Below are 57,671 nucleotides of genomic sequence, written 5' to 3' on the forward strand. Positions count from 1 at the left end.
CATCGGCCATTGGCGCAACAAAGGGCTGCGGCAAGCCACGCGGCTCGACCACCACACCCAGATAAGGCTGCGTCGGGTCAAGCTGCGACACAAACCATAGCACCAGCCAGACCAGCCCCCACTCCATCACCCGGCCAGTGGCCAGATATTCATGCCGGAAAATCAGCCAGCGCTGCACCCAGCGGCGGCTGCGCAAAATCAGGCCAATCACAACGCCTATCGCACCACCCAGCGTATTACTCAGAATATCCAGATTGGACGCCACGCGGCCGGGCAGAAATTGCTGCAAAAACTCGACGCTCGATGAAACCAGTGCGCAGCAGAGCAAAGCCAGCAGCGAGGCCAGCATGCGCCGCCGGAACATCAGCACCAGACCAAATCCGAGCGGAATATAGGCCAGCACATTAATCGCATTGTCAAAAACGGTGGCGTAATACGGCAGCGGATAGGTGAAAAACGCCAATACCGGCTCGCCGGTAAAGCGCCAATTACTAAACGGAAACAGACTGACAATCAGCACCACCAGCAGCGACACCAGCACAAAAAACGGTGAAATGCGGGTCGGTTCGGCTTGACGTGCCAGATAGCGGATAGGAGTAAGACGGGGCATAGGGGCTGTTGCAGTTGGCTTAATGAATTCCCATGAATTCCATTCGTGCTGATGTTGATCTGAAACCTGTTTGGTCTGAAATCAGTCCCAAAGCGGATGGCACCGCGATTGATACCGCCATTCCGCCAGCAGGCATCGATAGCCCCTAGGGATTTCAGTAAAAACGGGGGCTTTCGCCCCCGCCTTTTGCCGATTACTTGGCAGTTTTAACTTGCGTCCACATCCGGTTCAAATCGCGCAGTGCCTTGCCTTCCAGCGCAGTCAACTGCTGCAATTTCTTCATTTGCTCGGCCGATGGGAAGACCGCCGAGTTTTGCTTCATTTCCGGCTTCACAAACGGCGCAGCTGCCGCATTCGGTGTACCTGTACCAATCATATTGGTCAGCTCGGACGCGTTTTTGCCGTCGAGCATAAAGTTGACAAACTTGGCAGCCAGATCAGGACGTGGCGCGGTTTTGAGCACCACCATGCTATCGAGCGACAGGGTATTGCCTTCTTTTTGCAGGCCATACGCCACGCCAAAATTACGTTTGGCCGCTTTGGCATCGATATTGGCCTGGAACATATCGCTGGAGTAACCGTGCGCCACCCAGATATTGCCTAGCGTCAGCTCTTTGATATAACTCTGGGCATTGAATGCCGCCCAGAATGGCTTGGCTTTAATAATGGTTTCCTGCGCTTTTTTCCACTCTTCCGGTTTGGTCGAATTGGCCGAGTAGCCGTTATACATCAGCGCGGCGGCAAAGACTTCACGGCTGTCGTCCAGCACAGTGACCTTGCCTTTGATTTTGGCCAGCACGGCCGGATCAAAAATAATCGCCCATGACGAAGGGTTAATCCCCAGCTCTTTGATTTTCTTGTCGTTGTAGCCAACCAGCGTGGTGCTGAATGAATAGGGCAGAGAGTATTTATTACCCTGATCAAACTGGGTATTCATAAAGGCCGGGCTAACATTTTTGGCGTTTGCCAGTTTGCTTTTGTCCAGTGGCTGCAGCAGATTCTGCTTGATCATTGGCGGAATCGCAAAGCCGGTCGGAATCACAACATCATAGCCTTTGGCGCCAGCAGCGAGCTTGGCCAGCATTTCTTCCATGGCGCCGTAATAGTCTTGTACTACGCGGCATTTGCAGCTTTTCTCGAAATTCTTGACGGTTTCCGGGGCAATATAATTATTCCAGTTGTACAGGTGCAGCACATCTTCAGCCTGGGCGGTATGAACCGTACCGGCAGCCAGCATCAAGGCCAATAATACTTTCTTCATTTGGTCACCATTAATTGGATGGGAAATTGAATCTTGGCTACCCCAAGAGCCCAGAATTATGCCATGAAAACCCGGCCGGGCTTTTCAATTGTGATCCCTTGTGTGTTTTTCCGACACCCAATAAAAAGCAGCGCCGAGGCGCTGCTTTTTATTGCCAGATCAATCACTTACTCGGCACGCAGCGCACTGGGTGCCAATTTGCTCGCCAACAGAATCAGGCACAATGTCAGCACCATTAGCAAGGTGGAAACCGCGTTCACTTCCGGCGTTACCGCGATGCGGATCATTGAATAGATCTGCAATGGCAGCGTCGATGCCCCCGCGCCTGCGGTAAAGAAGGTAATGACAAAATCGTCAATCGACAACGTAAAAGCCATCAGCGCGCCGGCAATAATCCCCGGCATAATCAGCGGCATCGTGACCAGACGGAAGGCCTGCACCGGCGTCGCCCCCAGATCACGCGCGGCCTCAACCAGCGATTCATCCATGCCTTGCAGGCGTGAGCGCACGACAATCGCGACAAAGCCGATACAAAAGGCGATATGCGCCAAGGCCACCGATACCAAGCCCAGTGTCATATTGAGCATCACGAAGAAGATCAGCAAAGAGACGCCCATCAAAATCTCGGGGATCGCAATCGGCGTCAGCACCAACAGCGGCAACAGACGCAGCTTGTATTTATGCATCGCCAAACCAGCGAGCGTACCCAATACCGTCGCGCACACACTGGTGACAATCGCAATCAGCAATGAATTGCGCGCCGCCACCAGCATCTGCTCGTTTTTGAACAGCATGTCGTACCATTTAAAGGTAAAACCCACCCACTCGGCATTGAGCTTGGAATCATTAAATGAATACACCACGACAATAATCAGCGGCACATACAGAAATGCATAGGCCAACAGCGCTGCTGCCCAGAGCCATTTGGATTGCTTAGAGTGCATTGCGCTTGCCTCCACGACCGATCAGGGCGGCAAAGCCCGCCAAAAGCAGCACTGCCAGCGTCAGCATAATCGACAGCACCGAGCCAAACGGCCAGTCGCGGCTATCGAGGAACTGCTGTTTAATTAAGTTACCAATCATAATGCCGTCGGTGCCGCCCACCAGATCGGGTACGGCAAACATGCCCAGCGCCGGAATAAAGACCAGCGCCGCACCCGCCCATACCCCCGGGAGGGATAGCGGCCAAGTGATCTTCCAGAAACGCTGCCAGCCCGATGCCCCCAGATCTTGTGCAGCATCCAGTAAGGCCATATCGTGTTTTTCCAGATTGGCGTACAGCGGCAGCACCATAAACGGCAGGTGTACATACACCAGCACAATAATCACCGCCACATGGCTAAACATCAGCTGCACCGGGCCAATACCAATCAGGCCCAGTACCTGATTAATCGCCATGCTGAAATAACCTTGCGGGCCCAAAATAATCATCCACGCATAAACACGGATCAGGAAGTTACTCCAGAACGGCAAAATCACCAGCAGGATCATCAGGTCGCGGTATTTTTTCGGGCTACGCGCAATCAGCCACGCCAGCGGATAGGCCATCGCCAGACAAATCAGCGTGGTAATTCCGGCATACCAGAATGATTTGGCAAACAGCTCGACATAAATCGAGTCGGTAAAAAACAGGCCGAAATTTTCAAACGTCAGGTAATCGCGCCAGTTTTCCGCCGTCACCAGCAATTCATTCGCGCCGGTGTCTGGGTTTGGCCCAATCAATGGCAACAAACCGCCGTAGTCGCCGGGGAAACGAAAGGCCGCGAAGGCCATGATCAGCGATGGGATCGCAAAGAAAATGATCAGATACAGCAGCGGCGGCCCGGAAATGAGCCACTTGTTAATTCGATTGCTTTTCGCCATGACCGCCCGTCCTTAGGCCAAGATGAAGTGGCCAGCGTCAAAGCGCCATGCCAACTCAACCAAATCATTGTCATCGAAGAATTTCGCCCGCCCTGGCGCGGAATTGGGCAGCATGGTTTCCACCAGCATGCCGTTATCAAGCTCGATGATATAAATCGTCACATCACCCAGATACAGGCAATCGTGCACCTTGCCTTTGAAATGCACTTCGTCAGCGTCATCACTTGGCAGCGTTGCGCCCAGTTTGATTTTCTCTGGCCGCACGGTCAGGCAACCACTCTGCCCCACTTGCGCACCCGCCACCGGCAGCGTTTCGGCAATACCGACACCGGCAATTTCAATCTGCATCCGGTCGCTACCGATGGATTTCACCGTGGCATCGAGCAGATTACACTGGCCGATAAAATCGGCGACAAAACGGCTTTTCGGGTAGCTATAAATCGTTTCCGGCGCGTCCAGCTGCGCCACTTCGCCTTTATTCATCACGGCAATCCGGTGCGAGAGCGCCAAGGCCTCGCCCTGATCGTGCGTGACATAGACAAAGGTAATGCCGACTTCTTTTTGCAGATTGATCAATTCGATCTGCATTTCTTCGCGCAATTTAGCGTCCAGCGCCGATAGCGGCTCGTCGAGCAACAGCAGCCGTGGGCGATTCACTAGCGCGCGGGCAATGGCGACGCGCTGGCGCTGACCACCGGAGAGTTCATTCGGGTAACGCGTGGCAAACTGGCTAAGACGAACGTCTTCCAGCACTTCGGCGACACGGGTTTTGATTTCATCGGCGGCCACATTGGCCATTTTCAGCGGGAAGGCAATATTCTGCGCCACCGTCATATGCGGAAACAGCGCGTAATTCTGAAATACGGTGTGTACCGGGCGCTTTTCCGGTGGCACGGCGGCGACATTGACGCTATCGAGAACAATCTCGCCCGAATCGGGCTGCTCGAAACCGGCCAGCATGCGCAGCAATGTGGTTTTGCCGCAACCGGATGGCCCCAATAATGTAAAAAATTCGCCCGCCTCAACCGAGAGGCTAACGTGGTTAACCGCAGTAAAATCACCAAAGCGTTTTACGACGTCCCGAATTTCAAGCAGCGCCATGATTATCCTCACGAAAAAGCCGCGCCATTTTAGCAAACTACCACGCGCCAAGGGGGGGAAAATTTGCTGGCCATGCCTGCACCAAACACGGCAACGCACGGATTTACCGCAAAAATAGATTTGGGTCATCGCCACTCAAGCCCGAGTTGGCCTAAAATAAGGCTTTGCTTGGGTGGCGTATCTACAGGCGTCACGTTAGTGGCAATATTTTTCTTCATTATTGGCGCCCATCTTGGAAACTCGTGTTCACGTTCTTGATTTAAAAGCGGGGCTTTACGTCACCGAGCTGGACAGACCCTGGCTGGATACCCCTTTTCTGCTGCAAGGCTTTCTGATCGAAACCCAGCAGCAGCTAGAACAATTGCGCGAGCATTGCGAGTATGTCACGGTTGATTTGAATCGATCCTCAGGGGGTATGTCCAACTGGATCTACTTATCCAACAGCCACAGCCAGATACCCACCGGATTTGATACACCAGCGCTAAGCGCACTGATTCAGTCTCCGGTCGAAGAAAAAGAGCGCCGCGAGCGCATCAATGTCCTAAAAGAGCTGCGGCGGCTTTTTTCCGCCCTGTTCACCTCGGGCGATAAACCCAGCCCAAGCTCACGCCGGGTAGAAATACCGATCATCCTGTACGAGCAGGAAGAGCAAGTCGAGATCGAGCTGCCCAAGGCGCAAGCAATCCACAAAGCCTCGCGCGATTTCATGCAGAGCATGATCGAATCGGTGCAGCAGGATTTGCACCCCAGCCTTGATGATGCCAATGTGGTGGTCGCCGATCTGGTTGACTCCATTATCCGCAACCCCAATGCCCTACTGCTGCTCACCCAGTTGAAAGATCGCGACCAGTACAGCTACTCGCACGCCATCGACAATGCCGTCTACCTGCTCGCCTTTGGCCGCCATTTGGGTTATCCGGTCGAGGAGCTGAAAAAGCTCGGGCTGGCCGGGCTGATGCTCGATATTGGCAAAGTACGGCTACCGGCCGAATTGCTCAGCCGCACCGGCCGCTATACCCAGGGCGAATTCATGCTGATGAAAACGCATGTGCAGCACAGCCTGGATATTCTGGGGCAGATGGACACCGTGCCCATCGACGTGATCGACATGGTGGCGCGCCACCACGAACGCTACGATGGCAGCGGCTATCCGAACGCCTTGAAAGCCGAAGAAATCGGCATTTTTGGCAGCATGGCCGGGATTGTCGATTGTTTTACGGCGCTGACCAGCGAGCGCAGTTATTCGGATGCCAAGCCTGCGCATGAAGCGCTGCAACTGCTCTATAAATGGAGCGAAAAATACTTTCATCCTGCGCTGGTGGAGCAGTTTGCCCAGTGCATCGGGATTTTCCATGTCGGTACGCTGGTGGAATTATCCACGGGCGAAGTCGGCATTGTGATCGGCCAAAACCGGGTACGCCGCCTCAAACCCAAGCTAATGATCATTCTGGGTAGCGATAAAAAACCCTATGCCAAACCCCACACACTGGATCTGATCACCAATCCGGCCGGGCCCAATGGCCTGCCGATCTCGCTTCGGCGCGAATTATCGCGCGGAGCCTACAACATCGATCCACGCGAATATTTCCTGGAGTAACACCATGCCGACGCGCCCTGCTCTTGCTGCGCAAATCACCACCCCCAGGCATTTACTCGACGAACTGATCGCCGAAGGGTTAAGCCAGACTGACCAGGACAAAAAAACCGCCGTAATCTATCTGGAGCTGCGCCATCTGCACCCGGGGCATTACCGAGAACGCTTGCTGGAACTGATGCTCAAGCGGCTGCACAGTATTGTCCGGACGGGCGATTATCTATTCCAGCTCGATTCGCACAGCGCGCTATTGCTACTCAATCAGCTTAGCGGCGTCAGCCACGCCATGCTGGCCGCCCACCGTGCGCAGCAGGTGCTGATGGATGCGCCCACTGACGAGCAAAGGCTGTATCCGCAAATCGGCATCGCGCTTGCTCCCGATCACGGCAGCGATGGAGAAACACTGATTGATGCGGCCAAAATTGCAGCACACCAGTTTGCCCACGAACACATCGGTATTTACGACCCGGACCGCGACTGGCTCGGGCAACAGCTGGCGCGGCTGGAAGCACCGCTGCGCGAAGCCTTGCAGCAGAACAAGTTTCATCTGGCTTTCCAGCCCAAAATCGAGCTGGCCAGCCAGCAAGTGACCGGGCTTGAAGTGCTGCTGCGCTGGGAAAACGAGCTGCTGGGCAGCATCTCGCCGTACGAAATTATCAGCGTGGCCGAACATCTGGGCCTGATGGACAGATTGTCGCAATGGGTGATTCAAACTGCGCTGCGCAATTTTGCCCAGCTACGCCAGCATGGCTACACCGGATCGCTGGGGATCAATCTGGCACCGAATAATCTGCGCGATCCGCACTTGGCGGGCTTTATTTCCAACGCGCTGGCCGTCTGGGGCGTTCCGGCCGAAAAAGTGGTTTTCGAGATCACCGAATCGGCCGTGATTGAAGAATTCGATATGGCGCTGCGGCAACTGGAACACATCAAGGAGATGGGCTGCCAGTTGGCGCTGGATGATTTTGGCACCGGCTATTCCTCGCTGTCCTACCTGAAGCGCCTGCCGATTGACGAGCTGAAAATCGACCGCAGCTTTATCATGCACCTGACAGAACAGGAAGACGACCGGGCGATTGTGGAAAGCGTGATCGAGCTGGCGCACCGGCTCAGGCTGCAAGTGACCGCCGAAGGTGTCGAGCAAGCCACCGAAAAAGCGCTACTGGAACAATACCGCTGCGATGTGATTCAGGGCTTTTTCTACAGCAAGCCGCTGATCCTGAGCGACATGATTACTTATCTGCAACAACAGCGAGCAGCCCGATGAGCATGAACTGGCTTCAATTACTCAGCGCGCAGCGTCTGGGCATCAATGACAAGGAGCCAGCCGACATGGAGGCCGGTCGCAGCAATTATCACAAAGACCACGATCGCATCGTGTTCTGCTCGCCATTTCGCCGCATGGGGCGCAAAACGCAAGTTCACCCGATGACCGAAAACGATCATGTGCATACCCGCCTGACGCACAGCATCGAAGTGGCCTGCGTGGGTCGCAGCCTGGGCGTGATGATTGGCGAGCGGCTACAGGATCTACAAAACCAGTTGCCCGCGCATATCACACCGTATGATCTGGGCGCGATTGTGCAAGCGGCGTGTCTGGCGCACGACATCGGCAACCCGCCGTTTGGCCACGCGGGCGAATACGCGATTCGCGACTGGTTTCGCCGCCCCGAGCACGCCTACCTGATGCAGAATCTCAGTCCGTCCGAGCGGCGCGATCTGGTCACTTATGAAGGCAATGCGCAGGGCTTTCGCATTATCACGCAGCTGGAAAATCACCGCTTTGAAGGCGGCCTGCGCCTGACTTACGCCACGCTGGGCACCACGCTGAAATACCCGTGGAGTAGCGAATATGCCGGTGGCAAAGGCAAATTCAGTTGCTATGAATCCGAGCGCGACATCTTGCAGCAAGTAGCGCAAACGCTGGGCCTGCCCGAGCTGGCACCGGGCAAATGGGCGCGTCATCCGCTGTCGTATCTGATGGAAGCCGCTGACGACATCTGCTACGCGATCCTTGATCTGGAAGACGGCATTGAAATCGGCATGCTGCCGTATGAAACCGTCGAGCCGCTGCTAATGAAAATTTGCGGCGGCGAGCGCAGCCTGCTTGAGCTGGAAGTGGCTGCAGCCCCGTCCAACCGGCGAAAAATCTCGCTACTGCGCGGCAAGGCGATCGATCGCTGCGTGCGCGAAGTGGCCAATACCTTTATGGCGCATTACCAGCGCCTGATGGACGGCTCGTATCAGGGCGACCTGCTTAACGATTGCCCGTACACCATGCGCCAGGGCATCAACGAAGCCAAGCAGCTGGCACGTGACCGGATTTTCAATGAGCGGCGGAAAATTGAAATCGAGGTCGGCTCCTTCACCTGCCTCGACATCTTGCTCGACGCCTTCTGCAAAGCCTCATATGAGCTGAAAGTCAGCCCGCACATGCCATTCCGGATGAAGCGCGTGCTGGACCTGATGGAATACAATGCGCCGAAAAAAGACTGGCCGCTCTACGAAACCTACCGCCGTGTACTCGATTTTATCGGCGGCATGACCGATAACTACGCCACCTACCTCGCCCAGCAGGTAGGCGGCATGGGTAGATAGGGTATATTCACCCAGATCAATACCAGATTGCCCTACATGGCAATACCCTGTAGTCAGCGGTTAGTATTGATTGCGCGTAGGATGAATTAGGTCGCTACTATCTTGCTTAAAGCGACAAAGGCTTTTCGGCCACTGACCAACTGTGGCGAAATCCAGCCCAGCGGCTAAGTCAGCAAAGCCAGCACGTCCTCGGCTGAAGGCACCCAGCCATTGCCGCCGACTGAAAACGCCGCCGGATTCCAGTGCGGATGGTAAGTGGCCGAATCGGTGACGGTATATAGCGCAATCGTAGGCCTGGCAAGGCTTTCAGCCAGATGCGTCATACCGGTATCTACGCCGATCACTCGTTCAGCCCCAGCCATCAAGCCCGCCATTTCGGTAATGCTCAAGGCAGGGGCCACTTTGGCCAGCGTGAGGCCCTGCGCCAGCCGCTGGGCAAACTCGTGTTCATGCGGCGCGCCCCAAGGCAATACCGCCGCCAGCCCCTGCCCTTCCAGCGCGCGCAATACGGTCAGCCAGGATTCGAGCGGCCAGGTTTTCTCGGCCTTGGACGCGGCGTGAAAACACAAGACATAGGGCTGCGCTGGCAACCAGTCCGGCTGAAAACGCGGTGCTTGCAGGCCAAAATCGGGTAAGCCGGACACTGTGTACGACAAAGCCAGCGCCGCATACTGGCGATACCAGTCAATGGCAGGCAAACCGGCGTCGGGCGACACCTGGCGGTGATAGGCATAACGCGCCACTGGCTCGCCCAGCCGGTAATCGGGCGGCCCGATGATCTGCGCGGCATGTGCCACCCGGCTCAGTAGCGCGCTCTTGATCATGCCGTGGCAATCGAGCACCACATCGTAGCGCTGCTGGCGCAAAACGCTTAAAGCCTCTTTCAAGGCTTTGGCGGCCTGTCGCAGCGGCATTTTTTTCAAGCCACGCAGCGGCACGGCAATTACCCGGTCCAACGCCGGGTGCATGGCAGGCAGAGCCGCACATTGCTGATCAACCACCCAGTCGATTTTGACGCCGGGAAACTGCCGCCGGATGTCATTGAGCATAGGCAAAGCAAATAGCACATCACCCAGAGAAGTAATTTTGGCAATCAGGATGCGTTGCATAAAATAAAAGCCATCCAGCAGGGTCAACTCGACGAGTTGCGCAGTTTAACCGACAATCACCGCTCTTTCCCGTGACACAGCACAATGAAACCAATACTGACTCTTTTTATCCTGCTCGGCAGCCTGATCCAGACTGGCTGCGCCGTTGTCACCACCACTGCGATGGTGGGCGCTGCCGCCATCAGCGTAACCACGACCGCCGTAGGCGTGACCTACGAAGCCACCAAAACCATCGGCGCTGGCGCAATTGCCGCAGGCAGCTACGCCTATGAGGCAGCCACCAGCAACCCCGACGTGAGCAAAGTACAGGTGCAGCCACTCACGACACCACAAGCCGCCGTCGTCACGCCACTATCGGACAATTAAGCCGCTGACAAATTTTTTAGCCGCATAAAAAAACCCCACCGCTTGGGTGGGGTTTTGACAGGGCTGAAAATCAGAGCGGTTTATTTGCAAACGCCCAGATCTTTCCAAACGCCCCACTGGCTGTTCACGTCCGGTGCTTCGTTGGTTGTCCACCATTTGTTTTCGAAGTTGCGGCCTTTGTAGCTCACTTTATTGCCCGGGTTGGCGTAAACCTTGCCTGATTCCCATGCAGTCACGCAAGTGCTACCTGCTGGTGTGGCCGTCGGTGCAGCAGTTGGTGCCACCGTTACCACTGGGGTAGCCGTTGGTTTCACTGTCACCACTGGCGTAGCCGTTGGCTTAGCCGTTGAAACCGGTGTTGCAGTTGGTTTCGGGCTGGCCGTTGGGACTGCCGTTGGAGCAGGTGTTGCTGTCGGTGCTACAGTCGGTGCTGGCGTTGCCGTTGGTTTTGCTGTTGGCGCTGGCGTCGTGCCTGATGGCGCGGCGATGTCGACGCGGTAAACAAAATCAGCGCCGTTGCGGCTGTAAACACGGTTTTCCTGCGCGCTTTGCACGGGTACAACCGAGCCATTTGACTGCAGTACACCAATGCTCACATAGCGAGAAGCTGCGTTCACTTTCTGCGCCAGGAAGTAGGGCCAGATGTCCATTTGTGTAGTATCAGCGCCAGTCTGTGCGTCAAAACCCGCAGTCAGCTGTACGTTTTCCAGATCGCTACCTGCCGAATCAAACAGGCGGAAAGAAACCACTGATTTTTCGGCCAGATTTTGCTGGGCACGGAGTTGACCCAGTTCTTTGTATGTTGATACGCCGCCGGAGAAATTTACGTCCGAGCATGAGTAGAATGCTTCGGCGCTATCAGAACGCTGCCAGGTTACGTAGATGATCTGCTTGCCGGTTTTCTTGGGCAATTGGCAGCTCATTTTGTAGCGTTTGTCTGCCGTCACTGGCACATTGCCCAGCTTGCAGAACTGATCCAGATGGCTCCAGTTCAACGGTGTAGTCGGGTTCCAAGTGTCATTGGTCACGTAGAACACCCAGTCACGTGTCTGGTGCGGTGCAGGTGCGTTAAAGATGAATTCGAAATTGCCGTTCGCGTCCGGAGCGATATTGCTGCTTGGCCAATCGGTACGCGCCAGATCCAGGCCTGCGTAGTTCGATTTGCTGGCAGAACACAGCTGGCCGTCTTTCACAAATGCTTTGTGATCGCCGTTTGGCAACTGGTTAACACCCGACCAGTCGTACAGGAATTGCGGGCCGCCCGAAGCGGCTACGGCAGCCTGACACGCAGCCGATTTCGGGCTTTCCGGGCCTTCCTTGAAGCAGCTTAAAACGCGGCTGATCGGCACTTCCATCGTGCCGTGACCAGAAACCAGTTGTGTAGCGCCAAACAGGCCTAATGCCAGCGCAATACGTACGGGCAGAGCACGCCCAGTGCGTTGTTCATGCATTGATCTTCTCCATCTTTGGAATGTGGTGTGCTTCACTGCGTTGATTAGTATTCTCTGATCTATCCGCATTTAAGCATTTGATTTTTTTCGATTTTAACGAATAAAAAATCGCCTTTTATTCGCCGGCAAAATTTATCAGGGCTGGATGAAAATGACAAGCAAAATGTAGTCAGAAAAAGCCACTTACAAGACCATGACGAAAGCAATTTTTAGCAGTTGTTTTTATAAAACAATCACTTGGCTAAAATCACCATGTAAGCAAAGCGGCGCCGTGTTGCTTTAACCACGCACGCTCGGTTTTCCATTGCGGGCAGGCTGCCGCAACGATCGCCCAGAAGCGCGCCGAATGATTCATTTCGGCCAGATGCGCCAGCTCGTGGATCACCACATAGTCGATCACGCTGGGCGGGGCTTGCATCAGGCGCCAGTTCAGCCGCACCACGCCTTGCGATGTGCAGCTACCCCAGCGTGTGCGCGCCGAGGACAGGGCCAGCTGGGTGGGGTGTAAATTCAGCCGTTCCGACCAGATGGCCACGCGCTCGGCAAAATACGGGCGCGCAGCGCGCTGGTAAAAGCGCGCCAGCGCCTCGGGGATATGTGCTTCACTGGCCGCACAGAGCAACAGGGCTTCGTCAGTGAGCTTGCCGCGCAAGGCCGATTGCAAAGACCGCTGCTCGCCCAGCCACCAGACGGCCGCGCCCCAATGCAGGCTGGCTGCTGGGGCGGGTGGGCGCACTTCGCGCTCGGCCAGCTTGGCTTGAATCCAGTTGAGTTTCAGGCGAATCACGCGCTCGGCTTCAGCGAGCGGCGCGCGTTGTGGCAGGATAATCGTCAGGCCCGTGGCATCGATTTTCAAACCGATGCTGCGGCGGCGGGCGCTGCGCTCGATGACATAGGGTATATGGCCAGAGGCCAATTCAAACATGCGCTGCATGGCTATACATCGGGTGAAAGGGGCAATTTATCCAAGCCGCCCATCTTCAATACCTTATTCTTCACCCTTGCGGTAGCAGGGGCCGCAGCCGGTGATTTGTTCCATTTCGCCCTCAATCCAGGCTTCAACCTCGTTGATCAGTGCCAGCGAGTTTTTGCCTTCGGGCAGAATCGGTTTGCCGATCCGCACGGTAATCTCACCCGGCCATTTGCAGAATGAGTTTTTCGGCCAGAATTCGCCCGAGTTCATCGCCACCGGCACAATCGGCACGTCGAGATCTTTCGCCAGCCGTGCGCCGCCCTGCTTGTACTGGCCACGCTCGCCCGGCTTGATGCGGGTGCCTTCGGGGAAGATCACAATCCACAAGCCTTTGTTCAGCCGATCACGCCCCTGATCCATCAATTGCCGCTGCGCCTGCGCGCGCTGGCCACGATCAATGGCAATCGGTGACGTGGCGGCCAGACCCCAGCCGAAAAATGGAATCTTGAGCAATTCACGCTTCAGCACCCACACTTGCGGCGGGAAGATCAGCTGCAAGGCCATCGTTTCCCACGCCGACTGGTGCTTGCACATAATCATTGCCGGGCCGTGCGGGATGTTTTCTGCACCTTCAACCTTGAAGCTCAAGCCGCAAGTGATTTTGAGCCAGGCAAACATCAGCCGCGACCACCAGGCAATGACTTTATTGCGATTGACCGCCGAGAGCGGAAAAATCAGCAAGGCAAGCAGAGCGAAAACCGGCGTTAACACCACCAAACCCAAGCTATATAAAACGGAGCGAAACCAGATCATTGAGCTACTTTTTGAAAGTCAGAAGGGATTAAAACACAGGCCATTATTCGGCCAGCAAGGCATCGCAAACTGCCGCCAGATCGTCAAAAATGCGTACACTGGCGGGCAATTGCGGATCAGCTTCGGTTTTGCCGCCATTGCCGGTGCGAACCAGAATCGCCTGTCCGCCCGCGCTGACCACCGCTTGCAGATCGCGCAGCGAATCGCCCACCATCAGGCAGTCTTCCACATCCACGCGAAAGCGCCGCGCAATATCGAGCACCATCCCCGGTGCCGGTTTGCGGCATTCGCAGCCGCTATCGGGCGCGTGCGGACAAAAGAAAATTGCATCAATATGCCCACCGGCGTTGACCACGGCGCGGTGCATTTTGGCGTGAATCTGGTTAAGCATATCCACGTTGATAATACCGCGCCCGATGCAGCTTTGATTGGTGGCCACCACAATGGTCCAGCCTGCGCGCGTTAATTCACCGATCGCTTCCAGGCTACCGGCAATCGGCAGCCATTCATTGGGCGATTTGATAAAGTCCGGGCGATCATGATTAATCACGCCATCCCGATCCAGAATCAACAGCTTGATCGCATCATTTTTTGCAGCGGGCATCGGTTTTCCCCGGTTTTCCCAACAATATCGGCCAATATCGGCGTGTAGGGTGCGCCGCGCACACCACTTTGAACCACCTTTCGGTGCGCAAATCCCGGCGGGATTTTCGCACCCTGCATTTTTAATCCGCCAGCAAAGACAACTCGGCCACACGGTTCATCAGCTCGGCCAAGCTGCTGAGCAGTGCCAAACGATTGCCACGCACCGCCAGATCGTCGGCCATCACCATTACACCATCAAAGAAGGCATCAACTGGTGCTTTCAAAGCCGCCAGCTGCTTCAGTGCATTGGTAAAGTCGTTCGCCGCCAGCGCATCATTCACGGGGCCTTGCACCGCTTGCAATGCCGCGAACAGCTCTTTTTCCGCAGCTTCTTGCAGCAGCGCTTCGTTCAACGCCGGCGCTTCGCCTTCGACTTTTTTCAGGATATTGCGAATGCGCTTGTTCGCCGCTGCCAGCGCTGCCGATTCTGGCAGGGCCTTGAATTCGGCAACCGCTGCCAAACGTACTGTTAGGTCGTTAATCAGCGTTGGCTTAAGCGCCAGCACAGCGTCGATGTCAGCTGCCGGATAGTCGGCAGCGAGCAGGTTTTTCAGGCGGTCGAGCATAAAGCCGTACAGGCCTTCCACCGTACCTTCCGCGATCAAACCGGCTGGGAAGCTTGCTGCTGTTGTCGATAGCAAGACTTTCAGATCCAGTGGCTGAACTAAGGCCATGCGCAATACACCCAGCGCGGCGCGACGCAGCGCGAACGGGTCTTTATCGCCAGTTGGAATCAAGCCAATGCCGTAAATACCAACCAGTGTTTCTAGCTTGTCGGCCAGTGAAACGGCTTGCGCAATTGCACCCTCAGGCAGGGTATCGCCCGCAAACTTAGGCTTGTAGTGCGCTTCAACCGCATACGCCACCTCGGTATCTTCGCCATCGTGCTTGGCGTAATACTGACCCATAATGCCTTGCAGCTCAGGAAATTCGCCGACCATATCGGTCGACAAATCAGCTTTGGCCAGATAGGCAGCGCGCGTGGCTTTGCTTACATCGGCACCGAGCAGCTTGGCGATTTCACCGGCGATGCTTTCCAGACGCGTTACGCGCTCCAGCTGCGAGCCAATCTTGTTGTGGTAAACCACATTGGCCAATTTGCCAACGCGGGTATCGAGCTTGGCTTTTTTGTCTTGCTCGAAGAAGAATTTGGCATCCGACAGACGTGCACGCAGTACGCGTTCGTTACCGTTGATGATGTGGCTTGGATCGTCCGTTTGCAGATTGGATACCAGCAGGAATTGATTCATCAGCTTGCCATTGGAATCGAGCAGCGGGAAGTATTTCTGGTTTTGCTGCATCGTCAGGATCAGGCATTCCTGCGGCACGTTCAGAAATTCAGCTTCAAACTCGCCCTTGAGCACTACCGGCCATTCAACCAGCGCGGTCACTTCGTCAAATAGTGCATCATCAGCGGCAATCGTGGCGTTCAGCGCGGCAGCGGCTTCTTTGAGTTTTTCACCGATCAGCGCGCGACGGGCGGCGAAGCTGGCGATCACTTTGCCTTCATCGTGCATCTGTCGTGCGTAGCCTTCGGCTGTGTTCAGGCTGATTTCGCCCTTGGACAGGAAACGATGGCCACGCGTTATGCGGCCAGATTCGAGGTGCAGCACTTGACCGGCGATCACATCGCTGCCGTGCAACATCGTCAAACCATGCACCGGACGAATAAACTGACCTTCACGGTCTGCCCAGCGCATCATTTTTGGCGCAGGCAGTTTTTTCAATGTTGCCGCCACAATGTCGCTCAATACCGCAGCCAATGGCTCGCCCGCTTTCACTGAGCGGAATACATACACGTCCTGTTTGCCATCGTGCACGGTTTCCAGGCTATCGATCGCTTCTGGTGCTAGGCCGCAAGAGCGAGCAAAACCCAGCAACGCCGGGCTTGGCTTGCCGTCTTTCATGCCTGCCGAAACGGCTGGGCCGCGTTTTTCAATCGACTGCTCGGGCTGCACCGCGGCCACGTCGGCGATCGTTACTGCCAGACGACGCGGGCTCGCGAAGGTAACTGCTTCGGCACCGGCTGGCGCAAAGCCCAGCTTCACCAGCTCGGCAAAAATACCGTCGGCAAACGCCGCGCCCAGCTTGGGCAGCGCTTTGGGTGGCAATTCTTCGGTAAAGAGTTCAATCAGTAGTGTTGGATTCATGTCTATTTGGCCGCTCTGCAGCCACCTCTTAATCGTTGAACAAAGCGCCTGTCGGGCTTTGTGCTTACTCGTTTTCTGCAGCGTCTTTGGCCGCCATCATTTTACAAATCTGGTTCACAAAGTCTTCGCCAAAAGTACCGGGCTCAGGCTTGGCAAATTCCCACTGAAAACCCGGCACATCGTAGCGGGCTACTTCGTCGTCATTTTCGTCATTCATCGACACCGACACGCCCGCCATTTTGCCCGATGGGCAATCAATCACCTGCCGCGTGTATTTATTGCGGTATTTGCCTTTGGAAGTGCCATCAATCTGGTCTTCGTTAAAGCGCTGCACCATCCAGACAAAGGTGTAGTTCTGCTCGGCAAAGCCTTCGTCGTGCTTGATCGAATTGACATCAACCAGCGTTTCAAACTCGGGCATTTTGCCGTAGCTGCGCCAATCGGTTTTTTTGTATGGCACGGGCTCAGGGCCTTCGGCGATATCTTCATACTTTTTGCACGCCGTTAATGAGCCGCCTAAGAGCCCCAACAGAATAATGCCCGGAAGATATCGCATGGAAAGACTCCTTGACGCGATGAAAGATTATTTCGCCACAACCAGCTCAGCGGGTGAACACATCGGGAAACCCAGCGCCTCGCGCGAGTCGTAATACGCCTGCGCCACCAGTCGTGCCAGCGTGCGCACACGGCCAATGTAGGCTGCGCGTTCAGTCACCGAAATCGCACCACGCGCATCGAGCAAGTTGAACATGTGCGAACACTTCATCACCATCTCAAAACCAGGCAGCGCCAAGCCGCCTTCGATCAGGCGACGCGCTTCAGATTCAAAGTGATTGAATTGATCAAACAGGAAAGGCACGTTCGATTGCTCGAAGTTGTAGATTGATTGCTCGACTTCGTTCTGGTGGTAAATATCGCCATAGGTCACTTTCTGGCCATTTGGATATTCAGTCCAAACGATGTCGTAGATATTATCTACCCCCTGCAGGTACATCGCCAGACGCTCCACGCCATAAGTGATTTCGCCCAATACTGGCTTGCAATCGAGTCCGCCGACTTGCTGGAAGTAGGTAAATTGCGTCACTTCCATCCCGTTGAGCCACACTTCCCAACCCAAGCCCCACGCGCCCAAAGTCGGGCTTTCCCAGTCGTCTTCGACAAAGCGCACGTCGTGCACTTTGGTGTCGATACCCAGGTATTCGAGCGAGCCCAAATATAATTCTTGGATATTGTCTGGCGATGGTTTCAACGCCACTTGGTATTGGTAGTAGTGTTGGCAGCGGTTTGGATTTTCACCGTAGCGGCCATCTTTCGGGCGGCGGCAAGGCTGCACGTAGGCGGCGTTCCAAGGCTCTGGGCCGAGCGAGCGCAAGAAAGTGGCGGTGTGGAATGTACCGGCACCGACTTCAATATCATAAGGCTGCAGCAAAGCACAACCGTGGTCGCTCCAGTAATTCTGGAGTTTTAATAGAATTTCCTGAAAAGTCAGCATGGCTCTTTGGGCGCACTGGGCGCGTTTACGTTCTGAATGTTCGCAATTCTACTTGTTTTTGCCGGGGAATAGCCATGAGTCATCACGACAAGCGGCGCTCTGCAACACGGCAACAACGCTGCAATGCAGCAATTGCGGCAAAATACCTACGCCGAGCTGAATAAAATCAGGCCTTCGCCGCAAGACATCAGCGCCTGGCTCGTTTATGCTTGAGCCTTCCGGGGCTGGCTCGCTTAGGCAATATTGGCCTGCAACAGCCGCCCCTGGCCTTTTTAAATCCGACACGCTGCACGCCATGCTGAAAAAATCCGTACTGCTCGTCCTGAGCTGCCTGCTGGCAGCCAGCGCCAATGCCCGCATCAACCTTGACCAAGTCCGTGAAGCGGCCCGCGCCCGTGATCTGGCAACTCTGGCCCAGATCAGCGAACAAAGCACGGGCGATCCGCTGGAAATGTATCCACGGTTTTATTTACTCAGCACCCAGATCAACCAGACCGATTCAGCCGATGCGAATCAGTTTATCCAGCGCTACAGCCCCAGCCCACTGGCCGAGCGCTTTACCAACGAATGGCTAAAAGAGCTAGCGCGCCGCCAGAGCTGGGCCGAGTACGAGGCGCTTTATCCGCGGCTCGATAGCCCCAATACCGAACAGATCTGCTTCAAGCAGCAGGCCGCCTTGCTGCGCGGTGATGCCTCAAGCATCCCCAATCACAAAAACCTGTGGTTTAACGCCAAAGCGCTGCCCGGTACGTGCAATATGCTGTTTGATACCTTGTTTGCCAACGGTCTGCTGAGTGAGGAAGACGCCTGGTGGCGCATCCGGCAGGCATTTAGCAATAGCGCCAACAGCAGCAATAGCCAGCCCGATCTGGCACGTCAGCTGGCGTCCCGCGTGGGCAACCCGCCTGAGCTTGGCGCCAAATCGGTCAGTGCCGTTCACAACGCGCCGGAAAAAGCCATAGCCAAAATCAATACCAATAGCCGCGCTGGCCGCGAACTATGGCTGTATGCGGTCGAAAAAATCGGCCGAAAGAACCCGCAACAAGCAGCCAGCCTGATCAGCTCGGCCAGTTGGCTGGCACCGGCAGATCAGCAATTTGCCTGGCAGCAGCTGGGCTTGCTGGCGGCACGCCGCCTCTTGCCCGAAGCATCGCGCTGGCTTGAGCGTGCACACCTGAACGACATCAGCGACGATGACCGGGAATGGGCCATTCGCGCCGCGCTACGCGTAAGCGACTGGAAAATGGTTGAACAGCGCATCAATGCCCTGCCCGCACATCTGCAGCAAGGCAATACTTGGCGCTACTGGAAAGCCCGCGCCTTGCTCGCGCGCAATCAGAGCGCGACCGCCAATGCCTTATGGCTGGGTTTGTCCGATCAGCTCGATTTTTACGGCCTGCTGGCGCGTGAAGAAATCGGCCAGATTCTGAGCGCCCCAACACCGGTTTACAAAGCCAATACGGAAGACCTTAAAGCCATCCACAGCCTGCCCGGCGTGCTACGCGCCTTGCAACTGAACGCACAAGGCTGGCGCACTGAGGCCACGCGCGAGTGGAACTGGGCGATGAAAGGCCTGAGCGATCAGCAATTGCTGGCCGCTGCCGAGCTGGCCTCGCGCAACCGGATGTACGATCGCAGTATTTATTCGGCAATGCGCCCCAAAACCATGCAGGATTTCACTTTGCGCTTTCCGCAACCCTACCGCGATTCGGTCGAGCCCGCCGCCAAAGCCTACGGGCTTGATCCGGCCTGGGTTTTTGGCCTGATCCGGCAGGAAAGCCGCTTTATCGCCGACATCCGCTCCAGTGCGGGCGCCACCGGCCTGATGCAGCTCATGCCCGCCACGGCGCAATGGGTGGCCAAACGACTTGGCATGAGCGATTTTACGATGGCGGACATGAGCGACCCCGAAATCAACCCGCAGCTGGGTAGCTACTATCTGGCCTACTGGAACGAGCGCTTTGGCGGCAATCCGGTGCTGGCCACCGCCGGCTATAACGCAGGCCCCGGCAACGCCGCCAAATGGCGTGACGATAGCGAAATGGAAGCGGCGATATATATTGAAACGATTCCGTTTAGCGAAACACGCGATTACGTCAAAGCCGTACTCGCCAACGCCAGTCACTATTCGCATTACTACAACGGCAGCCCAAGCCAGATCCTGAAACGGCTGCCACCGGTTGCAGGAAAAAACAGCGTGAGCAGCAAGGAGTAAGCCACCCTGCGTGTGAGCAACACAAAACTGGACATAACAACAATGGGTATATGGCTGCAGATCAATTTCATCAATGACTTCAGCCACATACCCATCAGGCAATACAAGCTGCAATCTAGAATCATCACCCCAAGGAGTCTGGCATGCAATTAGTCATCGGCAATCTGCCTGTAGATAGCAGCGCAGAAGACGTTTACACCCTGCTAACGCAGCAATTGGGCGCGCCTGAGCCAACAGAAATCCGGGTCGAAAACGGCAGCGGCGAGCTCAATGCGCTGGCAATTGTCCGCTACCCGGACGATACGCCAGAGGCACTGGGTAGGGTACTGGACGACAAGCTCTCCGGCCTGCATTACCAGGGGCATGATCTGGATGCCACAGTGACTCACCACTTCAAGGAGTAAACCCATGCGCGTGGCGGTGTTTGATAGCAAAAGATTTGATCGCACAACGCTTGAAGCGGCCAATCAGTCGGTGGGCCACGAGCTGGTGTTTTTTGAAGAACGTCTGGGCGCGCATACTGCGCCGCTGGCCGAAGATTTTGACGTGGTGTGCCCATTCGTCAATGACCGGCTGGATCACAAAACCATCTGCCGGCTGGCCAAGCTGGGCGTCAAGCTGATTGCGCTGCGCTGCGCCGGGTTTAACGGCGTTGATCTGGCGGCTGCGGCCGAATTCGGTATTGCCGTCACACGCGTTCCGGCTTACTCGCCCGAAGCCGTGGCCGAGCATGTGTTTGCGCTTTTGCTCACGCTCAGCCGCAAGACGCACCGCGCTTATAATCGCGTGCGCGAAGGCAATTTTCTGCTTGAAGGGCTGGAAGGCTTTAATTTGCACGGCAAAACATTCGGCATTCTGGGTGCCGGCAAAATCGGTCTGGCCACCGCGCGGATTGCGCGTGGATTTGGTTGCACCGTGCTGGTGTATGATCCGTTTCCACCTGCGCACTGCGATGTCAATTGCACCTTTATGTCGCAAGAAGAAGTCATGGCGCGGGCCGATATTATTTCGCTGCACACGCCTTTGCTCGAAAGCACGCACCATATGCTCAACCCACACTCGATTGCCACGATGAAAAAAGGCGTGGTGATTATCAACACCAGCCGGGGTGGGCTGATCGACACCAAGGCGGCGATTGCAGCGCTCAAATCCGGGCAGATTGGTGGCCTGGGTCTGGACGTGTACGAGCATGAAGAAGGCGTGTTTTTTGAAGACCTGTCCGACAGCGTGCTCAAAGACGATACGCTGGCTCGCCTGACCACTTTTCCGAATGTACTGATTACCTCGCATCAGGGTTATCTGACCGATGAGGCGCTGAAAAACATCGCCAATACCACACTGCAGAATATCAGCGACTTTGCCGCTGGCCTGCCGCTGGTCAATGAGGTAAAAACAGCTCTTTGATCGGTAAACACGGAGCGGGCGACATCGAAACGATACCCCGCAGCCGCATGCTTGCCCTGACAGTTTGAAGCAATGAAAAAATCTACCCAATCCTCGCTCAGAAGCAAGCCGCTGGCCTCGCGCTGGTTACTGACGCTGCCATCATTTGCCGCGGCGCTATTCAGTCTGGCGCTGGCTGTCTTTCTGATTTTCACCGCCTACAGCGAGCAATCGGCGCGCAATCACAGCCTGACGCAGGATCTGCTCTGGCAAAAGCAGGCGCTCAATACCCGGGTGGAAAACTTCACGCACCAGCTGCGCACCGTGGCCGCCAGCATGGCGACCGATGGGCTGGCCTCGGCCGAATTTACCGCGCGAACCTTGTCGCTGCTGCAGGATTCGCCGGAAATCATTTCGCTCGAATACGTGGATGAAACCGGCCAGCGGCGCTGGCGGCAACCGGAAATCAAGCCTGACGGTCTGCCCGATTATCATCACCCAGCCATTATCGCGATCCGCGACGCCGTGCTGGCTGGCGAGTCGAGTAGCTATAGCCGCATTATTCTGGACGTACCCGATAGCCCGACACTGGCGATTGCCGTGCCGATCCGGCTCAATTTCAATGGCCGCCATGTGCTGATTGCCCAGCTTAATTTGCGTACCATGCTGCAGCAGCAGGTGCCGTGGTGGATTTCACAGCGCTACCAGATCAGCCTGTGGGACAAGGAAAAGCTGATTGCCGGCAAGTTCGATCGCGCGCACGACGCCAGCAAATTCAATAGCAGCATTGATCTGTCGTGGCCGCCCAATCAGCTGACGCTGACTGCCCACGTTTACGCCCAGCGGCGCGATAGCTGGCAAACCGCGCTCACCATTGTGGTGGCAGCGCTCTCCTTGCTAATGCTCGCGTCCACCTGGGCCTTGCGACGGCATATCAAGGAGCGGCAAAAAACCGAGGCACAGCTGCGCCAGGAGCAAGCCTTGCGCGAATCAATGGAAAACTCGCTGGTCACCGGCATCCGCGCGATGGATTTGCAAGGCCGCCTGTTTTATGTGAATCGCGCTTTTTGCGAAATGGTCGGCTATAGCCAGGAGCAATTATTCGGCGCGTCCCACCCCATGCCCTACTGGCCGCCGGAAGAAATCGAGCAATGCATGGCTATTTATCGCGCCATTCTAAGCGGGCGCGCCGACACCACCGGCTACCAGATGCGCTTTATGCGCAGCAATGGCGAGCGTTTTGACGTGCGCCTGTATGCCGCCAAGCTGATCGACGGCGATGGCGTGCATACCGGCTGGATCAGCGCGATTTACGATATTACCGAGTTGCAACGCGAGCGCGAGGCGCTGCAAGCTTCGCACGAACGCTTTGTGGCCGTGCTCAATGGTCTGGACGCTGCCGTTTCGGTTTCCGACGCGGTAAGCGGCGAGCTGCTGTTGTCCAACCGCCATTTTGACAGCGCGTTCAATATCCCGGATCGGCATGGCCGCTATTGCAATATTCCGCTGGTTCGCCGCAGCAAAGGCGCGCCAGTCGATAGCGAGTGGTTTGACGATTACCACCAGCATTGGTATCAGGTGAAAAGCCGCAGCAGCATCTGGGTCGATGGCTCCGAAGTCTGGCTGGAAATCGCTACCGACATCACCATGCTCAAAAACGCGCAGGAGCAGGAGCGCCAGCAGAAAGAGCAATTGCAGCAAACCACGCGGCTGATCAGCATGGGCGAAATGGCATCCAGCCTGGCGCACGAACTCAATCAGCCGCTGGCGGCGATTGCCAGCTACGCTACTGGCTGTCGCAATGTCTTGTCACAGGACAACCCCAATATTGCCCAGCTTGATCAGGCCATCGAGAAAATGGCCGCACAGGCCAAGCGTGCGGGCCAGATTATTCGGGGCATTCGCGAATTTGTGCAGCGGCGCGCACCGCATCGCAAGCGCTGCGAAATCGCCGATTTGCTCGACACGGTGCAAACGCTGCTCAGCGCCGAAGTCAAAAAGGCCCAGGTCAAACTCAGCGTCAGCGACACCCGCCACTTGCCGCCGATTTATGCCGACGCGGTCATGCTGGAGCAGGTGATTTTCAATCTGATGAAAAATGCCATCGAAGCGATGGCCGAAACACCGGTCAAGCAACGCACATTAGATGTTAAAGTACGGCGCGACGATGAAATGCTGGCCGTCAGCATCACCGACCGCGGCACCGGCATTAGCGCCGAACAGATGGAACAACTCTTCAAACCGTTCTATACCACCAAGGGCAGCGGGATGGGGATGGGACTCAATATCTGCCGCTCGATCATCGAACACCATCAGGGCCGTCTGTGGGTTGAAGCCAACCCCTTGGGCGGAAGCTGTTTTCACTTTACACTGCCACTTTCTATAGAGAGCGAAGCCTATGAGCCTTAATCGCCACATTGCCATTGTTGATGACGACGACGCCATCCGCGACGCTCTGTCGTGGCTGTTTTCCACCCGCAATCATTCAGTACAGCTGTTTGCCAGCGCCGAAGAGCTGCTGGCCAATTACAACCCGGACGCGTTTGGCTGCCTGATTCTGGACGTGCGCATGCCCGGCATGGGCGGTATGGAATTGTTTAGCAAGCTGCAAGAGCGCGCCTACACGCCGCCGGTAGTGTTCCTCACCGGCCACGGCGATGTACCGATGGCAGTGGCCGCACTCAAGCAAGGCGCTGCCGATTTTATCGAAAAGCCATTTTCGGATAACGACATCGTCGATCTGGTCGAAGGCTGCCTGTCGATGGATCAGATGAATCGCAGCGAATGGGAAAACCGCACTGCGGTCGGCGAGCGCCTGGCCTGCCTGACGCCGCGCGAAACAGAAGTCATGAAGCTGATTCTCACCGGCCGCCTCAATAAGCAAATTGCCGATGATTTGTCGATCTCGATGAAAACGGTTGAAGTGCACCGTGCGCGCATTCTGGAAAAAATGCAGGTCAAAACTGCCATGGAGCTAGCGGCACGATTGCGCGATTCAGGCGTTGACGTTAGCTAAAATACCCGGCCATGTATAACCCCAAAGGCCAATCCAGTATTGGCCTTTATTCATATACCCTACCGAGCAAGCCCAGATGTTGATGTTGATTTCCCCTGCCAAAACGCTGGACTACACCACGCCACCGACCACAGCGCAATTTACTCTCCCGGATTTTCTGGATCAGTCGCAGCAATTAATCACCGTTTTGCGCGAAAAATCCCCCGCCGACATCGCCAAGCTGATGAAGATTTCCGACGAACTGGCGGTACTCAATGTCGGTCGCTACCACAGCTGGCAGAGCGACTTTAACCCCGGCAATGCCAAACAGGCCGTGCTGGCCTTTATGGGCGATGTGTACGAAGGGCTGGCGGCCAAAAGCCTTGCCCCGGCGCAGCTTGAATACCTGAGCCATCATCTGCGGATTTTATCGGGCCTGTATGGCCTGCTGCGCCCGCTGGACCTGATGCAGCCCTACCGGCTGGAAATGGGCACGCGGCTGGCCAACCCGCGCGGTGATCATCTTTATCATTTCTGGGGCACGCAAATCACCGACACCATCAATGCGCTGGAGAGCCACACCGTGGTCAATCTGGCCAGCGACGAGTATTTCAAAGCGGTGAAACCCAAGCAGCTCACCGCACGGCTGATTACGCCGGTGTTTGAAGACTATAAAAACGGCCAGTACAAAATCATCAGCTTTTATGCCAAGCGCGCGCGTGGCCTGATGGTGCGCTATGCTGCCCTCAACGGGATTGAAGACGCCGAGCAGCTCAAAGCGTTTGATCTGGAAGGGTATCAGTGGATTGAGCAGGAAAGTGATGCACAGCGCTGGCTATTTCGCCGCCGCCAGCATGATTGAAGCGCAAGCGACGTCGAACTAATATACAAGTTCACTCAGTTCTCTTAAGAGCGATTCATGCGAGCCTTCCTGCTGCTCATTCTATGTACGACCCATGCCGTACCTCTGGCCAGCGAATCTGTGCGGCTAGTGACCGCAATAGGCCCTGATAATGTTGCCAGTCCGGCGATCAATCACTTGATAGATACACTGTTTAGCCGCATCAAAACGCCTTACTCACTTGAATATCGCCCTGCACGACGAGCCGAGTTTGAATTAATCAAGGGAAAATTTGACGGAGACATCGCACGGACCAGCCTGTTTGCCCAGAGTCACCCAGATTTGATCCGGATTGACCCCCCAATCATTACGCTCAAACTCTACGCATTTAGTCACACACTGCAAATTAGGCAGATTACTGATCTGCATCAACGCAAGGTGGCCTACATACGCGGCGCCAAAATGGTCGAAACCCCTTATGGGCGACTGGCCACATTGCACCCCACGAACTCCAGTCAAGCTTGTATCAATATGGCCAAGGCACAGCGGGTTGACGTTTGCCTGATCAGCAGCGGTTTAATCAGCCAACAAGATATCGCACAAGCCCAGCGTGAATTGAACACACACATCATTAGCCAAGTTGACACCCACATCTGGCTAGCATCAAACCAGCAACAGCTCTCTAAAAAATTAAGCCAAGGACTGCTCCACATGCAGCAAGACGGCTCGCTAGCGAAACACCAGCGCAGTATCCTGAATGCGCAAGCAACTCCATCTGCATCCTCACCTTAGCGAGCAGAGTAAAGAATATTTACACCATTTCAAATGCAACTTAGTTACAATAACCCACCTCCTTTACCGCAGGATAAATCGTGCCATCCCGACTTTTAATTGCCGCCACCATAGCCATATCCAGCTGCCTCTTGACCCTGACTGTCTGGGCTAATGAGGTCAAAATGGTCAAATGGTCAGATCTGCAGCCCGATTCGGCCAGCCTGCGCGCCACGATCAATAAAATGACGCAGGAAGAAAAAACCCGGCTGATGCGCGCCGTGCAGCAGCGCGAGCTCAAGGCCATGCTCGATAACGGCAAGCTCAAAGCGTCCGAACTCACGCCCAATGACATCAAGCTGATCAAGGAAAACCACAGCGAACTCTCGGGGTTGATTAACGAAATCGAAGCATTTGAAAAAAAGCGCACGCGCGAGATGATTCCGGCGCTGAATAATCAGCAAGTGCAGCTCGATGGCTATTTGCTGCCGCTCAAGCAGAACGGCAAAAAGATCACCGAATTTTTGCTGGTGCCGGTGATTGGTGCCTGTATTCACGTCCCTGCGCCGCCACCCAATCAGATGGTCGTGGTGCAATACCCGAAAGGCTATGAACAGGGTGAGCTATTTGCGCCGGTCACCATCATCGGCAAGCTGACCATCAAATCGACCAAAGCCAATCTGGCACTGGCCGATGGCGCCAGCGATGTGGCGGTTGGCTATCAAATGCAAGCTGGCGAAGTGCGCGAATACAAAAAATCTGCTGCTAAGTAATCACCCTATACATACGAAGGTATACCCATGAAGAAATTAATTGCAATGGCCTGCATAGCAATACCCCTCTTTTCCTTTGCCAAAGAGCATGGTCACGCGCATGGCGCGCACGTCCATGGCGTCGCACAAATTGATGTGGCGATTGAGGGAAAAACACTGCTAATCGCGCTGGAATCACCCGCCGACAATCTGCTGGGCTTTGAGCGCGCACCAAAGACCGAAGCCGAAAAAGCCAAGCTCAAAACCGTCACCGAACAGCTCAAGCAAGCGGCAGCACTCTTCGCGCCCGACGCAGCAGCGCAGTGCAAAGCTGCCGCTCCGGTGGTGAATATGCCGAGTTTTAAAAAAGGCGAGCATAGCGATATCGACGCTGAATACCGCTTTGACTGCGCCAGCATACCGGCCAGCATTGCGCTGCCATTGTGGAAAAACTTCCCCAACTTTAAAAAGCTGAACGCCAATCTGGCCAGCGACAAGGGCCAGCGGCAAATCAAGCTCAAGTCGGGTCAGAGTTTGAATTTGAAATAGCGCTTGCAGACCAAAACCCCACAAACTCAATACCCCACCACTACGCCGCGCCCAAGCGGGCGCGCAAGGATTTCGCTGTGTTAATCGAGCTGGCCGATGTGCAATTTACCTGGCGCGGCGCCAAGCATGCCACTTTGGATATGCCGCAGTTCTCGCTCGCGGCGGGCGAGCGGCTGTTTTTGCATGGCCCCAGCGGCAGCGGCAAAAGCACGCTGCTGTCGCTGCTGACCGGCATTCATCTGCCGCAGCGAGGCGAAATCCGCATTCTGGGGCAAAACCTCGCGGCACTCTCCAACACCGCCCGTGATCATTTCCGCGCCGACCACATTGGCTATGTGTTTCAGCAATTTAATCTGCTGAGCTATTTGTCGGTGCTCGATAACGTACTGCTGTCTTGCCAGTTTTCCAGAATCCGCCGCGAGCGTGCGCAGGCTTTTTCCGGCAGCACCAAGGCACAGGCGCTGCATTTGCTCGACCGGCTTGATTTAACTCCCTATCTCGAACGGCCAGTCAGCGCACTCTCAGTCGGCCAGCAGCAACGCGTGGCACTCGCCCGTGCGCTGATTGGCGCACCGGAAATCCTGATTGCCGACGAGCCGACCTCTGCGCTGGATGCCGAGCGGCGCGCCGCGTTTATCCAGCTGCTGTTTGAATGCGCACACGAGCACAACACCGCAGTGCTGATGGTCAGCCATGATCCGCAGCTCGCCGCCGCGTTTGATCGCAGCGTAAGCCTGGCCAGCCTCAATCGCTGCAGCGTGGAGGCCGAAAATGCTTAAGATTGCACTGCGCAGCCTGCTCAATCGCCGCCTCACTGTCGCGCTAGCGGTGCTGACCGTCGCACTGTCGGTGCTGTTGCTGGTCGGCGTCGAACGCCTGCGTAGCGAGGCGCGCAGCAGTTTTGCCAACACCGTCAGCGGCACCGATCTGATCGTCGGCGCGCGCACGGGCTCGGTGCAATTGCTGCTCTACAGCGTGTTTCGCGTCGGCAACGCGACCAATAATATCGACTGGGATAGCTACCAGAAATTGGCCCAAGATCGCCGCGTGGCGTGGACGATTCCAGTGTCTCTGGGCGATAGCCATCACGGTTTTGCCGTGCTCGGCACCACGGGCGATTATTTCAAATATTTGCGCTATAGCGAAAACTCCGCTTTGCAATTTAATCAGGGCGTTCCCTTCTCGAAGACGAATGATGCGGTACTCGGTGCCAATGTCGCGACCAAAATGAGCTACCGCCTAGGGCAAAACATCGTGCTGACTCACGGCAGCGGTGAAGGCGCAATGTCTGAACACACCGATCAGCCGTTCACCATTATCGGCATTCTCGCGCCAACCGGCACGCCGGTCGACGACACCGTGCACGTCTCGCTCGATGGCCTGACCGCGATTCACGAAGGCTGGGAATCGGGCAGCGCATCTTTGCTCTCCAGCACCGGCGTGCTGGCCGCCGATCAGGATAGAGCCTTGCCGCCGCCAAGTAGCATTACCGCGTTTTATGTCGGGCTGAAATCACGCACGGCGATTTTTAGCTACCAGCGCGCCGTGAATCAATACGCCGATGAATCGCTGATGGCGATTATGCCGGGCGTTGCACTATCCGAGCTGTGGCAATTGATGCGCATCGCCGAGCAAGCGCTCACAGTCGTATCGGGCTTTGTGCTGGTCATCGGCCTGATGGGTATGCTGACCGCGCTGCTGACCGGACTCAACGAGCGCCGCCGCGAAATGGCGATCTTGCGCTCGGTTGGCGCACGCGCCTGGCAGATTTTTGCGCTGGTCATGGGCGAGACTTTATTACTGGTCAGCGCTGGCATTACGACAGGTATTGCCCTGCTCTACGCTATGCTGTTGGCTTGCAGACCCATACTGCGCGAGGTATATAGCCTGAACATTGCGATTGCAGCGCCCAGCACCACGGAGTGGTTACTTATGGGGCTGACCTTACTGGCCGGCTGCCTGATCGCCGCCCTCCCCGCCTGGCGCGCATATCGGATGTCGCTGAGCGATGGATTGAGCCCGCATTAAGTACACAAACAGCTTTGTGATCAATTCTTAGAGGTCAGACTTGTTTATCCGTGACTACATTGAGTGCTACCTTTGTAAATCCATAGCTCAGATGGAGCAATGAATACGATGGAAGACGCAGACGTTAGCAAGGTGGTATCAATTCAAATTCCGCTGGGTCATGCCTTATTGGCATGGGAAACACTCTCAAATAAGTTTTCAGATTTGCAAGCAAACAATCTTCTTTCCGACGAGGAAAGAAGATCCATCTGGGGCTTGGCCGATTTACTTGAAAATATCTTGGCTCAAAATGGATTTGACGCTCGCCCTCAAGCCGAGTGGCAAGCACTTATTAATCAGTCAAAAGCGTTTATTAAAACCATTCCGGTTGAATTTTTAGATTAAAACTACCTCTTTTTTTCCTGAACCCCGGCCAGGATTAGCGGTCTACTGGTTTTTGCTGCCAGACCAGACAAGGGTTTATCTTGCTCTATAACACTCCTCCTTCCAGCGAAACACTTCCTGCCAATTGGTTTTTCATCTTTGCCGCTTGGCTGATTGCCGCAGGCGGCACCTTGGGTGCGCTGTTTTTTGGCGAAGTCATGGGGCTGGTGCCATGTACTTTGTGCTGGTATCAGCGCATCTTTATGTTTCCGCTGGCAATTATCCTGCCGCTGGCGCTGTTTCCGCTGGACAGCAAAGTCGTTCGCTATGCGCTGCCGCTGGCTCTATTGGGTCTGGGCTTTGCCATTTATCACTGGCTATTGCAGCTGGGCATCATTCCCGTGTCGGCCAGCCCGTGTAGCCAGGGCTCGTCGTGCTCTGAGGTCAGCGCCGAATGGTTTGGCTTTCTGACGATTCCGCTGATGTCGGTCTGCGCTTTTGCAGCGATCAATATTTCACTCCTTGCCACTTTGATTCGGAAAAAACAATGAAACAGAAAACGATTTTTATCGCCGCCGCCGTCGCCCTGCTCGCGCTGTTTGTTGGCGGTACGCTGATGTTCAAGCAGCAACAGCAAGCGCAGGTGACTGAGCAAGTGCAAAGCAATCAGGCTGCGCTGATGCGTATGCATTCGCCGATTCTGGGCGCGATCAATGCCAAGGTGACGATTGTCGAGTTTCTCGACCCGGCTTGCGAAGCGTGCGCGGCGTTTTACCCGTTTGTGAAAGACATGATGGGCAAACACCCCGAGCAGATTCGCCTGGTCGTGCGCTACGCGCCGCTGCATCAAGGAGCGGATCAGGTCGCGATGGCGCTGGAAGCAGCACGCAAACAGGGCAAGTACTGGGAAGCACTGGAGGCCTTGCTCGCAACGCAGGCGCAATGGGCGATTAACCATCAGGCCGACGTGAGTCGCACACTGCCGATTCTGGCGCAGCTGGGGCTGGATATGGCGCAATTGCAAAGCGATATGCAATCACCAGCGATTGCGGCCATCGTTCAGCAGGACATCGCCGATGCGCAAACTCTGAGCGTGAATAAAACGCCGACTTATTTTGTGAATGGCCAGCCTTTGCAGAGTTTTGGCTATCAGCAGCTGAGCGACTTGATCAACAAGGCGCTGAGTGCGCCTTAAGTGATCAACACCGCGCTGGCCGCGAAGTAATCAACCAAGTTGAGATGAGAAGAAGGCGGTGAAGCCGGAAAATCAGGCTTTCACCCCGAAACGCCGCTGGGTTTTGCGGTAGATTTCGGCCATCTGCAAGGCCTTGCCATTGGCCGGGTCAATGCTGTTGACCTTGGCCAGTAACTCGTGGGCACGCTGCATATAGCTGGCGTGCCAGCCGTTCTGATTCACATAAGCGAGCAAGGCATTGATCGTATTGAGCAAGACCTGCAGATTGGACGGCATGTCTTTGGCGGCCTGCAAAAAGCGCTCGGCGGCGGCGTGCAGATCGCCGCTTTTGGCCAGCCGCACGGCTTCATTATTCATTTCAACAATGTCGGCGGCGGTGGTTTCAATCAGCGAGAGCGCTTCTTCCTCGCGGCCCTGTTCCTTGTAGATGCGCGTCACGCGGGCAGCCAGCTGTGGATCATCATGGCGATTTTTCAGCACTTGCCGCGTCAGCTGCAGCGCTTCGTCATGGCGATTTTGCGCCAAGCAACTTTTGGCCAGCGCCAGGCCCAGCGCGGCACCGGGCGCTTCGGCGATGGCTTTAACCCCTTGCAAGACCGCGTCCAGCTGCTGGCGCGCCTTGGCTTTGTCGCCCATTTTCAACGTGATGTCGATGTCCAGCACGTCGGCCATGATTTTGTCGTTGCTACTGCGAAAATCCTTGCGCAAATGCTCGGTGGTTTTGCGCGCTGCGGCTACATCGCCGCGCGAGAGCTGCACCTCGGTGAGCTGGCTGTAATCGCTCACCTGCGGCCAGAAAGAAAACCGCGCCAGCCGCACGGTTTCGGCCAGCGATTGCTCGGCCAGCGGCAAATCGCCAGCGATCATGGCCACTTCGCCCAGCTCGCGCATCCGGTTGACCACAAAGGGAGATTTTTCCACCGCACGGCTTAGCGTGAGCTTGGCCGCGTTGATCTGGTGCTGCGCCTGCTGCGTGCGCGCCAGCCAGTCGTAGGCTTCCAGCACCAGTTCGTGCTCGTTCATCACCTGCTGGAAAATCAGCTGCGCTTCGTCGTATTCGCGCAAATGAAACTGCGCCTTGCCCAGCGCCATTTTGGCCCAGGCCAGATCGGCTTTGGCCAGCAGGCCACGGCACATATCGCGCGTTCCGGCCCAATCGGCCACCCGCAGCATCAGGTGGATTTTCATCCGCATAAAATCAAGCGCGTCGTCACCGCCTTGCTCGATTTCAAAATTGCATAACGAAATAGCGCGCAGAAAATCATGCGCAATGCTGGCGTCGTCAATCGGTTTGAAACGCTGCTTTTTGCGCAGCGCGCGCACAATGCGCTCGTACAATGTCTCGCCAGTAAAAGGCTTGAGCACAATCGCATCCGGTGCCAGCTCGGCTGCGCCGATGACTTTGGTAGATTGGCGCTCACCAGTGAGCATGATAAATACGCAGCTGGCTTTGAGCAGGGCGTGGCGGCGCGCTTCTTCAAACAGGTACAAACCATCAAAGCCGGTGCCCAGATCATAAGCACACAGCACAATGTCGTAGGCGGTACGGCGCAGCATGGCAATGGCCTCGGCGCTGCGATTGGCGTACACCACCGATTGCGCGCCAAACTGGTTCAGCGTCATGCCCATGGTCGCACGCATTTCGGCAACATGCTCGATCACCAATATTTTGAATTGCGACAGATCGTTCACATTGATGGTCGGCTCGGGAGTGTCTACCGGAGCACGATCAACAAAGGAATAGGCACGCACTTTTGAAGCCATTAAATACCCCAGCTATGTAATTGCTTGCAGAAATTATCCACATTACCCTGCAGAGCAATACCCCTAGATAACTGTCAGCTTGGCATAGGCCACCGCCAGCCATTTGCTGCCATGCTGGGCGAAATTGACCTGCACATTGCCGCTGGCGCCGCCCTCGTGGTCGGTCACCACGCCGCGACCGAATTTGTGATGTTCGACCTTGGTACCGATGCTCAAGCCATGTTCGGGCGTTGATTTGGCCACTTTCTGCGCCGGAGCCGCGTAGGCTGTTCCTGCACTATAGCTGCCCGCAGAGCTGTAACCACTGGGCGCGTAACCACGATTCAGAAATTTAAGCAGCGGCTGCGGGATTTCTTCCAGAAAGCGGCTGGCCACGCCATAACGCGTCTGGCCATGCAGCATGCGGCTTTGCGCCAAAGTCAGATACAGCCGTTCGCGCGCGCGCGTGATCGCCACATACATCAGGCGGCGCTCTTCCTCCAGCCCTTGCGCGTCGCCAATGCTATTGTCGTGCGGGAATAAACCTTCTTCGAGACCGGTCAGAAATACCGCTTTAAATTCCAGCCCTTTGGCGGCGTGCACCGTCATCAATTGCAAGGCTTCTTCGTGTACCCCGGCCTGATGGTCACCGGCTTCTAGGCTGGCGTGCGACAGAAAAGCAATCAGCGGATTCTGATCTTCTTCAACACTAAACGTCGCGGCGGCATTGATCAGCTCTTCCAAATTGGCGACACGTTCTTCACCATCTTTTTCATTTTTATAATGCTCAAGCAGGCCGGACAGATCGAGCATCATATCGACGATTTCCATCATCGGCAGACCATCGGCCTGATTGCGCATCGCTTCAATCATATGCACAAATTTGCCAATCGACGCCGCGCTGCGCCCACCCACTCCGCAGGCGGCTTGCCATAAAGTCGAGCCTTCAAGCCGGGCTTTTTCCTGAATACTTTCGATTGAGCGCGCCCCAATCCCACGGGTCGGGAAATTAATCACGCGCAGCAAGGCATTATCATCGGACGGATTGGCAATTAAGCGCAAATAAGCCAGCGCGTGTTTGATTTCCTGCCGCTCGAAAAAGCGCAGGCCGCCATAAACACGGTAAGGCACGGCGGCAGAAAACAGTGCGTGTTCAATAATCCGCGATTGCGCATTGCTGCGATACAAAATGGCCACGTCGGACGCTGCCATGCCTTCGCGAATCAGTGTTTGCGCTTCTTCAACGATAAAGTTGGCTTCTTCAAAATCGGAAGCACCTTCAAACACGCGGATGGGTTCGCCACTGCTCGCATCGGTCCAGAGCTGCTTGCCTAATCGCTGCGTATTATTGGCAATCACTGCATTGGCCGCGTCCAGAATATTGCCGTGACTGCGGTAATTCTGCTCGAGCCGGATCACATGCTTGACGGCGTAATCGCGCTGAAAATCCTGCATGTTGCCGACATTAGCACCACGGAAGGCATAGATGGACTGGTCATCATCGCCAACAGCAAAAATCGCGCCGGAATCACCGGCAAGTAATTTGAGCCAGGCGTATTGCAAGCGGTTGGTGTCCTGAAATTCATCAACCAGAATATGCACAAAACGCTGCTGGTAATGCGCCCGAATGGCCGCGTTATGGCTTAGTAATTCGTAGCAGCGCAGCAGCAATTCGGAAAAATCGGCCACACCTTCGCGATTGCACTGTTTTTCATATTCTTCGTAGGCAATGCGCAAATGCCGCGAATAATCATCCCACGCGTCCACATCCCCGGCACGGCGGCCATTTTCCTTGTGGCCATTAATATATTGCTGCACCGTACGCGGCGGGTATTTGTCATCGTCCAGATTGAGCAATTTCAATACCCGCTTAATCGCCGCCAATTGCTCCTGCGTATCCAGAATGGCAAAAGCCTCTGGCAAACCGGCATCACGATGATGCAAACGCAACATTCGATTACATAAACCATGAAAAGTACCCACCCATAATCCGCGCGGATTTAATGGCAACATACTGGTAATGCGGGATAGCATTTCTTTGGCTGATTTGTTAGTAAACGTCACCGCCATTAAACCGGAGGGGCTACAGGCACCGGTTGATAATAACCAGGCAATTCGCGTCGTTAATACCCGGGTTTTACCACTACCGGCTCCCGCCAGGATCAGCGCATGCGTGGCCGGCAATTGCACTGCGGCAGCTTGTTCGGGATTGAGTTTTTCGGTTAATGGATGTGACATGGGATTTTCTACGGTTTAAGCCTTGAGCTGCTTATATTAACGCTTAAAACAAAACAGGGCAGCCTAAGCTGCCCTGTTTTTCAATTCAAGCCATTATTTCAACGAACTATCGCGTAGCGAGAGCGCCAAGTACAAGGCAAAAATTGGTGAAACCCGGAATGTACGTTTAGTACATGAGGATTTTGAATCAATTTTTAACGCAGTAATTGACGCTCGTAGCAGCGTTAGATGCGGATGCTGTCCAGTGTTGCGCCATTGGCCAGTGCATCATGCACCCACTGTGGCTTGCGGCCACGCCCAGTCCAGGTTTGGCTAGCGTCGCTTGGATTTGCATATTGCGCTTTAACCGGCTTTTTCGCGCTTTTTTTGCCTGAAGCCATTTCGCCGAGCAATTCGGCAACTGTAAAGCCGCTAGCTGCTGCTGCGCTTTGCAATTGGCTCAGAATACGTGCTTTTTCCTGCTCTTTACGGCGAACCAGTTCAACGTCAACTTGTGCGCGCAGTTCAACCAATTGCTGGTAATCGAGGTTAGATAAATCCATTGCATAACTCCTAGATAGGCGGTGTTTTGACTTATACCCAGCGATTATGGGGCGGCCTTTTAAATAATTCAAGGATTAATGTTTCTATTAACTTATTTAAGCAGCCATTCATTCACGGCGATTAAGTCTTTTTCTGCCAATTCACCTGCCGATGCGGCCAGCAGTAATCGCGCATACAGGTAGGTGTAACGGGCGACGATCAAATCATAACGGGTTGCATAATATTTCTGTTCGGCATTCAGGACGTCAATTGTTGTTCTTACGCCCACTTCGCGGCCCAATTTGCTGGATGCCAGCAAGCTTTCACTCGATTTTAAAACCTGCTGCAAGGCGCGGATTTGTGCAGCCCCCGCATTAACGCCTAGAAAAGCCTGTTTGGTCGCCTGCTCGACATCGCGGCGGGTCGCTTCTACTGTATCGCTTTGCTGGGCTTTTTTGGCCGCAGCTTCGCGCAATTTGGAAGAGCGATCGCCACCGGTATAGATCGGAATGGATAATTGCAATTTGATTGCACCCGATGAAGTCTGATCGGTGGAGCCAGAACGGGATAATCCGCTACCTGTCCAGTCATTGCCATAACTGGCCACCAGATCGAGCGTCGGCGCACTCACAGCTTTGTATTTATCAATTTCACGGCTGGCAATATCCAGCGCCAATTGCTGGCCGGCATTGCTCAGGCTGCTGTTTTGCGCTTTTTGCAACCAGCTGGCCAAATCGTTGGGAATCGGTGATTGCGGCTGCAAACGATCACCGATGGTGGCCAATTGGCTGTCATTTAAACCCGTGAGCAGACTAAAAGCGCTACTTTTTACTGCCAGATCATTTTGCGCCACAATTTCTGCCGCCAGAATACTGTCGTAACTTGCTTGTGCTTCGTCGGTATCGGTAATCGTGGCAACGCCCACTTCAAATGACTTTTTTGCAAAAGCCAATTGCTCACCAACTGCCTGTTTTTGTGCCTGCACCAGCTGCACTTTTTCCTGCGCGGCCAATAATTCGAAATAGGTTTTTGCTACCCGCAGAATTAAATCCTGCTCGGCTTGGCGATATTGCACATTGGCCAGATCGGTTTGTTTTTTTAACTGATCTGCGGCAGCAAATGCTTCGGCGCGATAAATCGGCTGCGCGGCAGAGAGTGAATAGCCGTAGGTTTGACCATTGGCCGATGTGTCAGTTAATGGCCCGCGTCCCGGAGTGTAATCGGTTTGCGAATAAGCGGTATTACCGCTCAGGGTAATTTTGGGTAATAACAAGGCTTGCCCTTGAGTGGCTTTTTCCTGCCCGGCGATCTGGGCATTTCTGGCCGCAGAAATTTGCGCATCAAATGTCGCAGCAGCCTGCCAGGCTTGCAGCAAATCAGTCGCCCAGACGCCCTGACTCAGGCTCAATAAACTCAATGCGATTAGACTCGATTTCAATTTCATGATTTGTTTACCTATTTTAATTGCCGTGATCTGCTTTCTGGCAAGGCGAGCAATTAGTAACCGTACAAAAGTTTTCCAGCAAGGCCCTGAGTCGCAGGCAGTACAAATAGTACGGCAAGACGAAAGTAACGCAGCTGGAAAGCTTTTGGCTTAGCACTGAGCAGCCATCTACTTCAACGCGGCCACGCGGTATTGCGTTGACCGCGCCAAATACCGTCTTGTCGGTCAAGCCGGTTTCAAACGGAACCACGCTGCATACAAAGCGGGCAAAAACAGCAGCGTTAAAACAGTGGCAACAAACAGCCCGCCCATAATCGCGATTGCCATTGGCCCCCAGAAGGTATCGCGCGTCAGCGGAATCATCGCCAGAATCGCCGCCAAGGCGGTCAGCATAATCGGCCGGAAACGTCGCACTGCCGAATCAATCACAGCATTCCACGGTGCCGACCCCGCGGCAATATCCTGCTCAATCTGATCCATTAAAATCACCGAATTACGCATAATCATGCCTGACAAGGCAATCACGCCCAGCGTTGCCACAAAGCCAAACGGCGCTTGAAACAGCAGCAGTGCCAGCGTCACGCCGATCATGCCCAGTGGCGCGGTTAGCAAAACCATCAACATACGCTGAATACTTTGCAATTGCAGCATGAGCAAGGTCATCACCACAATCAGCATCAGGGGCATTACAGCAGCAATTGAATCCTGACTGATTTTAGAGGCCTCCAGCGTACCACCGGCTTCAATGTGATAGCCCAATGGCAATTTGGCTTCGATTTCCTTCATCTTGGGCAACAGCGCCATCGACACATCGGGCGCTTGTGCGCCGCTCACGTCGGCACGCACGGTGAGCGCCGGTACGCGATTACGTCGCCAGATGATGCTTTCCTCGTTTTCAATCGATAGCTTGGCGATTTGCGCCAGCGGCACACTACGGCCGGTGGGGAGCGCAATCGGTAGATTTTCGAGAAAATCGAGTTGCGTGCGCTCGCCGTCTTCCAGTCGGCTCACCACGTCAATCAGCAAATTATCTTCGCGCAATTGCGTGGCTGTGACGCCCGATACGGCCATTTGCAAGGTTTGCGAGAGCTGCTGGCTGGTTAAGCCCAATTGGCGCAATTTATCCTGATCGATATTGAGACGCACCACTTTGACCTTTTCGCCCCAATCGGTATGCACCTGGCGCAGATTCGGGTGCGCGCGCATTTCAGTCGCTACCAGCTCGGCAACCTCTTTCAGTTTCTTCTGGTCTTCTCCAATAATACGGAACTGTACCGGATAACCAACCGGCGGGCCGTTCTCCAGCCGCGTCACCCGCCCGCGTACACTGGCAAAATCATTGGCAAACAGGGTTTTGATGCGTTTGAGCACGTCTTCGCGTACATGCTCGTCCTTGGTCATGACCGTGAGCTGGCCAAAGTTCAAATTCGGCATTTGCTCATCGAGCGGCATGTAGTAGCGCGGCGAACCGACGCCGATATAGCTGCTGACCGATACCACATCGGGGTCTTTCAGCATAATCGCTTCGATCTTTTTCACCTCGCGCTCGGTGGCATCAAACGACGCGGTGTAAGGCAGCCATAAATCGACCATCAGTTCAGGGCGGCTGGAGGCCGGGAAAAACTGCTTGGGCACCACCAGCGCAAACAACACCACCGACGCGGCAAACGCGCCCGCCGTCATTGCAATCGTGGTTTTGCGATAGGTAATGCACCACGTTACCGCACGACGAAAGCCGGTATAAAACTTCCCGCGATGGGGATTAAATTCATCGGCATCGTGCGAGCCATGCGGCTTGAGGTTTTCCGACAATAAGTGGTATCCCATATACGGCGTGAATAACACCGCAACCACCCACGACAAAATCAGCGCCAAGCCAACCACGGCAAAAATTGAGAAGGTATATTCACCGGCATTAGATTTAGCAAGGCCTACAGGCAGAAACCCCGCCGCAGTAATCAAAGTCCCGGTCAGCATTGGAAACGCGGTCGACGTATAGGCGAAGGTTGCGGCGCTAAATTTATCCCAGCCTTCTTCAAGCTTGAGTGCCATCATCTCAACCGCAATAATCGCGTCATCGACCAAGAGCCCGAGCGCAATCACCAGCGCACCGAGTGAGATGCGCTGCAATTCCAGGTTGAATACTTTCATAAACAGGAAAGTCAGCGCCAGCACCAGCGGAATCGACAGCGCAACGACAATGCCGGTGCGCCAGCCCAGCGACAAAAAGCTCACCGCCAGCACAATCACCACCGCTTCGAGCAACGACTTCATAAAGATATGCACGGCGTTTTTGACCACTGCCGGCTGATCAGAGACCGCATGAAACTCAATGCCCACCGGTAGAGCGCTGCGCATTTGATTGAGCGTAGCGTCAATCTGCTTGCCCATTTCGAGCACATTGCCGCCCTGCTTCATTGAAATGCCCAGACCAATTGCGTCCTGACTCACCTGGCCTTGCAAGGCAAAGCGCATTTTGGTGGTGGCCGGATTGATATTGGCGCGGAATACTTGCGCCACATCACCAACGCGGAAGGTGCGATCATTGATGGTCACTGGCGTGTTTTTGATCGTTTCAATCGCATCAAAGCCACCAGAAACACGCAGGAACACGCGCTCGTCCTGCCCTTCCACCACGCCAGCCGGGCTCACCGTATTGGTTGCGGCCAGCACCTGATTGATCTGGAATGGCGTAACGCCTATCGTGGCCAGCTTGGCGCTGCTGTATTGCACGTAGATTTTTTCATCCTGCGTACCAATCAGCGTAACCTTGTTGATGTCCTTGATGCGCAGCAGCTCGGTGCGCACGCCTTCGACGTATTTTTTCAGCTCGGCGGCAGTGAAGCCATCGGCAGTAAAGGCGTACAGGCTGCCGTAGGTTTCGCCGAACTCATCATTAAAAAACGGCCCGGCCACGCCTTGCGGCAATTTGCCTTTGGCGTCGTTAATCCGTTTGCGCACCTGATACCACGCGTCATTGACCTCTTTGGCGCGCACATGCTCGTACAACATAATGGTGATCAGCGATTCACCGGCGCGCGAATAGCTCTTGGTGTAATCGATGTAGCCTATGCCCTGCACGGCTTCTTCGAGCTTGTCGGTGACCTGCTGCTCGACCTCGGACGCCGACGCACCCGGCCAGAACGCGCGCACCACCATGGCTTTGAAAGTAAATTCGGGGTCTTCCTTTTGCCCCAGCTGGGTATAGGCCAGAATGCCAGCCAGCGAGAGCACCGCCATCAGATACAGCACCAGCGACTGATGCTTCAGCGCCCACGCCGATAAATTGAATGCTTCGCTGCGCTTAGTCATGGCTGGCTCCTGCGAGCACACGCACTGGCTGGCCTTCGCGCAGCAAATTGGCTCCGGCGGTCACCACCACCTGCCCCGGCTGCACGCCGCTGACTTTCACTGTATGTCCGGCTACCCCAACCACATTCACCGGCTGGCTTTTCACTAAGCCCTGCCCGGATTTGATATTGCTGACCAGCCAGACGCGCTGCGCCTGATCCTTGCCAAACAGCGCAGGCAACGGCAAAGAATATCCGGCAGGTATATCGCCAGAAGCCTTCTGATGAAAGACCTGCAGCGTCATACCCATCTTGATATTATTGGAGGCAGGCAATGTCACCTTGACCCGGTAAGTGCGCGTCAGGCTGTCGGCAGCAGGCGCCACCTCGCGAATCGTGCCTTCAAACTCGGCTTGCTCACCAGCCCACAATGACACTTTGACTTTCTGCCCCTCCCGCCACGCCTTAACCTTGCTTTCGGGTACATCAATCACCGCTTCGCGCTCGCCATCTTTAGCCAGCTGCAACACCGGCTGACCTGCCGCCACCACCGAGCCGGGCTCGGCCAGCGTGGCAATCACCACACCCGACACATCGGCCACCAGCACGGCGTAATTACTCTGGTTCTGTGCCAGCTGCGCCTGCGATCTGGCTTGCTCGTGCTGCTGCCTTGCCGCGGTCAGCAGTGTAAATCGTTTATCGACTTCAGCCTGGCTAATGAATTTTTGTGCCAGTAATTCCTTGCCGCGCTGAAAATCGAGTTCAGCCTGCGCCAGCTGCGCCTTGGCCGATTCAAACTGCGCACGGGCGGCATCCGCCGACAGACGCACATCACCCGGATCAAGGCTGGCCAGGGTTTGCCCCTTGCTGATCACATCGCCAACGCTCACCGGGCGGCTACTGAGTTTGCCACCGATACGGAAACCCATCGGCACAGTATGTCTGGCACGCACTTCGCCGCTATACACCTCACCGATAGGTTGATCATTGATCGCGCCCACCGTCATGGTGCGTACCGGCCGGATATCGGCCACTGGCTCGGCCGGTTTGTGGCAAGCCGCTAAACCCAGCGCCAGAAGCGCGCTGATCATCACTGCATTTTGAATCCGTGCCATGTTTAATTATCCCGCAACAAAAGTCCGTTTAATAAAATATCCAGCGTGGTATCAAGGTAGCGTCCCGGCTCGATCGGCTCGGGAGCGCAGCGACAGACCGAGTGCTGCCACAACATGGCCATCACAATCGGCGCAGACAGAATGTGCAATGCGTAATCAATATCTTTAATGACAAACTCGCCACGCCGCACACCCAGCTCGAGCACCCGGCGGATGAGTGCATCGCCAGGCACAATGAATTCATCGTGATAAAGCTTGAGTACATCGGGAAAATTGCCTGCCTCGGCAATCATCAACTTGGGCAGCGCCGACAGCTGGGTCGCGCCCATCACTTCCCACCAGGTAAAAAACACCTGCCGCAACAAATCACGCGCGCTGCCCTGCCATAAATCGACCATTTCACCCGCCAGCGGCAATTTGGGCAGCAGCAGTTCACGAATCACCGCCTTGAAAATCTCTTCCTTATTGGCAAAGTACAAATAAGGCGTGCCACGCGTGACACCGGCAGCGCGGGCAATGTCTTCGATTTTGGTCGCCGCATAGCCTTTCTCGACAAACAGCGCCAAGGCCGCCAGCAGGATTTCTTCCGGGCGGGCTTCTTTGCGGCGGGTCCAGCGTTTGATAGGGCAATTCATAATGCCGCCAAATAAATAAATGAACGTTCATTTATTATCAAACCAAAGGCATGACAACGTCAATCCCAAATTTAGCGTACCCAGCAGCACAGAAAATGGCCGCTACAGGCATTGAAGTGGCAGATATTTCACAGGCAGATGCGGTACAATCGCCGCACAAATCAACCTGCCCGCCGGAGCCAGCCATGAGCGATATTACCGCCCAAACCAAAGCCGAAATCCTGTCTGAAGCGCTGCCGTATATTCAGCGTTTTTTTGATAAAACCATCGTGATCAAATACGGCGGCAACGCAATGATCGACGAAGAATTAAAAGACGGCTTTGCCTCGGATGTGGTGCTACTCAAACTGGTGGGGATGAATCCGGTCGTCGTACACGGCGGCGGTCCGCAAATTAATGATTTGCTCGACCGGATCGGCAAAAAAGGCGAATTTATCCAGGGCATGCGCGTGACCGATGCGGAGACGATGGACGTCGTTGAGATGGTACTCGGCGGCCATGTGAACAAAGAAATCGTTTCGCTGATTAACAAACACGGCGGCAAGGCGGTGGGTTTAACCGGGCAAGACAGCCACTTCATCCGCGCGCGCAAAATGATGCTCAAGGATGATTCGGGCGACGAAACCGTCGATATCGGTCAGGTGGGCGAGATTGAAAAAATCGACCCGGCGATTGTGATGCATCTGGATGCCGCCGACTTTATTCCGGTCATCGCACCGATTGGCGTTGATGCCAGCGGTGAAAGCCTTAATATCAATGCCGACCTCGTCGCGGGCAAGCTGGCCGAAGTATTGAAAGCTGAAAAACTGATTCTGATGACCAATACACCGGGCGTGCTGGACAAAGAAGGCACGCTGCTGACCAAACTAACCGCGCGCCGTATTGATGAATTGTTTGCTGATGGCACAATTTCGGGTGGCATGTTGCCCAAAATCGGCTCGGCACTCGATGCGGCCAAATCAGGCGTCAATTCGGTCCACATCATCGATGGCCGCGTCAAACACGCTCTGCTGCTTGAAGTGCTGACCGAGCAAGGCGTCGGCACGATGATTCGTGCCAAATAAGTGCTAAACCAAAAATTCTCACGCATCGTTACTTCGCCTTGCCGTACTACTTGTACTGTCTTCGTCTCAGTGCCTTGCGTGAAAAATTTTGTCCACCTATTTAATCTCTGAGCCCAACAAATCAGTGTATTAAGAAAAAAGGGGTCGCCAGCGCGGCCCTTTTTCTTGCCTATTGCCTCAAGCCAACTACATTGGTAATACCCTACCAGCCGGGAGTCCACCAATGAAAACAGCACGCCAATTACTGGGTGACAAAGCCGAACAGCGCATTATCTCCGTTTCCCCCAATTCAACGGTTTATCAAGCCTTACAGATTATGGCGGATCACAATATCGGCGCCATTCTGGTGATGGATGGAGAAACCCTGACTGGCATTTTTTCCGAGCGTGATTACGCCCGCAAAGTAGTATTGATGGGGAAAACTTCTGCAGGTACACCGATCTCTGAAATCATGACGCACAAATTGCTATGCGTGCCGCCCAATGCTTCGGTTGATGATTGTCTGGGCTTGATGACCGAAAAACGCATTCGCCACCTGCCAGTGATGGATGGTGAAAAAGTCGTCGGGATCTTGTCGATTGGCGATCTGGTCAGAGAGAAAATTGCCGATCAGGAATTCACGATCGATCAGATGGCGCATTATATTTACGATCAGCGTATTTCCCACTAGCAAGTGACGCTCAGGCAAATCAGCTACAATAGGCCGGACAATGTTTCCGGCCTTTTTCATGCCCAGAACCTGGATTTTTGACCTCGACAATACGCTACACCATGCCGACCGACACGCCTTCCCGGTCATTGATGCGGCAATGACGCAATGGCTAACAACCCAGCTAGCCATCAGTCCGGCGCAAGCCAACCAGCTCAGGCTTAATTACTGGCAACGCTACGGCGCCACACTGCTGGGCTTGCGCAAGCATCACAAGCACCTGAACCCGCACCATTTTCTGTCTGCCTGCCATCCATTACCGACGCTGCGACAAGAACTGCACCCGATGCCTCGCCTAAAATCCACACTGGCCAGGCTGGCCGGAAAAAAATACCTGTTCACCAATGGCCCTTTGTCTTATGCCGAGATGATGCTTGATACCCTGGGCATAACCGATCATTTTGCAGGTATTGCGGCAATTGATACCGTGAAATTGCAACCCAAACCGCATCTGGCAGCGTTTCGCCAGATGCTGCGGCAATTTGCACTCTCGGCCACTGAATGCGTGATGGTAGAGGACAGCATCGACAATCTGGTCAGCGCAAAAAAACTGGGCATGAGCACGGTCTGGTTGCGAGCACACCACCATCAGCACCCGGCTGCCGATTATTGCATCCGGCACTTGCATCAGTTACTACACTGCCAGAGCTGAAGCAAAAAAAACCGCAGAAACTCGTCATGAGTTCTGCGGTTTTTTTTTTACTGCAGGGCAGACCATCGCGGCATGGCCATTCAGGCCTTAAAACACGGTTTTCATACCGACCATGACACGTGAAGTATCCTGACCGGCTTTGCCGCTGTAATCAAAGGCATTATCACCCGCACCGATGGCCGAATTGGCATCGTTCTGCACGTAGCGGCCTTCAATAAACGCGATATTGTTCTGGTTCAGTGAATAGTTATAGCGGGCAGCATAGGCTTGTGCACCGCTATCACTGTGTTTGCTACCGTTGACGCTCACATCATCCAGATTGGCGTAGCTCAGGTAAACAGCATGCTGATTCTGCTTATAGCTCGCTTGTGCCAACCACTGCCCCTGCTTCACTTCGGCACCCGGATTGAAAACATGGTGTTTATAACCGGCAGTCAAACCGAACCCGTTCTGGAATTCATAACGGGCACCGGTGTAATAGGTTTCGCTATTGAAGGTATTGGTCGCTGTTGTGCCTGCGATTTCGATATCGTCGGTCACACCACGGCGTTTCTGATACGTACCGTCCAGTTGCAAGCCTGCCAGCTTGTATTGAGCGGCCACATCATACGTTTTGCCCGAGCCCTTACCATCGTCGCTGTAGTCTTTGAAACCGAAGGCTGCACCAACTTTAAAGCCCGCCATGGCAGGAGAATCATAACGGACAATATTATTGATCCACGAGCCTTGGCCAACGCCGTAGTCAGCCGCCAACCAGGACAGACCGGTATCGGTAAACAACTGATCCTGTGCTTCGTAGCTCGGAGTCTGCATCCGGCCCAGACGTGCCGTGCCGTAATCGCCCTGCAAACCCAGATAAGCATCTTTCAGCGAAACCCAGTCGTTGAATTTGCTGCCGCCATCGCTGTTATTGATACCACCCGACACACGCCACACCACGCTGCCCGGAATCGTGCCGATATTGGTTTTGCCATCGAGCGCAACAGTGCCGTCGATATACACGCCATCCTTGTCATCCGAGCCACGATCATCAAGCTTCACACCGCCAGTCAGATCGCCGGAAATAGTCATTTCAGCCTGGGCAAAACCCGCAGCCAAGGCCAAAGACAGAACAAGCAGCGACGATTTGATTTTATATTGCATGATTACTACCTCCACTAACACCTAAAAATGGCCCGGGGTTTCATTCCCAAGCAGATGTCGTGCAGTGTATGTGGAAGCCTGCCCGTATTCGTGGCACAAAATCACAGGATTGGGCGGCAGTATTTCACAACAGGGATTGGCAAATTGCGCTAACAACAGCCGAAAAAAAACGCAGCTCGCGGGCAAGCGAACTGCGTTTTTCAAGGGCAATCAATACCTAAAGATCAAAGTTCGACCTGCATCCCCATCTCGACCACCCGGTTGGGTGGAATCTTAAAGAAGTTGGTCACACGGGTTGCATTGCGGCTCATCAGGCTGAACAGACGGCGGCGCCACCAGCTCATTGACGGGTATTTGGCTTCGACTATCGTCTCACGCGACAGGAAGAACGAGGTATTCATATCGTCAAACTGCAATTCGGGCTGCAGCTGGCTAACCTGCTGCAAGACCTGAGGCACGCTAGGCTCTTCCTTAAAGCCAAAAGTGGCAATCACCTGATAAAAACTCTCGCCCAAACGGCGGACCACCACGCGTTCTCGACTGGGCACAAAGGGAATATCGTCGGTTTGCAGCGTCAGGAAAACCACCTGCTCGTGCAGCACCTTATTGTGCTTCAGATTATGCAGCAAGGCATGCGGCACAGAATCCGAGCTGGCAGTCATGAAAATCGACAAGCCTTCAACGCGCTGTGGCGGGCTCGATTCCAGGCTTTCCACAAAACCCGCCAGCGGCATTTCACCTTCGCGCAATTTGCTCGCCAACAACTCGCGCCCCCGTTTCCAGGTCATCATCAGCGTAAAAGCCACCAGACCCAGCGCGAGCGGGAACCAGCCACCTTCGTGCAATTTCAGAATATTGGCCGAGAAAAATGCCAGATCAATCACTAGCAAGAACGCCAATAGCGACCAGTACGCGGCTTTTTTGCGGCCTTTGAAATAATGCCCGGCGACCACAAAGGCGAGCAAAGTGGTCATCACCATGGTGCACGTCACAGCAAAGCCGTAGGCCGCCGCCAGATTGCTAGAAGTGCGGAAAGCCAGAATCAGGATAATCACCGACAGCAGCAAGAACCAGTTCACGCCCGGAATATAGATCTGCCCCATTTCACGCTCGGAGGTGTGCTGAATATCCATGCGCGGGCAAAAGCCCAGCTGGATGGCCTGATTGGTCACCGAAAACGCGCCGGAAATCACCGCCTGCGACGCAATCACCGTCGCCATCGTCGACAAGATCACCAGCGGCAGATGCGCCCAGCTCGGAGCCAGAAAATAGAATGGGTTTTTAATCGCCTCCGGCGTGGTGATCAGCAAGGCACCCTGACCAAAGTAATTGAGCAGCAAGGCGGGCAAAACCAGTACAAACCAGGCGTAACGGATCGCCGGACGGCCAAAATGCCCCATATCGGCATACAAGGCCTCAACCCCGGTCAGACACAACACCACCGCGCCCAGCAGCACAAAACTCACCCACGGGTGGGCAAAGAAAAACTCGATGGCGTACAGGGGGTTGACCGACGCAAGCACCTGCGGTGCCTTGATGATATTCATAATCCCCAGCCCGGCCAGCACCACAAACCAGGTCACCATAATCGGGCCAAACAGCTTGCCAACCACCGCCGTACCGCGCGATTGCATGGCAAACAAGGCCACCATAATGGCAATCGCCAGCGGCAGGATATACGGCTCCAGCGTATGCGAGACCAGACTGATCCCCTCCAGTGCGGAGAGCACCGAAATGGCCGGAGTAATAATGCTCTCACCGGAAAACAGCGCTGCACCAAAAATGCCCAGCACCGCCAGTTTGAAAGCCTTGTTCCGGTTATCGGTCGCGCTGCGCAAGGCCAGCGCCATCAGCGCCAGAATCCCGCCTTCACCGCGATTATCGGCCTGCAAAATCACCGCCACATATTTGAGCGAAACAACCAGCATCAGCCCCCAGAAAATCAGCGACAAAATACCCATCACATTGAAAGGATTCAGGTCTAGCTGGACATGCCCGTTGAAGCACTCTTTGAGCGTGTAAAGCGGGCTGGTGCCGATATCGCCATAAACGACCCCGATCGCTCCAACCACCAGGCCAGCGATTTTTTTGGGGTCCTGCGTTTGCTCGGTAGTCATGATGTGTCTTTCGTCCAAAGCGGGAAGCGGATTATATGCCCGCGTTCAGGGCAAATGCATGATTTCAGCGCCTGCGTTGCGGCAATGCACCAAAAAAATCCGCCTTATCAAACCGCGCCAGTTTGACGTAATTTGCCCAGCGCAGCAGGCAGGCAAGCCCAGTCAAAAAACGGCCCGGGGTCGGTTTTGCGCACCGGCGCAATCTCCGAATGCCCCACCAGATGCTGCAAGGGATAGCGCGCGGCCAGTGCTAGCAGTAAAGACTGCAATACCCTATACTGTATTGCCTCGAAAGGCACGAAGTCAGAGCCTTCCAGCTCAATACCAATCGAGAAATCATTGCAGCGCTCCCGACCTTGCCAGCTGGATACGCCTGCGTGCCAGGCGCGCTGCTGGCACGAGACAAACTGCAGCAGCTCGCCATCACGCCGGATCAGAAAATGCGCCGAAACCCGCAGCGCCGACAATTCGGCGTAACACGCGTGCGCAGCCGGATTCAGGCTATTGGTAAACAACCGTTCAATATCGCTGCCGCCAAATTCGCGGCTACCAGCAGGCTGAGGTGGCAGATGGATATTGTGGATCACCACCATATCCACGGCCATCTCAGGCGCGCGTTCATCGCAATTGGGGCTGGGTACGCGCCGTGCGGCGTCGCACCAGCCGGCATCGTCAATCAGGCAGGGCAAGGCTGGAGAATCGCTCACAGGGGTATACCTCTACAGGCCATATTGGATTTAACACACAGGGCAATACCCATGATTAATCCTCTCCTTCCTGACAAATACCGAGCCGATCAAGTCGATAGCGCATGCTGCGAAAGGTAATCCCCAGCAATTTGGCCGCCTGGGTGCGGTTGAAGTTGGTTTTATCCAGCGCAGCCAGAATCGCGGCTTTTTCCACGCGATCCAGATAATCCTGCAAGGGATAAGTGTCCCCCAGATTCGCCGCCTGCGCTTCGGCCTTATCGGCGGTGGTGTGCTGGATATGCAGGTCTTCAGCATAAATATGCATGCCATCGGAGAGCGCCAAGGCGCGTTCCAGCAGATTTTCCAGCTCGCGGACATTGCCGGGAAAATCATAACGGCGCAATGCAACCAGTGCATCGGGCTGCAGCACGGGCGCATCCATATTGTGGCGCTGCGCGATTTTTTTGAGCACTGCTTGCGCAATCAGCAAGACATCTTCGCCCATTTCGCGCAGCGGCGGCATTTTCAGCTCGATCACATTAAGCCGGTAATACAAATCTTGCCTGAATTTACCCGCCTCGACGCAACGGCTCAGATTCTGATGCGTGGCCGAGATAATCCGCACATCGACGTCCACTTCGGCCACACCGCCCACCTGCCGCACTTTGCGCTCCTGAATCACGCGCAGCAATTTCACCTGCATCGCCAGCGGCAAATCGGCCACTTCGTCCAGAAACAGCGTTCCACCATGTGCAGCTTGGAAAAAACCATCGCGGTCTTCGTTGGCACCGGTAAACGCACCTTTGCGATAGCCGAAAAACTCGCTTTCCATCAGGGTTTCGGGAATCGCGCCGCAGTTGACCGCGATAAAAGGCTTATCAAAGCGCGCCGATTTGGCATGAATCAGCCGAGCGGCTCGCTCTTTACCCGAGCCCGATTCACCGGTGATATAAACCGGCGCCAGATTGCGCGCCAGTTTGTCGACCAGCGCCAGCACATGCAACAGCGCGGGCGAGCTACCAAGCAAAGGACTGTCTGCCGGTACGGTCTGGCTGGCAGGCTCGGGCGCATCGAGTTTGAGCGCCGAGCGCACCAGCGTGCGCAATTGCTCCAGCGACACCGGCTTGGCCAGATAATCAAACGCCCCAGCTTTGAGCGCGGCAATGGCGTTATTGGTGCTGCCATAGGCAGTTAGAATGGCAATCGGCACATCCAACTTGCGCGCATGAATATGCTGCACCAGCTCCAGCCCTTCACCATCGGCCATCCGCATATCGGACAGACACAGATCAAAACGCTGGCTATCGAGCAGGGTTCTGGCCACAGCGACGCCATTGGCCTTGACCACGTCCAGCCCCATTTTCAACAAGGTCAGCTCAAGCAAGTCGGCCAGATCGGCTTCATCGTCCACCACCAGCACACGCGGCAATACTCTAGATTTTTTGGCCATCGGTATATCCAAATACGATGCGGAAACAGGTGCCACCGGCTGGCGGCGACATATATTCAAGCAGGGCGCCATTGGCAGCGCAGATTTCACGAGCAATATACAGGCCCAGCCCGGTACCCTTGCTTTCAGTAGTAAAGAATGGCTCAAACAGCTGGCTGAGCGCATCGGCTGGCACCGGCGGGCCATCATTAAGCACATCGAGCACCCAGAATTCATCCTGCCGGCTGACGATCATTTGCAAACTGCCCACTTGCTGGGAACAATAACGCCAGCCATTGCGTGCCAGATTCCACAAGACCTGCTGCAGATGGCCAGAATCAAAACGGATCATCACCTGCGCATCACACTCGATCATCACCGGAATGCCGGTTTTTTCCTGCAGTACAAATTGCTCGTTGAACGTGGCCAACCACTCGGCCAGCCGGATGTCATGCCGCTTGACCCGGTCACGCCGGTTCAACTCAAGCACCTCTTTAACCATGCGCTCCAGACGCTGGCTATTGTCGGTGATAATCCGTGTCAGTTTTTGCAGATAGGGGCTATCTGCCGAGTCTTCCTGCAATAACTCGGCGGCGTGGCTGATGGCACCTAGCGGATTACGGATTTCATGCGCCAGATTGGCCGTCAGCCGCCCCAGTGCTGCCAGCTTGAGTTGCTGCGCTTCACGGCGCAGACGTGCCATATCTTCCAGATAAATCAGCACATTCCCGTTGATATCGTGACTCAAGGGCACAAAACGGGCCCGCAGGGTGTTGCGACCGTCGGCCAGTGTAACCAGCTCGGTTTTCATGTCCTGCAGACTGCGCCAGCGAGCCAGCGAAGCAGCTAGCTCGGGGACATCGGCAGCCAGTGGCGAACCCAGAGCCGGGCGCAAACCAGTCAGACGTGCGGCCTGCTCGTTGTACTGACGGATCAGATTGTGCTCGTCAATGACAAAAACACCGTCCGAGACATCCTGCAAAATCCGCTCGTTCAGCTGTGCCAGATTGGCCAGATCGACGCTGCGCTGCTCGGCCAGCACCCGGTTTTCTTCGGCATAACGCGACAGGCGAAACGCCAGCCAAGCCACGGCAAAGCTGGCAATCGACAGCAAGGCACTCGACATCGGGTTGATTTCATCAACATCGCCAGTCAAGTAAGACCAGCCCAATTGCAAAAGCAAGGCAATCGTGGCAACCGAGGCATGAAACAGGCTCATCCGCCCACGGGCAATCAGGCCTGCCGCCGCCAGATAGGGCAAGAGCAAAATCCCCAGGCCGCTTTTGATACCGCCGCCCAGATGCATCAGGCTGACAATCATCAGCACATCAATCGTCACCTGTGCCGAGAGCTGGCTGTCAAAAGCCGGCCAGCGTTTGGCAATACCCCAGGTAAACAGCATGGCAAAGAGCGTATACGAGCCCAGAATGGCGGCCACCACCAGCAATTCGGACGACAGTGCCAGCGGGCTGCGGGTGAGCATGAAAATGCCAACCATCAGGCCAATAATGGTCAGCAGACGGAAAACATTGAAAAACGCCAACGAGCGCCAAAGCGCATCACTGATACTGCGGCTGTGTTGTGTCATCGCTTTAAGCAGAAAGGAAAAAGTTTAACCCTGTCGCGCCGGGCGTGACAGGGTGGCCTTGAGTCAATATTTTTTGCTAATTACTAACAGATAAAAAAACGGGCGGCCAAGGCCACCCGTGTGTCAATTTCCACCCAACAGCGGCGGATCCTGAGTCTGGCCAATATAGCGCGCCAGCTCACCCAATGCTGCTTCATAAACACCGCGTTTGAATTCGATCACCGCATCCAGCGGTGACCAGTATTCATTCCAGCGCCATGCATCAAATTCAGGATGCGTTGTCTTGCGCAAACACACATCGGAATCACGCCCGATGAGCCGCAACAAGAACCAGATCTGCTTTTGACCTTTATAGGTACCACGCCATTCGCGGCGCACCCAGTTGGTCGGCACATCATACTTCACCCAGTCCCGCGTCCGACCGACGATTTCAACATGCTCCGGCAATAGGCCAACTTCTTCGGCCAACTCGCGGAACATGGCTTGCTCAGGGGTTTCGCCCTGCTTGATACCACCCTGCGGGAACTGCCATGAGTGCTCTCGCACCCGTTTGCCCCAAAACACCTGGTTTTGGCGGTTGACAATGATGATGCCGACGTTTGGCCGATAGCCGTCACGGTCGAGCATAAAACTACCTATGTTAAATTTCGTTGATTACCTTAATTTTTTCACATCCGAGCGCTCTTGCAAACCATTATCTGCGCGCTGTGAGGCGAATGATGCCAGCGCCCAAACCTCGGCGGCAGCAACATCATTAATTAGATAAACAAACGCCGATCATTATGCGGATTCATTTTGGCCAGATCGCTGACAAATTCGCCAAATTCCAAGCCATATTTTTCTTCCAGTTTCCTGGCTTTCTCGGTCAAACGTTCCCACTGCGGGCTGTTCTGGCCGCGCATAAAGGCAAATGCAATCACATTGCCTTTCTGCCGCGCCGGCAGGCACAGCAGTCGTCCGTCAAAGACCTCGGCAATTTGTGCGCAATATTGATCAAACTTGCGGTCGATACTCCACAAATTCACCGCCAGCACGCCGGTGTCGGTCAGCTTGTTTTTGCAGGCTTGGAAAAAGTCGGCATTCGCCAGTGGCGCAGCAATCCCGGTGGACGAATACGCATCCATCATGATCATATCGACCGATTCGTCTTCCATGCCGTACACATGCGCAGCACCGTCAGCAGTCAGCACTGACAAACGTTCATCGTCTTCTGGCAGATAGAACATGCTGCGTGCGACATTGACCACCTGCTGATGCAGCTCGACGCAGGTGAGCTTGGTTTCCGGCAGATATTCGTGCACCCATTTGGCAATCGAGCCGCCCCCCAGACCAATCAGCAGCATGTCGCGCGGCGGATCAAGAAACAGCAGGCTGCCAAACACGCAGCGCGAGTAGGCCAATAGCAATTCATTTGGCGCGTTAATTTTCATCGCGCTTTGCGTATCGTCTTGGCCGAAATGCAGCTTGCGAATGCCGCCCTCTTCCGACACATCGATGATGATGTCATCGTCGCTGGACTTGGAAAATCGTTTAGAACGAAACAGCATTAATCCTCACTCCCACAGCCGCCATCCAATGCACCATCAGCAGGCTTGGTCGCAAAAATTGAAATCCGGCTTGGGTCTTTAAATTCTTCCTTATCAAACGCCTTATCTCCGTCAGCGCGCGGCGTGCCGTCGGCTTTGGCGTTTACAAAGTCATAAATGCTTGGGTCGTTCAAATGCGATGGCACAACATTGCACGTCGCCGAGAACATCGTTTCCAAGCGGCCCGGAAAGCGTTTATCCCAATCACGCAACATGTCGCCCACCACTTGGCGCTGCAAATTCGGCTGCGAGCCGCACAAATTGCACGGAATAATCGGGAATTCTTTGGCGATCGCGTATTTTTCGATGTCTTTTTCTTTGCAGTAAGCCAGCGGGCGAATCACCATATGCTTGCCGTCATCCGACACCAATTTCGGTGGCATACCTTTGAGTTTGCCGCCGTAGAACATATTCAAAAACAGCGTTGCCAGAATATCGTCGCGATGGTGGCCCAGCGCGATTTTGGTTGCGCCCAACTCATCAGCTACGCGGTACAAAATGCCACGGCGTAGGCGTGAGCACAGGCTACAGGTGGTTTTGCCCGGCTCGATCACGCGCGTCACAATCGAATACGTATCTTCTTCAACGATGCGGTATTCAACGCCGATTTTGCTCAGATATTCAGGCAAAACATGCTCAGGAAAACCCGGTTGTTTCTGGTCGAGATTGACTGCGACAATCGAAAAATTAATCGGGGCCGATTTTTGCAGGCTCAGCAAAATATCGAGCATCGTGTAGCTGTCTTTGCCGCCGGACAGGCAAACCATAATCCGGTCACCCTCTTCGATCATATTGAAATGATTGATCGCATCACCCACATTGTGGCGCAGACGCTTGGCAAGTTTGTTGAAATTGTATTGCTGTTTTTTCTCAGCGTCAGCTTGCCGCGCTTGCTCGGCGTCGGCAGAAATCAGGGTATCGGTCATAAAATGAGCACGGGGCAGCCCAAAGAGGCAGCCCCGTGATAGATGATTGAATTGGCAACGATTTTACCCTAAAAATCGAAATCACAACTTAATTTAAGAGCACTAACCTTGACTCCGCACGAACAAGAACAGGTATTTTGTGTGACTTTACAGTCAATCTAAGCAAATTTTTATAGTCACAAATTTAAACAGGTTTCAGAATACGCTTAAATAATTAATATAGCCCTAATTTGCATGTGAGGCTTCTGCTTCAGATCATGAAACCAAACACCGAAGGTGATACTAATGCATAAAATTGTAAGCCATTTACCGTACCGTCAAACCATGATCCGCGCAGTGATTATTGGGGCATTAGGTGCAACACTGACCGCCTGCGGTGGAGGTGGGGGCACTAGCCTTACACTACCTGGCGAAGAGCCCAAGCCTCAGGTTACCCCAGCCCCAATTCCTGCCGAGGGTCGAGTCACTCTCACTCCTACCCAAGCGACTTTGGCTTTAGGTGAACAGATTCAAGTCACTGCCTTGGTAGTTGACGCCAACAACAAACCAGTCAGCGGTGCGATCGTAAAATTCACAACAGATGAAAAACTGGGTTTACTAAGCCCAAATTCAGGCTTGACCGGCGCTGATGGCAAAGTAGTCACCACACTCAGTGTGGCCAGCATTTCCGCCAGTGGTAATGTTGGGGAGCTGTCTGTTGAAGCCAGCTACAAAGATGCAAATGGAGCCAGCAAGTCTGTCAAGAACTCCATTCCTTACCAGATTGGTGCATCAACATTAAAAATTGATAGCATTAGTACTGGCGCAGCGAGTATTAGTGCCAATGCCAATACCAGCATTGACGTGATTGCCAGCGTTAATGGCAAACCGATTGCGGGCGAAGTGGTCAACTTCTCGTCACAGTGTGCACAGTCAGGCAAAGCCAAAATTGATGCAACAGCAGTGACCAACTCCAATGGCAAAGCAACAGCTTCGTTTACCGACCAGGGATGCGGGCAGAAAGACACCGTAACTGCGACATTGTCCAATGGCAAATTTGCAACAACCACGTTTGATATTGCGCCTCCGGCAGCAACATCACTGCAATTTTCAACAATTTCACCTGCCGACGGTGTTATCACCCTCAAAGGCTATGGCAGTGCGACACGGCCAGAAACAGCGCAAGTCTCATTCAAACTGGTTGATGCAACGGGCGCTGCGATTGCCGGACAACCGGTTACTTTCTCGCTTGATGTCACTGTAGGCGGTGTAGTATTGCAGAATGCAGTCGGCGGCATCGTGACAGCAACAACGGATGCAAATGGGGTTGCTACAGCAACTGTACTTGCGGGCAATCAGCCAACACCAGTAAGGGTTACGGCAAAGGCAGGTAGCTTAGTCAGCACATCGGGCAAGCTGGCCATCAGCTCAGGCTTCCCTGATCAGGATTCGATTTCATTCTCAGCCGACAAATACAATATTAATGGCTGGAGCCATGATGGAGCCAAAGCATCAATTACGATGCGCTTTGCCGATCACTTTAATAACCCTATTCCAGACGGAACCGCAATCAACTTTATTACTGATGGTGGCCGAATCGGTAGTGGTACTCAGGGTAGCTGCTCGACCAAAGACAGCCAATGCACAATCGAATTAAGTTCGCAGGAGCCACGCCCGCGCCAAGGCACTATAAATGCGCATAATGGTCGTGTGCACGTGCTTGCATATGCGGTGGGTGAAGAAAGCTATGTAGACAAGAATAGCAATATCGTTGCCGACCAAGATAATGAACTGGTTGATATTAATGGTGTCTCCAGCGATATTGGCGAAGCATTTATCGACGTTAATGAAAATGCTGTATTCAATCAGGGCATTGACCAGCTGGTCGACTTTAATGGCAACAACACCTATGACGCTCCAGACGGCAAATTTAATGGCACACTCTGCGCCCCCGGTTTTGCAAAATGCTCAAACCAGAAAACACTGAATGTATTCCGCCAAGCGACATTTATTTTTTCAAGTGACAATCCAATACGACCAGCAATTAACAAAACATTAAGTGGTGTTTGTAATACCACCGACAGTTTGACTGCTTACATTCCAGACATCAATACGAACATTTTGCCTGCCGGGACTACGATTGCACTGGCGACCACTGATGGCGATGGTAAAGTTACTTTTGGTAGTATCCATACCGTTCCTTCAGCAGCGCCTGACACCGGTTCAAGAATCGATGGGCTTACACTATTTGATTTCAACTTCAAATACGGTTCCATTTCCGATGAAGGCAAACCAAGCTGCAAATCGGGAACAATGACGATTACCGTAACGCCACCAGATCATGGCGGTGGTGCACGGGCTCCGATTGTTTACGGCTACACTTACACCGTAACTACACCGACAACCCCATAAAGCTCATTGCAATAGGCTTAAAACAAAAACCGTCACGTTGATCGTGGCGGTTTTTTTTATGGTTGAGACCTATTTTCTGAGTTATCGGGCTAAACCAGAAAATTATTAGGCTTCCGGCCTTTAGCCAGAAATTTCGCGATTTGTCAGCCCAGCTCAAAATCCAGCTGCTTGGCCAGATGGGCGGCCTGGCCTTGGGTGAGCAGGACACTGGGAAATGGGGCGTTTGTCATGTCGCCAATAAGATGTACTCCTTCGCGCAGGCCTGAATCGGGCAAGCTCAGGAGCGGGAAGTTGGTCAGAATATTGGATGGTGCGTAGCCGTAGTAAACACAGGCATAGTCGTATTGCTGTTGATTGAGCAGGACTTTTTCACCTTGTTGCAACAGCTCGATCTGTGGGCTCTGCGTAAAGACCTGAATGCTTGTTGCTGGTAATTGCTGCAAAAAGGCCGACGATGCGCGCAATTGATTGCGTGCATACAGGTCTACCCGGCAATTTCGCTGATGCAAGAACAAGGCGTGCTCCAACGCATTATCACCGCCACCCAACACGGCCACGCATGACGCTGGCTCGATAGCATTAAAACGGGCGAGCCCAGGCCCAACAATGATGCGTTCGGCCGCCTTGAATGGTGAATACGGGCTGGCACCGCAAGCAAACACGAGCTTCTTCGCACGGATTTGCTGGCCGGAACTTAAACCACAATCAAAACCATCAGCCAGCGTGATGCTCTGTACTTGCTGCGCCAAATAACAATATTGCTGATCGATGGCCGCTTTCATCTGCGCCAGATACTGCGCGCCGGTAATCCGGGGCAAGGCCGGGATCCATTTCAAAGGATATTCGCTGTGCTTTAAAGCCCCGCCCAGCTCGCTCTCTTGCTCGACAATACGCCAGGAACGCCCCAGCCCGGTCAGCCATTGCGCCAGCGTAATTCCGCCGACACCACCACCGACAATCAGTACATCTATTTCTTGTATTTCTTGCGACATACACAGCTACTCACGATTTTGATCTGGTCATCGATCATCAAAGGGCCTTGCAGCACGGGAAAAAACCGCTTAGGTGCTCATGCTACAATTGCGCATCCCAATCTTTTTTGCCACTGCAATGAATAAGACGCAAGCCCAATATCCAACTCCCGGGGTCGATGCACTCGCTGCCAGCGAGCAACTTTGCCTGCACATCCGCCAGCACATTGCGGCACAGGGCGGCTGGCTGCCATTTGCCGATTATATGCGGCTGGCGCTTTACACGCCGGGTTTGGGCTATTACAGCGGCGGCGCGGCCAAATTTGGCACTGCGGGTGACTTTATCACAGCGCCGGGGCTT

At 54.5% G+C, this 57,671-nt stretch carries 52 protein-coding genes (2 of these 52 cut by a window edge); 23 read left to right on the forward strand and 29 right to left on the reverse strand.

Annotated elements, in window-relative coordinates; translation table 11 throughout:
• The 5 genes from FLS37_RS02195 to FLS37_RS02215 form a co-directional block, all read right to left on the reverse strand.
• Positions 1 to 610: the 5' portion of a VanZ family protein gene (locus FLS37_RS02195; RefSeq protein WP_157314288.1), read on the reverse strand. Its footprint begins 494 nt before the window's first position; 610 of the gene's 1,104 nt are visible here — the first part of the coding sequence; it begins with the start codon at positions 608 to 610; its stop codon lies off the left edge, out of view.
• Positions 611 to 803: 193 nt separating this feature from the next.
• Positions 804 to 1,871: a PotD/PotF family extracellular solute-binding protein gene (locus FLS37_RS02200; RefSeq protein ID WP_157314289.1), complete on the reverse strand. Its 1,068-nt coding sequence runs from the start codon at positions 1,869 to 1,871 to the stop codon at positions 804 to 806.
• Positions 1,872 to 2,038: 167 nt separating this feature from the next.
• The gene (locus FLS37_RS02205; RefSeq protein ID WP_157314290.1) at positions 2,039 to 2,815 is read right to left on the reverse strand and encodes an ABC transporter permease; all 777 of its coding nucleotides are present in this window, start codon (positions 2,813 to 2,815) and stop codon (positions 2,039 to 2,041) included.
• Positions 2,805 to 3,734, reverse strand: a complete 930-nt coding sequence (locus tag FLS37_RS02210; RefSeq protein ID WP_157314291.1) for an ABC transporter permease — start codon at positions 3,732 to 3,734, stop codon at positions 2,805 to 2,807. Before FLS37_RS02210 ends, FLS37_RS02205 begins: the two co-directional genes overlap by 11 nt.
• Positions 3,735 to 3,746: 12 nt before the next feature.
• A complete protein-coding gene (locus FLS37_RS02215; RefSeq protein ID WP_157314292.1) occupies positions 3,747 to 4,835 on the reverse strand; it encodes an ABC transporter ATP-binding protein in 1,089 nt (362 codons plus the stop codon).
• Between the two features lie 232 nt (positions 4,836 to 5,067).
• Between FLS37_RS02215 and FLS37_RS02220 the strand changes: the two genes are divergently transcribed.
• Genes FLS37_RS02220 through FLS37_RS02230 form a run of 3 tightly spaced genes read left to right on the forward strand, consistent with a single transcriptional unit; the run spans position 5,068 to position 9,027 of the window.
• Entirely contained in the window at positions 5,068 to 6,432 is a 1,365-nt protein-coding gene (locus tag FLS37_RS02220) for an HD-GYP domain-containing protein (protein WP_198314454.1), read from the forward strand.
• 4 nt (positions 6,433 to 6,436) lie between these two features.
• The gene (locus tag FLS37_RS02225) at positions 6,437 to 7,696 is read left to right on the forward strand and encodes a bifunctional diguanylate cyclase/phosphodiesterase (RefSeq protein WP_198314455.1); all 1,260 of its coding nucleotides are present in this window, start codon (positions 6,437 to 6,439) and stop codon (positions 7,694 to 7,696) included.
• Between the two features lie 2 nt (positions 7,697 to 7,698).
• Entirely contained in the window at positions 7,699 to 9,027 is a 1,329-nt protein-coding gene (locus FLS37_RS02230; RefSeq protein WP_232522468.1) for a deoxyguanosinetriphosphate triphosphohydrolase, read from the forward strand.
• Positions 9,028 to 9,191: 164 nt separating this feature from the next.
• On the opposite strand, the gene waaC is transcribed toward FLS37_RS02230, so the two are convergent.
• Positions 9,192 to 10,136 (reverse strand): lipopolysaccharide heptosyltransferase I, encoded by a 945-nt coding sequence (waaC, locus tag FLS37_RS02235; protein WP_157314296.1) that lies wholly within the window; start codon positions 10,134 to 10,136, stop codon positions 9,192 to 9,194.
• An 84-nt stretch (positions 10,137 to 10,220) separates the two neighbouring features.
• Here waaC and FLS37_RS02240 point away from each other — a divergent pair, with 84 nt between their 5' ends.
• Positions 10,221 to 10,502 carry a hypothetical protein gene (locus FLS37_RS02240; protein WP_157314297.1) on the forward strand — a complete coding sequence of 94 codons (282 nt, stop codon included), beginning with the start codon at positions 10,221 to 10,223 and terminating at the stop codon, positions 10,500 to 10,502.
• Positions 10,503 to 10,582: 80 nt separating this feature from the next.
• On the opposite strand, the gene FLS37_RS02245 is transcribed toward FLS37_RS02240, so the two are convergent.
• The 7 genes from FLS37_RS02245 to glyQ form a co-directional block, all read right to left on the reverse strand.
• Positions 10,583 to 11,953, reverse strand: a complete 1,371-nt coding sequence (locus FLS37_RS02245) for a lytic polysaccharide monooxygenase (protein WP_198314456.1) — start codon at positions 11,951 to 11,953, stop codon at positions 10,583 to 10,585.
• A 247-nt stretch (positions 11,954 to 12,200) separates the two neighbouring features.
• Positions 12,201 to 12,887 carry a M48 family metallopeptidase gene (locus tag FLS37_RS02250; RefSeq protein WP_157314299.1) on the reverse strand — a complete coding sequence of 229 codons (687 nt, stop codon included), beginning with the start codon at positions 12,885 to 12,887 and terminating at the stop codon, positions 12,201 to 12,203.
• A gap of 54 nt (positions 12,888 to 12,941) precedes the next feature.
• Positions 12,942 to 13,679, reverse strand: a complete 738-nt coding sequence (locus FLS37_RS02255) for a 1-acyl-sn-glycerol-3-phosphate acyltransferase (RefSeq protein WP_157314300.1) — start codon at positions 13,677 to 13,679, stop codon at positions 12,942 to 12,944.
• 43 nt (positions 13,680 to 13,722) lie between these two features.
• A complete protein-coding gene (gene gmhB / locus FLS37_RS02260; RefSeq protein WP_157314503.1) occupies positions 13,723 to 14,259 on the reverse strand; it encodes a D-glycero-beta-D-manno-heptose 1,7-bisphosphate 7-phosphatase in 537 nt (178 codons plus the stop codon).
• Between the two features lie 145 nt (positions 14,260 to 14,404).
• Complete coding sequence (gene glyS, locus FLS37_RS02265) at positions 14,405 to 16,474, reverse strand: glycine--tRNA ligase subunit beta (protein WP_157314301.1); 2,070 nt, start codon at positions 16,472 to 16,474, stop codon at positions 14,405 to 14,407.
• Between the two features lie 64 nt (positions 16,475 to 16,538).
• Complete coding sequence (locus tag FLS37_RS02270; protein ID WP_157314302.1) at positions 16,539 to 17,030, reverse strand: surface-adhesin E family protein; 492 nt, start codon at positions 17,028 to 17,030, stop codon at positions 16,539 to 16,541.
• A 27-nt stretch (positions 17,031 to 17,057) separates the two neighbouring features.
• Positions 17,058 to 17,966 (reverse strand): glycine--tRNA ligase subunit alpha, encoded by a 909-nt coding sequence (gene glyQ, locus FLS37_RS02275; protein ID WP_157314303.1) that lies wholly within the window; start codon positions 17,964 to 17,966, stop codon positions 17,058 to 17,060.
• 295 nt (positions 17,967 to 18,261) lie between these two features.
• Here glyQ and FLS37_RS02280 point away from each other — a divergent pair, with 295 nt between their 5' ends.
• The 14 genes from FLS37_RS02280 to FLS37_RS02345 all read left to right on the forward strand — a co-directional run bounded on the left by FLS37_RS02280 (position 18,262) and on the right by FLS37_RS02345 (position 31,058).
• Positions 18,262 to 20,181 (forward strand): lytic transglycosylase domain-containing protein, encoded by a 1,920-nt coding sequence (locus FLS37_RS02280; RefSeq protein WP_198314457.1) that lies wholly within the window; start codon positions 18,262 to 18,264, stop codon positions 20,179 to 20,181.
• A gap of 143 nt (positions 20,182 to 20,324) precedes the next feature.
• Positions 20,325 to 20,585: a hypothetical protein gene (locus FLS37_RS02285; RefSeq protein ID WP_157314305.1), complete on the forward strand. Its 261-nt coding sequence runs from the start codon at positions 20,325 to 20,327 to the stop codon at positions 20,583 to 20,585.
• 4 nt (positions 20,586 to 20,589) lie between these two features.
• Complete coding sequence (locus FLS37_RS02290; RefSeq protein WP_157314306.1) at positions 20,590 to 21,585, forward strand: 2-hydroxyacid dehydrogenase; 996 nt, start codon at positions 20,590 to 20,592, stop codon at positions 21,583 to 21,585.
• Positions 21,586 to 21,657: 72 nt separating this feature from the next.
• Positions 21,658 to 23,973: an ATP-binding protein gene (locus tag FLS37_RS02295; RefSeq protein ID WP_157314307.1), complete on the forward strand. Its 2,316-nt coding sequence runs from the start codon at positions 21,658 to 21,660 to the stop codon at positions 23,971 to 23,973.
• Positions 23,963 to 24,580: a response regulator transcription factor gene (locus FLS37_RS02300; RefSeq protein WP_157314308.1), complete on the forward strand. Its 618-nt coding sequence runs from the start codon at positions 23,963 to 23,965 to the stop codon at positions 24,578 to 24,580. The genes FLS37_RS02295 and FLS37_RS02300 overlap by 11 nt, the downstream gene beginning before the upstream one ends.
• Positions 24,581 to 24,656: 76 nt before the next feature.
• Positions 24,657 to 25,421: a peroxide stress protein YaaA gene (gene yaaA, locus FLS37_RS02305; protein ID WP_157314309.1), complete on the forward strand. Its 765-nt coding sequence runs from the start codon at positions 24,657 to 24,659 to the stop codon at positions 25,419 to 25,421.
• 57 nt (positions 25,422 to 25,478) lie between these two features.
• A complete protein-coding gene (locus FLS37_RS02310) occupies positions 25,479 to 26,192 on the forward strand; it encodes a transporter substrate-binding domain-containing protein (RefSeq protein WP_157314310.1) in 714 nt (237 codons plus the stop codon).
• Positions 26,193 to 26,356: 164 nt separating this feature from the next.
• Positions 26,357 to 26,944 carry a DUF3299 domain-containing protein gene (locus FLS37_RS02315; protein ID WP_157314311.1) on the forward strand — a complete coding sequence of 196 codons (588 nt, stop codon included), beginning with the start codon at positions 26,357 to 26,359 and terminating at the stop codon, positions 26,942 to 26,944.
• 27 nt (positions 26,945 to 26,971) lie between these two features.
• Entirely contained in the window at positions 26,972 to 27,472 is a 501-nt protein-coding gene (locus tag FLS37_RS02320; protein WP_157314312.1) for a DUF2796 domain-containing protein, read from the forward strand.
• A gap of 77 nt (positions 27,473 to 27,549) precedes the next feature.
• On the forward strand, positions 27,550 to 28,251 hold the full coding sequence (locus FLS37_RS02325) for an ABC transporter ATP-binding protein (protein ID WP_198314458.1): 702 nt from the start codon (positions 27,550 to 27,552) through the stop codon (positions 28,249 to 28,251).
• Entirely contained in the window at positions 28,244 to 29,500 is a 1,257-nt protein-coding gene (locus tag FLS37_RS02330) for an FtsX-like permease family protein (protein WP_157314313.1), read from the forward strand. The genes FLS37_RS02325 and FLS37_RS02330 overlap by 8 nt, the downstream gene beginning before the upstream one ends.
• Before the next feature lie 99 nt (positions 29,501 to 29,599).
• Entirely contained in the window at positions 29,600 to 29,884 is a 285-nt protein-coding gene (locus tag FLS37_RS02335; RefSeq protein WP_157314314.1) for a hypothetical protein, read from the forward strand.
• An 80-nt stretch (positions 29,885 to 29,964) separates the two neighbouring features.
• Complete coding sequence (locus FLS37_RS02340; protein WP_157314315.1) at positions 29,965 to 30,414, forward strand: disulfide bond formation protein B; 450 nt, start codon at positions 29,965 to 29,967, stop codon at positions 30,412 to 30,414.
• On the forward strand, positions 30,411 to 31,058 hold the full coding sequence (locus FLS37_RS02345) for a thioredoxin domain-containing protein (RefSeq protein ID WP_157314316.1): 648 nt from the start codon (positions 30,411 to 30,413) through the stop codon (positions 31,056 to 31,058). Before FLS37_RS02340 ends, FLS37_RS02345 begins: the two co-directional genes overlap by 4 nt.
• A gap of 72 nt (positions 31,059 to 31,130) precedes the next feature.
• Here FLS37_RS02345 and FLS37_RS02350 read toward each other — a convergent pair whose 3' ends face one another.
• The 7 genes from FLS37_RS02350 to FLS37_RS02380 all read right to left on the reverse strand — a co-directional run bounded on the left by FLS37_RS02350 (position 31,131) and on the right by FLS37_RS02380 (position 42,045).
• Entirely contained in the window at positions 31,131 to 32,822 is a 1,692-nt protein-coding gene (locus FLS37_RS02350; RefSeq protein ID WP_157314317.1) for a response regulator, read from the reverse strand.
• A 63-nt stretch (positions 32,823 to 32,885) separates the two neighbouring features.
• Positions 32,886 to 35,039 carry a UvrD-helicase domain-containing protein gene (locus FLS37_RS02355; protein ID WP_157314318.1) on the reverse strand — a complete coding sequence of 718 codons (2,154 nt, stop codon included), beginning with the start codon at positions 35,037 to 35,039 and terminating at the stop codon, positions 32,886 to 32,888.
• 224 nt (positions 35,040 to 35,263) lie between these two features.
• Complete coding sequence (locus FLS37_RS02360) at positions 35,264 to 35,581, reverse strand: H-NS family nucleoid-associated regulatory protein (RefSeq protein WP_157314319.1); 318 nt, start codon at positions 35,579 to 35,581, stop codon at positions 35,264 to 35,266.
• 92 nt (positions 35,582 to 35,673) lie between these two features.
• Positions 35,674 to 37,005: a TolC family outer membrane protein gene (locus FLS37_RS02365; RefSeq protein ID WP_157314320.1), complete on the reverse strand. Its 1,332-nt coding sequence runs from the start codon at positions 37,003 to 37,005 to the stop codon at positions 35,674 to 35,676.
• A 225-nt stretch (positions 37,006 to 37,230) separates the two neighbouring features.
• Positions 37,231 to 40,317, reverse strand: a complete 3,087-nt coding sequence (locus FLS37_RS02370) for an efflux RND transporter permease subunit (protein ID WP_157314321.1) — start codon at positions 40,315 to 40,317, stop codon at positions 37,231 to 37,233.
• A complete protein-coding gene (locus FLS37_RS02375) occupies positions 40,310 to 41,410 on the reverse strand; it encodes an efflux RND transporter periplasmic adaptor subunit (RefSeq protein WP_157314322.1) in 1,101 nt (366 codons plus the stop codon). Before FLS37_RS02375 ends, FLS37_RS02370 begins: the two co-directional genes overlap by 8 nt.
• A gap of 2 nt (positions 41,411 to 41,412) precedes the next feature.
• Positions 41,413 to 42,045, reverse strand: coding sequence for a TetR/AcrR family transcriptional regulator (locus FLS37_RS02380; protein WP_157314323.1), 633 nt, complete (start codon positions 42,043 to 42,045; stop codon positions 41,413 to 41,415).
• A gap of 185 nt (positions 42,046 to 42,230) precedes the next feature.
• On the opposite strand from FLS37_RS02380, the gene argB reads away from it, so the two are divergent.
• The 3 genes from argB to FLS37_RS02395 all read left to right on the forward strand — a co-directional run bounded on the left by argB (position 42,231) and on the right by FLS37_RS02395 (position 44,470).
• The gene (gene argB / locus FLS37_RS02385; protein ID WP_157314324.1) at positions 42,231 to 43,109 is read left to right on the forward strand and encodes an acetylglutamate kinase; all 879 of its coding nucleotides are present in this window, start codon (positions 42,231 to 42,233) and stop codon (positions 43,107 to 43,109) included.
• Positions 43,110 to 43,332: 223 nt separating this feature from the next.
• On the forward strand, positions 43,333 to 43,779 hold the full coding sequence (locus FLS37_RS02390; RefSeq protein WP_157314325.1) for a CBS domain-containing protein: 447 nt from the start codon (positions 43,333 to 43,335) through the stop codon (positions 43,777 to 43,779).
• 58 nt (positions 43,780 to 43,837) lie between these two features.
• Positions 43,838 to 44,470 carry a pyrimidine 5'-nucleotidase gene (locus FLS37_RS02395; protein WP_157314326.1) on the forward strand — a complete coding sequence of 211 codons (633 nt, stop codon included), beginning with the start codon at positions 43,838 to 43,840 and terminating at the stop codon, positions 44,468 to 44,470.
• Between the two features lie 87 nt (positions 44,471 to 44,557).
• Here the strand turns inward: FLS37_RS02395 and FLS37_RS02400 are convergent, their stop codons facing one another.
• The 8 genes from FLS37_RS02400 to ttcA form a co-directional block, all read right to left on the reverse strand.
• The gene (locus FLS37_RS02400) at positions 44,558 to 45,613 is read right to left on the reverse strand and encodes a porin (protein ID WP_157314327.1); all 1,056 of its coding nucleotides are present in this window, start codon (positions 45,611 to 45,613) and stop codon (positions 44,558 to 44,560) included.
• Between the two features lie 224 nt (positions 45,614 to 45,837).
• On the reverse strand, positions 45,838 to 47,730 hold the full coding sequence (locus FLS37_RS02405) for a potassium transporter Kup (RefSeq protein WP_157314328.1): 1,893 nt from the start codon (positions 47,728 to 47,730) through the stop codon (positions 45,838 to 45,840).
• A 107-nt stretch (positions 47,731 to 47,837) separates the two neighbouring features.
• A complete protein-coding gene (gene ampD / locus FLS37_RS02410) occupies positions 47,838 to 48,437 on the reverse strand; it encodes a 1,6-anhydro-N-acetylmuramyl-L-alanine amidase AmpD (RefSeq protein WP_157314329.1) in 600 nt (199 codons plus the stop codon).
• 55 nt (positions 48,438 to 48,492) lie between these two features.
• Positions 48,493 to 49,869, reverse strand: coding sequence for a sigma-54 dependent transcriptional regulator (locus FLS37_RS02415; RefSeq protein WP_157314330.1), 1,377 nt, complete (start codon positions 49,867 to 49,869; stop codon positions 48,493 to 48,495).
• Entirely contained in the window at positions 49,853 to 51,436 is a 1,584-nt protein-coding gene (locus FLS37_RS02420) for a PAS domain-containing sensor histidine kinase (protein ID WP_157314331.1), read from the reverse strand. The genes FLS37_RS02415 and FLS37_RS02420 overlap by 17 nt, the downstream gene beginning before the upstream one ends.
• A 123-nt stretch (positions 51,437 to 51,559) precedes the next feature.
• Positions 51,560 to 52,063, reverse strand: coding sequence for an RNA pyrophosphohydrolase (locus FLS37_RS02425; protein WP_157314332.1), 504 nt, complete (start codon positions 52,061 to 52,063; stop codon positions 51,560 to 51,562).
• 131 nt (positions 52,064 to 52,194) lie between these two features.
• Positions 52,195 to 52,983 (reverse strand): fused MFS/spermidine synthase, encoded by a 789-nt coding sequence (locus FLS37_RS02430; RefSeq protein ID WP_157314333.1) that lies wholly within the window; start codon positions 52,981 to 52,983, stop codon positions 52,195 to 52,197.
• On the reverse strand, positions 52,983 to 53,948 hold the full coding sequence (gene ttcA, locus FLS37_RS02435; RefSeq protein WP_157314334.1) for a tRNA 2-thiocytidine(32) synthetase TtcA: 966 nt from the start codon (positions 53,946 to 53,948) through the stop codon (positions 52,983 to 52,985). Before ttcA ends, FLS37_RS02430 begins: the two co-directional genes overlap by 1 nt.
• Before the next feature lie 285 nt (positions 53,949 to 54,233).
• Here ttcA and FLS37_RS02440 point away from each other — a divergent pair, with 285 nt between their 5' ends.
• Positions 54,234 to 56,339 carry an Ig-like domain-containing protein gene (locus FLS37_RS02440; protein ID WP_157314335.1) on the forward strand — a complete coding sequence of 702 codons (2,106 nt, stop codon included), beginning with the start codon at positions 54,234 to 54,236 and terminating at the stop codon, positions 56,337 to 56,339.
• Positions 56,340 to 56,482: 143 nt separating this feature from the next.
• Here the strand turns inward: FLS37_RS02440 and FLS37_RS02445 are convergent, their stop codons facing one another.
• A complete protein-coding gene (locus tag FLS37_RS02445; protein ID WP_157314336.1) occupies positions 56,483 to 57,331 on the reverse strand; it encodes an FAD-dependent oxidoreductase in 849 nt (282 codons plus the stop codon).
• A 118-nt stretch (positions 57,332 to 57,449) separates the two neighbouring features.
• On the opposite strand from FLS37_RS02445, the gene FLS37_RS02450 reads away from it, so the two are divergent.
• Positions 57,450 to 57,671, forward strand: the start of a protein-coding gene (locus FLS37_RS02450; protein ID WP_157314337.1) for a class I SAM-dependent methyltransferase. The gene runs 951 nt beyond the window's last position; 222 of the gene's 1,173 nt are visible here — the first part of the coding sequence; it begins with the start codon at positions 57,450 to 57,452; its stop codon lies beyond the right edge, outside the window.

This window comes from Chitinibacter sp. GC72 (assembly GCF_009760905.1).
Classification (GTDB): domain Bacteria; phylum Pseudomonadota; class Gammaproteobacteria; order Burkholderiales; family Chitinibacteraceae; genus Chitinibacter.

What these genes read in the sequence shown, in the direction of transcription:
- FLS37_RS02200 (WP_157314289.1), bottom strand. Translation starts at nt 1,871, where the DNA reads ATGAAGAAAGTATTATTGGCCTTGATGCTGGCTGCCGGTACGGTTCAT.
- FLS37_RS02205 (WP_157314290.1), bottom strand. Translation starts at nt 2,815, where the DNA reads ATGCACTCTAAGCAATCCAAATGGCTCTGGGCAGCAGCGCTGTTGGCC.
- FLS37_RS02210 (WP_157314291.1), bottom strand. Translation starts at nt 3,734, where the DNA reads ATGGCGAAAAGCAATCGAATTAACAAGTGGCTCATTTCCGGGCCGCCG.
- FLS37_RS02215 (WP_157314292.1), bottom strand. Translation starts at nt 4,835, where the DNA reads ATGGCGCTGCTTGAAATTCGGGACGTCGTAAAACGCTTTGGTGATTTT.
- FLS37_RS02225 (WP_198314455.1), top strand. Translation starts at nt 6,437, where the DNA reads ATGCCGACGCGCCCTGCTCTTGCTGCGCAAATCACCACCCCCAGGCAT.
- FLS37_RS02230 (WP_232522468.1), top strand. Translation starts at nt 7,699, where the DNA reads ATGAACTGGCTTCAATTACTCAGCGCGCAGCGTCTGGGCATCAATGAC.
- waaC (WP_157314296.1), bottom strand. Translation starts at nt 10,136, where the DNA reads ATGCAACGCATCCTGATTGCCAAAATTACTTCTCTGGGTGATGTGCTA.
- FLS37_RS02240 (WP_157314297.1), top strand. Translation starts at nt 10,221, where the DNA reads ATGAAACCAATACTGACTCTTTTTATCCTGCTCGGCAGCCTGATCCAG.
- FLS37_RS02245 (WP_198314456.1), bottom strand. Translation starts at nt 11,953, where the DNA reads ATGCATGAACAACGCACTGGGCGTGCTCTGCCCGTACGTATTGCGCTG.
- FLS37_RS02250 (WP_157314299.1), bottom strand. Translation starts at nt 12,887, where the DNA reads ATGCAGCGCATGTTTGAATTGGCCTCTGGCCATATACCCTATGTCATC.
- FLS37_RS02255 (WP_157314300.1), bottom strand. Translation starts at nt 13,679, where the DNA reads ATGATCTGGTTTCGCTCCGTTTTATATAGCTTGGGTTTGGTGGTGTTA.
- glyS (WP_157314301.1), bottom strand. Translation starts at nt 16,474, where the DNA reads ATGAATCCAACACTACTGATTGAACTCTTTACCGAAGAATTGCCACCC.
- FLS37_RS02270 (WP_157314302.1), bottom strand. Translation starts at nt 17,030, where the DNA reads ATGCGATATCTTCCGGGCATTATTCTGTTGGGGCTCTTAGGCGGCTCA.
- glyQ (WP_157314303.1), bottom strand. Translation starts at nt 17,966, where the DNA reads ATGCTGACTTTTCAGGAAATTCTATTAAAACTCCAGAATTACTGGAGC.
- FLS37_RS02280 (WP_198314457.1), top strand. Translation starts at nt 18,262, where the DNA reads ATGCTGAAAAAATCCGTACTGCTCGTCCTGAGCTGCCTGCTGGCAGCC.
- FLS37_RS02285 (WP_157314305.1), top strand. Translation starts at nt 20,325, where the DNA reads ATGCAATTAGTCATCGGCAATCTGCCTGTAGATAGCAGCGCAGAAGAC.
- FLS37_RS02290 (WP_157314306.1), top strand. Translation starts at nt 20,590, where the DNA reads ATGCGCGTGGCGGTGTTTGATAGCAAAAGATTTGATCGCACAACGCTT.
- FLS37_RS02295 (WP_157314307.1), top strand. Translation starts at nt 21,658, where the DNA reads ATGAAAAAATCTACCCAATCCTCGCTCAGAAGCAAGCCGCTGGCCTCG.
- FLS37_RS02300 (WP_157314308.1), top strand. Translation starts at nt 23,963, where the DNA reads ATGAGCCTTAATCGCCACATTGCCATTGTTGATGACGACGACGCCATC.
- yaaA (WP_157314309.1), top strand. Translation starts at nt 24,657, where the DNA reads ATGTTGATGTTGATTTCCCCTGCCAAAACGCTGGACTACACCACGCCA.
- FLS37_RS02310 (WP_157314310.1), top strand. Translation starts at nt 25,479, where the DNA reads ATGCGAGCCTTCCTGCTGCTCATTCTATGTACGACCCATGCCGTACCT.
- FLS37_RS02315 (WP_157314311.1), top strand. Translation starts at nt 26,357, where the DNA reads ATGGTCAAATGGTCAGATCTGCAGCCCGATTCGGCCAGCCTGCGCGCC.
- FLS37_RS02320 (WP_157314312.1), top strand. Translation starts at nt 26,972, where the DNA reads ATGAAGAAATTAATTGCAATGGCCTGCATAGCAATACCCCTCTTTTCC.
- FLS37_RS02330 (WP_157314313.1), top strand. Translation starts at nt 28,244, where the DNA reads ATGCTTAAGATTGCACTGCGCAGCCTGCTCAATCGCCGCCTCACTGTC.
- FLS37_RS02335 (WP_157314314.1), top strand. Translation starts at nt 29,600, where the DNA reads ATGAATACGATGGAAGACGCAGACGTTAGCAAGGTGGTATCAATTCAA.
- FLS37_RS02345 (WP_157314316.1), top strand. Translation starts at nt 30,411, where the DNA reads ATGAAACAGAAAACGATTTTTATCGCCGCCGCCGTCGCCCTGCTCGCG.
- FLS37_RS02350 (WP_157314317.1), bottom strand. Translation starts at nt 32,822, where the DNA reads ATGGCTTCAAAAGTGCGTGCCTATTCCTTTGTTGATCGTGCTCCGGTA.
- FLS37_RS02355 (WP_157314318.1), bottom strand. Translation starts at nt 35,039, where the DNA reads ATGTCACATCCATTAACCGAAAAACTCAATCCCGAACAAGCTGCCGCA.
- FLS37_RS02360 (WP_157314319.1), bottom strand. Translation starts at nt 35,581, where the DNA reads ATGGATTTATCTAACCTCGATTACCAGCAATTGGTTGAACTGCGCGCA.
- FLS37_RS02365 (WP_157314320.1), bottom strand. Translation starts at nt 37,005, where the DNA reads ATGAAATTGAAATCGAGTCTAATCGCATTGAGTTTATTGAGCCTGAGT.
- FLS37_RS02370 (WP_157314321.1), bottom strand. Translation starts at nt 40,317, where the DNA reads ATGACTAAGCGCAGCGAAGCATTCAATTTATCGGCGTGGGCGCTGAAG.
- FLS37_RS02375 (WP_157314322.1), bottom strand. Translation starts at nt 41,410, where the DNA reads ATGGCACGGATTCAAAATGCAGTGATGATCAGCGCGCTTCTGGCGCTG.
- FLS37_RS02380 (WP_157314323.1), bottom strand. Translation starts at nt 42,045, where the DNA reads ATGAATTGCCCTATCAAACGCTGGACCCGCCGCAAAGAAGCCCGCCCG.
- argB (WP_157314324.1), top strand. Translation starts at nt 42,231, where the DNA reads ATGAGCGATATTACCGCCCAAACCAAAGCCGAAATCCTGTCTGAAGCG.
- FLS37_RS02390 (WP_157314325.1), top strand. Translation starts at nt 43,333, where the DNA reads ATGAAAACAGCACGCCAATTACTGGGTGACAAAGCCGAACAGCGCATT.
- FLS37_RS02395 (WP_157314326.1), top strand. Translation starts at nt 43,838, where the DNA reads ATGCCCAGAACCTGGATTTTTGACCTCGACAATACGCTACACCATGCC.
- FLS37_RS02400 (WP_157314327.1), bottom strand. Translation starts at nt 45,613, where the DNA reads ATGCAATATAAAATCAAATCGTCGCTGCTTGTTCTGTCTTTGGCCTTG.
- FLS37_RS02405 (WP_157314328.1), bottom strand. Translation starts at nt 47,730, where the DNA reads ATGACTACCGAGCAAACGCAGGACCCCAAAAAAATCGCTGGCCTGGTG.
- FLS37_RS02415 (WP_157314330.1), bottom strand. Translation starts at nt 49,869, where the DNA reads ATGGCCAAAAAATCTAGAGTATTGCCGCGTGTGCTGGTGGTGGACGAT.
- FLS37_RS02420 (WP_157314331.1), bottom strand. Translation starts at nt 51,436, where the DNA reads ATGACACAACACAGCCGCAGTATCAGTGATGCGCTTTGGCGCTCGTTG.
- FLS37_RS02425 (WP_157314332.1), bottom strand. Translation starts at nt 52,063, where the DNA reads ATGCTCGACCGTGACGGCTATCGGCCAAACGTCGGCATCATCATTGTC.
- FLS37_RS02430 (WP_157314333.1), bottom strand. Translation starts at nt 52,983, where the DNA reads ATGCTGTTTCGTTCTAAACGATTTTCCAAGTCCAGCGACGATGACATC.
- ttcA (WP_157314334.1), bottom strand. Translation starts at nt 53,948, where the DNA reads ATGACCGATACCCTGATTTCTGCCGACGCCGAGCAAGCGCGGCAAGCT.
- FLS37_RS02440 (WP_157314335.1), top strand. Translation starts at nt 54,234, where the DNA reads ATGCATAAAATTGTAAGCCATTTACCGTACCGTCAAACCATGATCCGC.
- FLS37_RS02445 (WP_157314336.1), bottom strand. Translation starts at nt 57,331, where the DNA reads ATGTCGCAAGAAATACAAGAAATAGATGTACTGATTGTCGGTGGTGGT.